The organism is Actinomadura rudentiformis, from assembly GCF_008923185.1.
In the GTDB taxonomy this organism is placed as follows: domain Bacteria; phylum Actinomycetota; class Actinomycetes; order Streptosporangiales; family Streptosporangiaceae; genus Spirillospora; species Spirillospora rudentiformis.
The window spans coordinates 283,244-337,836 of the sequence record NZ_WBMT01000001.1; the positions used below are offsets into that span (position 1 = coordinate 283,244).

The window sequence follows — 54,593 nt, forward strand, 5'->3', positions numbered from 1 at the left end:
AGAAGTGTGCCGTGATGCGGCAGATCACGAGATTCTCGGCACGGAGGCTGCTCAGCACGGTCTCGAGCTCGGTGGCGTGGAGCCGCTGTAGCGCGATTTCTTGACCACGAAGTCGTTCGCCCGCGTCCTTGTAGTCCTGGCGGTACACGTACTGGAGATGGATGACCGGCACGTCAGCCTCGCGGGCTGCTTCGATCAGGCGGCTGCAACCGGGGATCGAGCGCCAACAGCGTGAGGTCGAACTCGCTGGTGGAGGCGCCCGGGTTCGCGGGCGTCCGGCCACAGCCGGGCGAACGATCCGTTCGGATGCAGGTAGGCGTGACGCAGCGAGGCCGCTGAGCAGGGGATCGTCGAGCGCCGGCATCGCGCTGTCGGTGACGTCGTGCCCGAGGACCTCCAGCAGCCGTCCGGCGGCCTGGACCGCGGCGACGCACTCCGGATGCGACGGCCCGCGCACCGGGGCGTTCCGTGCGCAGCCCGATCCGCAGCCGACCGGGATCGGAGTGCGAGGTGCCCACGCAGGCGACCGCCGGCGAGGACCTCCGGCTCGACGTGCGGGCCTACCTTGAGGTCCGGACGGCGTCGGCTGGACTGCCGATTACCGGTCGGCGACCGGTGCGCCGCTGGCCGGGTTGCTCCAGATCTTGTCGGCTGCCGCGGGGGAGGCGGCGAGCGCCGCGAATCCGCCACTGATCAGGCCTGCCGCCACCAACGCCACGACGATGCGCCGCATGGGTCCCTCCGGGTTCGCGATTGACGTCCTAACCCCGCAGTCTGAACCGCTGTCGATCGATCTGTGAGCGGCAGGGCTGCCAAGATTCATGGGTTTCCTGCCAGCGGGATCTCGTGGCGGACTGGAAGTGGTCGGAATCGCCGGCCCGCCCGGCGGCCAGTTCGCCTCCAGGTCAGGCGTCGGCTGTCTCGACCGCCGTGGTGGTGGTGCGGTGGATGCTGATGTCGCCGTCCGGATGATCGGGCAGGCCGCGGTCGGTGTGGTCCGCGTGGAAGAGCGCCTCGTCCAGCAGTCGCTGGACGTGGACGTTGGCGGCCGAGTAGTAGACGAAAGTGCCCTCGCGCCGGCCCTTGACCAGGCCGGCGAGCCGGAGCTTGGCCAGGTGCTGGCTGACGGCGGTGGGGTTGGCGCCGACCAGTTCGGCCAGGCAGGCGACCGAGGACTCACCCTGGAGCAGCGCCCACAGGATCTTGATCCGGGTGGGGTCGGCGAGCAGCCGGAACGACTCGGCCGCCAGATGGGCCTGTTCCTCGTTGGGCATGTCGAAGTCGGGCAACGCCTCATGCATGGCAGTCAGCTTACTCTGCTGCCCGGCTATTTGCTTATCTTCGTAGCTACGCATATAAGCTACTGCGATGGCAATTGGATACAAAGGTCAGAAGAGCGGTCCGGTCGGCAGTGCGGCGCTCACCCCGGAGGATGCGGCTCGCGAGCGGCTTCGCCTTCGTCGTACCGCACTGTGGGACCTGTCCGAGGTGCGGTGGGCGACCGCGGCGACGGTGCTGTTCGCCGCCGGGGGGCTGTCGCAGCTGGCAGGAGCCCCTGCCGCGGTCTTCTGGGCGTTGTATCTGGCGTGCTATGTCACCGGCGGATGGGAGCCTGCCTGGTCAGGCATCCAGGCACTGAAGGCCAAGGCCCTGGATGTGGACCTGCTGATGGTGGTCGCCGCGATCGGCGCGGCGGCGATCGGTCAGGTCCTGGACGGCGCGCTGCTGATCGTGATCTTCGCTACGTCGGGGGCGTTGGAGGCGCTGGCGACCCAGCGCACCGCGGACGCGGTGCGCGGCCTGTCCGATCTGGCTCCTGACCGTGCCACGCTGCTGACGCCCGAGGGCGAGAGGAGCGTGGATCCCCCCGCCCTGGCCGTGGGCGATGTGATCCTGGTTCGCCCGGGGGAACGGCTCGCGGCGGACGGCGAGGTGATCGACGGCACCAGTGAGGTCGACCAGGCCACCATCACCGGTGAAGGGCTGCCTGTCGCCAAGGGCATCGGGGACGAGGTGCTCGCCGGCACCTCCAACGGCACCGGCATGCTCCGTGTGAGGGTGAACCGGCCCGCGGGCGAGACGGTGATCGCCCGGATCGCGGCGATGGTGGAGGAGGCGTCCCGGACCAAGGCCAGGACCCAGCTGTTCGTCGAGAAGATCGAGCAGCGCTACTCGGTCGGCATGGTCGTCGCGACCCTGCTCCTGTTCACCGTCCCGCTGTTGTGGGGTGCGGAGCTGCAGGCCACGCTGCTGCGCGCGATGACCTTCATGATCGTCGCATCGCCGTGCGCGGTGGTGCTGGCCACCATGCCGCCGCTCCTGGCGGCGATCGCCAACGCGGGCCGGCACGGCGTGCTGGTCAAGTCCGCGGTCGCGATGGAGCACCTCGGCCAGTCCACGGTCGTGGCGTTCGACAAGACCGGAACCCTCACCGAAGGCACCCCCCGACTGATCGACATCCGTGTCCTGGACACCGCGCTGAGCACCGGCGAACTGCTCGCCCTTGCCGCCGCCGCCGAGAACCCCTCGGAGCATCCCTTGGCCCAAGCCGTGGTCGCGGCCGCTCGCACCGCCGGGGTGCGGGTGCGCGACGCAGAGGAGTTCGGTTCCGTTCCCGGACGCGGTGTCACCGCTCGCGTCGGCGGCCGCCTGGTGGAGATCGGCAGCCCCGGGCAGCTGCTCCGGGAGATCGACGGATCGTCTGACCTCCGTGCGGCGGTCGCCGCACTGGAGGAGGCGGGACAGACAGCGATCGTGGTCCGCGTCGATGGGAAGACAGCGGGTGTGCTGGGCCTCGCCGACCGACCCCGGCCGGACGCCGCCGCAGCCACCACGGCCGTCACCGGCCTGACCGGACGGCCACCGGTGCTGCTCAGCGGAGACAACCACCGTGCCGCCGCGCTGCTCGCGGCTCAGGTCGGCATCGTCGACGTCCAAGCCGGCCTGCTGCCGGCCGACAAGGTCTCCGCCGTACAGCGGCTCCAGCGAGAGGGGCGCCGGGTTCTGCTGGTCGGCGACGGCGTCAACGACGCCCCCGCCCTGGCGGCCGCCGACACCGGCGTCGCAATGGGCCGCGCCGGGTCGGACCTGGCTCTGGACAGCGCCGACGTCGTCATCGCCCGCGACGAGCTCACCGCCGTGCCCGCCGTGATCGCGCTGTCGCGGCGGGCCCGCCGCGTGGTGACGGCCAATCTGATCATCGCGGCGTCGTTCATCACCGTCCTGGTCGTCTGGGACCTCGCCGGACACCTGCCCCTCCCGCTCGGCGTCGCCGGGCATGAGGGTTCCACCATCATCGTCGGGCTCAACGGCCTGCGCCTGCTGCGCAGCTCTGTCTGGAACCGTTCCGTCCAGTCCTCTCAGCGCCCGCATACGGCGAGCCGGTCTACGGCGAACTGAACGCGTCGCGCATCGTCGCGATCATCAACCGGCGACACCGATCCGCGTCAGCGTCGTGGGGTGCGGAGGTGGATGCGTTCGCCCTGTTTGCCGAAGAGGCTGAGTACTTCGACGCTGCCGCGTCCGGCTGCGCCGAACCAGTGGGGGATCTGGCAGTCGAACTCGGCTGCTTCGCCGGGGCCCATGACGAAGTCGTGGTCACCGAGGGTGATGCGGAGCTGCCCGCGGAGCACGTAGAGCCATTCGTAGCTGGCGTGGGTGCGCAGGTGGGGTTCGGCGTCGTGGGCCGGGATGGTCATCTTGTAGGCGCGTGGTTCTCCCTGCTGCCGTGACAGCGGGATCAGGACTCGGCCGTCTTTGCGGGTGGGCTCCTGCGGTACGCGCGGGTCGAGGATGCGGGGTGCGGCGACGATCTCGTCCAGGGGGATGCCCAGGGCCGCGGTGATCGGCAGGAGGAGTTCCAGGCTGGGCTTGCGCTGGGCTGATTCCAGCCGCGACAGCGTGCTGGTGGAGATGCCGGTGGCCCGCGCGAGGTCGGCGAGGCTGACGCTCTTCTTCTCGCGGGCGCGCCGCAGCCGGGGAGCGATCTGCTCGATCACGGCATCGACGCTCGGTTGGTCTGCCATGGGAGCCAGTCAAGCAATGTGTCCCGGAATCGGCAACGTTGTTTGTCGAAACCGGGCGGCGCGTCCGATCCTCTCGGCGGAGGTGATCCGCATGGACGCGGCAACGGATCCAACACGGTGGGACGTGATCATCATCGGCGGCGGGGCTGCCGGGTTGTCGGCCGGGGGGTACCTGACCCGGGACGGCATGGCGCCGGGCGACTTCGTCTCGGCAGGGCAAGGCGGGTTCACCCGGTACGGCGGGTCGCTTGCGCGGGCGTCGGTGATCGATGCGCGGCGCGCGCCGGACGGCGCCATCTTCGTGGCGCCTCGCCCGGCGCCCCACGCGATCTTGACCACGCTCGGGGCGGCCAAGGAGCCGGCGAGCGGACTCGTTGACGTCGACTCCCAGGGCGCCGCGGGCGCGGGCTCGACCGCCGCCATCTACATGACCGCGTGGCTGCTTGGGCAGGAGCTGCCGGCTGCCGTCTCTCAAGACGGAGGTGCGAGCTGATGAGCACCACTGCCCAGATGTCCCGGAACGGTCGTACCAACAGGTTGCCTGCAGGTGTGTACCTGCTGAGCTTCAGCCTGTTCGCGATGGGAACGGCGGAGTTCCTGCTGGCCGGCGTGCTGCCGGCCGTGGCCACTGATCTTGAGGTCACGCTCTCTTCGGCCGGGCTCCTGATCACCGCGTTCGCGCTGGGAGTCGTGATCGGCGGACCGCCGTTCGCCGTGCTCAGTCTGCACTGGCGCCGCCGCACCGCGCTGGTGGCGACCCAGGGCGTCTTCGCGGCCAGCATCGTCGTCGGCCTGCTCGGCGGCTACCAGGTCTTGCTGCTCACCAGGTTGATCTCGGGTATCGCCTACGCGGGCTTCTTCGCCGTCGCCGCGGTGACCGCGATCAGCCTGGTGACTCCGGACCGGAACGCCCGGGCCTCCGGCGTCGTGGTCAGCGGCCTCAGCGTGGCCATGGTCGCGGGCGGTCCCGCGGGCACGCTGCTGAGCCACTTCACCGAATGGCGCGGCGGCTTCTGGGCCGTCGTCGCCCTGACGGCCACCGGGATCGTCGGTTGCCTCCTCGGACTCCCGGCCGCCGACTCCGAGACCAGACCGGCCACCAGGCCGAGTGCGTCGCGGGAGCTCGCCACGATGCGGAAACCGATGCTCTGGGGCATCTACGCGATCACTATCCTCACCACCGCCGCGTACATGATCACGTTCAACTACCTGGCGGCCATGCTCGCCGACATCACCTCCCTCTCCGAGGCCTGGATCCCGGCGATCCTCGCGCTCTTCGGGGTCGGCGCCTTCGTCGGCCTGTCCATCGGCGGCCGCGTCTCCGATCAGCGCCCGCACGTCGCCCTGCTCACCGGCGCATCGGCCATCGTGGTCCTGTCGGTGGTGATGCTCGCCGCGATCCACCAGGTCTGGGCGGTCGTGCCCACGGTGTTCCTGATCGGCGTCGCCGCGTTCGTGCTGAATCCCGCCCTCTACGGACGTGTCTTCGCCATCGCGGCCGGCGCTCCGACCCTCGCCGGCGCCACCACCGTGTCGGCGTTCCAGCTGGGCATCAGCATCACGCCCGTCCTGGCAGCCGCCTCCCTCACGCAAGGGGCCGCTCTCACCTCGGTGTGCTTGATCGGGGCCGCCCTCGCCGCGGTCGCCATCCCTGTGATCCTTCTTGACCGGGCACGGCAGACCCGCTCGACGCGCCACATCGTGCGCAGGGACCGTTCAGAACAGGACGCCTGATTGCCGGTGCAGGTGACGGCCGTCATGCCGGTGTCGGCGGCGGCCGTCATGCCGGTCCGGGTGGCGGCGTCCCTCGGTGTCACATGTGGGCCGTCGGCGGTGCTCTACAGATGTGGACGTTGTGAGGCATGGTGGTAGCGCGGCGGCTGCCGCGCTGCCGGCCGTTCAGCCTGGTGAAGGGCACGGCGTGGTGGCCCGGCGAGCCGAGCGGAAGGACGGCGAGGTGATGTCGAGTCCGCTGGGGCGAGGGGCCGTCCGATCCGATCTCGAACAGGCCTTCCGCACGGCCTATCCGCGGGTCGTCGCCGTCGCCGCCCGCGTGCTCGGGTCCCGGGACGAGGCCGAGGACGTGGCTCAGGAGGTATTCCTGACGTTCGCGCGCTCCTCGGTGCCGGCCGGAGAGGCGATGGGATGGTTGTCGGTCGCCGCAGCGCACACCGCGCTGAACCATCTGCGCTCCGGCCGTCGTCGCGCCTTGCGGGAAGAGGCCGCCGACGAGGGCGGGGCCGTCTGCCCGGACATCGCCGACACGGTGGTGACCCTCGACGAACGCCGCCGCGTGCGGGCGGCGCTGGCGCGGCTGCCCCGCAGGCAGGCCGTCGCCCTTGTCCTGCGGCACAGCGGCCTCAGCTATGCCGAGGTCGCCGCCGCTCTCGATCTTTCTCCCGGCAGCGTGGGCACCACAGTGCGACGTGCCGAGTCCGCCTTGCGCAAGGAGTTGAACCGTCATGCGTCATCCGAGTGACGGCACGCTGCGCCGGCTCCTGGACGAGCCGGACGGAGTCGCCGACGCAGATCGCGAGCATGTCAAGGGCTGCGCGGCGTGCCTGTCCGGGCTGGCGGCCGCCCAGCAGGACGCGGCGTTCGCCGGCGCGGCGCTGGAGGTCGCGTTCTCCCCGGACGTGGACGAAGGATGGCAACGCCTGGCGAACGCGGTCGCCGGCGAGGAACGGCGGTCAGGAGCCATGTCCGCCCCTGCCGCCGGGTGGCGTTCGAGGCTGCGCAGCCCAGTGGTCGCGATATTCGGGGTCGCCGCCATCCTGGGCGGGGCCGGTGTCGCGGCCGCAGCGGACTGGCTCCAGGTCTTCCGCGCCGAAAAGGTCACTCCGGTCACCGCGCCCCGGGCCGAGTTGGTGAAACTGCCTGAGCTGTCCGCCTTCGGTGACCTTGAGGTGACCGCGAAGGTGGACACGCGCCGGGTCGCCGACGCCGCCGCGGCGCAGAAGGCCACGGGTCTGTCCGTGCCGCTGGTGGTCCGGCTCCCCCGCGGCGTGACGGGAGAACCGACGTACCAGGTCGGCGGCCGGGTGAGCGGGGTGTTCACCTTCTCGGTCGAGAAGACCGCGCGCACCGTCGCGGCGGCCGGACGGACGCCGCCGCCACCACCTCGGGGCCTGGACGGCAGCCGGTTCCGGTTGGGTGCTGGTCCCGGGCTCGCCGCGATCTGGTCACAGGGCCGTCCCATACCGGCCCTGGTCGTGGCCCGCGCGGTGACACCTACCGTGCACTCCTCGGGTGTCCCGTTCGAGACGGCCCGCGATTACCTGCTGTCTCTGCCCAATTTGCCCGAGAACGTCGCGTCGCAGCTGCGCGGCTTCTCCGGCGCCGGGACGACGCTGCCCCTGTTCGTGGCGGCGGAGAAACTGACGACTTCGGGTGCCGACGTCGGCGGGGTGCCGGCCACGGTCCTCAGCTCGCGGGACGGCGCGATGGCGGCCGTGGTCTGGGTGGACGGCGGGGTCGTCACCGCGGTGGCGGGTTCACTGGGCGCCGACGAGGTGTTGTCGGTGGCCAGAGGGCTGCGGTGGGGCCGGTGATCCGCCGCCCCGCCGCCCGCCAAGGCGCCCCCGACGACGTCTCCGGTCCCGCCGCCGAGGCCGGCGCGGAGGCCGCGGAGCGGCTGGTCGCCGGGCTCCCCGCCGCGCCGGCGGTGTGGTGCTCGGGCCTGCGCAAGCGGTACCGGCGGCGAACCGCGGTCGACGACGTGTCCTTCACCGTCGGCCGCGGCGAGGTGGTCGGCCTGCTCGGGCCGAACGGGGCGGGCAAGACCACCGTCATCAAGATCCTGCTCGGTCTGGTCCGCCCCGACGCGGGCGACGTGCTGCTGCTCGGACGGCCCGCGCGCGATCCGCAAGCCCGGGCCCGTGTCGGCTACCTCCCGGAGCTCTTCCGGTACCAGCTCTGGCTCACCGCCGCCGAGACATTGGCCCTGCACGCCCGGCTCGCGGGTGTCGCGGTGCCGGCCGGGGAACGACGCGAGTGCCTGGCCACCGTCGGCCTGGCTGATCGCGCCGGCGATCGGGTGGGCGGCTTCTCCAAGGGCATGCAGCAGCGCCTCGGCCTGGCCGTCGCGCTGGTGGCCCGCCCCGAGCTCGTCGTCCTGGACGAACCCACCAGCGCCCTGGACCCGATCGGACGCGCCGACGTGCGGGACCTGCTGCTGGCCCTCAAATCACGCCAGGTCACCGTTCTGCTCAACTCGCACCTCATCGGCGAGGTGGAGCGGGTCTGCGACCGGGTCGTCATCCTCGACAAGGGCAAGGTCGCCGCGTCCGGCACCCTGGCCGAGCTGCTCGGCCAGCGCGAGCTGCGGCTGCGGCTGGACGCGGTGAGCCCCGAGGCGAAGGAACGGCTGGCCGCCGCCGGCCGGGTCACCCGCAGCGGAGACACCTTCACCGTCGCGCTGCCCGCCGACCAGGACGTCGCCGCCGTGCCGGACCTGGTGGCCGACCTGGTCGCCCTGGGCGTGCGCGTGCACGCCGTCGAGCCAGGACGGATCAGCCTTGAGGAACGGCTGCTGGACATCCTGCGCGCCGAGCCCGGAGGGGACCGCCGATGACCGCCCGGGTCGTACTCACCGTCGCAGCCCTCACCCTCCAGGAGGCCGCGCGCCGGCGCGTGCTGCGCGCACTGGCCGTCATGACGATCGTGCTGCTCGCGCTCAGCGCCTGGGGGTTCTTCAGGCTCGACGCGAACTTCGGCACGCTCACCAGCGGAGAAGCCCGCCTGGCGACCTCCCAGGTGCTCAACCTGGTGATGTTCGGCCTGAGCCTGATCGCCGCCCTCGGCACGGCGTTCCTCGCCGGGCCCACCGTCGCCGGCGAGATCGAATCGGGAACGGCGCTGGCGATCCTGGCCCGGCCGGTCCGCCGCTCGGCGGTGCTGCTCGGCAAATGGCTGGGGCTGGTCGTCTTCGGCAGCGGGTTCGTAGCCGTCGCCGGGCTCACCCAGCTCCTCATCGTCTGGGCCACCACGGGCTACCGGCCACCCCAGCCGGTGACCGGCCTGGCTCTGCTCGCTGCCCAGACGATCGTGCTGCTCACCCTCGCCCTGCTGCTGTCCACCGTCATCTCGCCGATGGCATCGGGCATCGTGTCGGTCGGTCTCTTCGGTGCCACCTGGGTCGCGGGCGTGGTCGGGGGAGTCGGCCAGGCTCTCGGCAACCAGGGCATGGCCCAGGTCGGCACGGTCTCCCGGATGCTGCTGCCTACCGATGGCCTATGGCGCGGGGCCATGCGCGGGTTCCAGGATCCTGCCGTGCTGGCGCAGTTTCCCGCGTTCGCCGACTTCCCGTTCCTGAGCAAGGCCCCGCTCACCCCCATCTACCTCGCCTGGACCTGCCTTTGGGTCATGCTGCTGCTCGGACTCGCGGGGGTGGTCTTCCAACGCCGCGACCTGTGAGCCCGCTCACCCGCTTCCGGCAGGGATCGCGGTGGCCGGCCTGGTGCGGTGGAGGTGCCATGTGGTCAGTAGCAGGACGGTGAGGCTCACGCCGCCGATGGTGAGGTAGGCGCTTTCGCCTGTGCTGGCGTCCCAGAGGGCGTGCAGGGTGACGACTCCGGCGAAGACGAGCGCGAAGCGCAGCAGCGCCAGGGAAGGGTGCCGCCCGTTGCGGACGGCGACGAGGGCGGCGGTCGCGAGGCCGGTCCAGGCGGCGTGACCGCCGGGCTCGGCCACGGCGCGGGTGAGGAGGATGTGGGTCACCGACAACAGGTCGCCGTGCGTGCCCAGGAGGGTGACGAAGGCGTATCCCATCGTCTCGAGCGCCGCGAAGCCGCTGCCGACGGCGACGCCGAGGACGAGCCCGTCGAGGGTGCGGGTGGGGCGGCGGGCGATGATGAGGGCGGGGACGGCGAGCTTGGCCGATTCCTCGATCAACCCGATGAACGGAGTGGGGAGCGAGCCGAACGCACGGGCGATCTCGAACTCCAGGGGACCGGCCAGCACGGTGCCGATGACCCCGCCGAGGACGGCGGCGGTGGCGATGCGCGAGAAGGGCAGGGCGGTGCGCATGCCGATGCCGCCGACGAAGGTCGTGAAGGTCACCGGCACCAAGGCGGCGCCGATGAGCAGCAGCGACGGCACGTACACGGGGTTCTGGGTCACGAGCAGCGCGGCGAGGACGGCTGCGTAGAGGGCGATGCCTGTCCCGAGCACCCCCAACCAGCGGAGCCGGTGCAGGATCCCTCGGTGGCGAGGGACCTGCGGGACGGCCGGCGGCACGCCGCCGCCATACGCCGGCTCAGCGTAGGTCGACGGGCCATAGGCAGGCTGGCCGTAGGCAGGACGGCCGTACGTGGGCTGGGTCAATGCTGTCGAAGTGGCGAGCCGTTTCATGATGCCTCCTTGTGGGTTACCGCTGGCTCGGTGGCGTCCATCGGGACGGTGGCCGTCCGTCCGGCGATCTCGTACACGACCTGGCCGTCCACCGTCTCCTGTTCGAGCAGCCGTCCGGTCAGCTCGTCGAGCGCGGCGCGGTGGCGCCGGAGCAGGTCGACGGCGTGCCGCTCGGCGGTCCGCAACAGCCGCGCCACCTCGTGGTCCACCATCCGCTGGGTGGACTCGGCGTAGGGACGGTCGGGCGCCTCGACGTCCAGGTAGGTGGACGCGGGCACGGGGTAGGCGACGGGGCCCAGCCTGTCCGACAGGCCGAACTCCCGCACCATCTTCACCGCGAGCCGGGTGGCCCCGGCTAGGTCGTCGGCGGCCCCGGTCGAAGCCTGCCCGAAGACGACCAGCTCGGCGGCCCGTCCGGCGAGACGGACGGCGAGGGAGTCGGCGAGGTACTCCTCGTTGTAGAGGCGGCGTTCGTCCTCGGGGAGCTGGTGGGTGGCGCCCAGCGCCATGCCGGCGGGCAGGATGGTGACCTTGGCGACGGGGTCGGCGGCGGGGGACAGCGCGGCGACGAGGGCGTGCCCACCTTCGTGGACGGCGACGGTGTGCTGCTCGGCGGGCAACAGGGCGTTGGACTCGTCCCGCTGGCCGAGGATGAGCCGGTCGCGCGCCTGGTCGAAGTCGGCGGCGCTCAGGTCGTCGCGGTCATCGCGGGCGGCGCGCAGCGCGGCCTCGTTGACCAGGTTGGCCAGCTCGGCGCCGCTGAAGCCGGGCGTGGCGCGCGCGATCTTCGACAGGTCCACGTCCGCCGCCAGGCGCTTGCCCCGGCCGTGCACGAACAGGATGCGCTCCCGGTCGGCCAGGCTCGGCAGCGGCACCTGTATCTGCCGGTCGAAGCGGCCGGGCCGCATCAGCGCCGGGTCAAGGATCTCCGGACGGTTGGTGTTGGCCAGGACGACGACCGAGGTGTCGCCGGCGAACCCGTCCATTTCGGCCAGGAGCTGGTTGAGCGTCTGCTCGCGCTCGTCGTGGCCGGCGACCGCGCCCACGCCCCGGCGCCCGCCGATGGCGTCGATCTCGTCGATGAAGATGATGGCCGGTGCGGACTGCCGGGCCTGCGCGAACAGGTCACGGACGCGGGAGGCCCCCAGGCCTACGAACATCTCCACGAAGCCGCTGCCCTCGACCGCGAAGAACGGAACGCGGGCCTCGCCGGCGACGGCCCGGGCCAGCAGGGTCTTGCCCGTTCCCGGCGGGCCCATCAGCAGGACGCCGCGCGGCCCGCGCGCGCCGGCCCGCCGGTAGCGGTCGGGCTGCTGCAGGTACTCCACGACCTCGCGGATCTCCTGCTTGACCCCTTCGTACCCGGCGACGTCGGTGAAGCGTGTGGCGGGCCGTTCGGCATCGGCCACCCGCCCCTTGGTGCGCAGCAGCCCGCCGAGACCGCCGGAGCCGCCCCCGGTGAGCCCGCCCTGCATCCGGCGGCCGACCCAGACGATCAGTCCCAGGAACAGCAGCGTCGGCAGCAGCGAGACGATGAGCTGGCGCAGGGTGTCGCTCTGCTGGTAGGCCGACACCTGCACGCCGGTGCTCTCCAGGTGACCGGCGAGGTCCCCGGTGGTCAGCGCCCACAGCGGGGCCTGGGTGGTGAAGCGGCTGCCGTCGGCGAGCGTCCCGGTGATGGTGCCGTTGCTGCCGACCGCCACCGAGCGAACCTGGTGGCCTTCCACCTTGGTGAGCAGGGTGCTGTAGGAGATCTGCTCGGTGGTGGCGGACGCGAGCAGGTCCGGGCCGAAGAAAAGGATCGCGAAGACGGCGACTGCGGCGACGAGCGGCCGGACGCGCCGGAACCATGGCGGCTGATGCGGCGTGGGCGGCTGCCCCGGCCCGGTGCCCGGCTCCCGGGGCGTCGGGCCCCGGTGCGCGGGGCCGGCTGGACGGCGCCGGGCCCGGGCCCACCGGAGTGCGGTGGCGACGAGGTTCATGGGACCCCCTTGTGGGCGGGTGTCGTGGAGGAACGGGCTGGTGGGCCCGGTTGAGATTCAGGATGCCGACCGCTGGATGAGAGAAAGATGAATGCCGTCTCCGCCACGTGAGCGCGGCCGGACGGCAGGATCCCGCAGCCGTGGAGCACCACGGCCGGTGTGCGGAACGGAGATGGACGCTCGGCGGCGGCTCAGGCGTCGGGGTCGAGCCGGTAGCCGGCACCCCGCACGGTGCGGATCGTGTCGCGTTCGAAGGGACGGTCCACCTTGTCGCGCAGGTAGCGCACGTACACGTCGACGATGTTGGAATCGCCGTCGTAGGCGAAGTCCCAGACGTGCTCGATCAGATGGGTGCGGCTCAGCACCTCGCCGGGACGCCGCAGGAACTCGTGCAGCAGCGCGAACTCCTTGGGCGAGAGCCGGATCTCCATGCCACCGCGGTGCACCGTGCGGGTGCCCGGGTCCAGTGTCAGATCACCGGCACGCAGGACCGCCGGACGTTCGAGCGGATCGCGGCGGGTGAGCGCGCGCAGCCGGGCGAGCAGCTCGGCGATGGCGAACGGCTTGGTCAGGTAGTCGTCGGCACCCACGTCCAGGCCCCGGACCCGGTCGGCCACCGCGTCGCGGGCGGTGAGCATCAGCACCGGCGCCCACCGGCCCTTCTCCCGCATCCGGCGGCACACTTCGAAGCCGTCGGGCGGCGGGATCATGGCGTCGAGGATGACCCCGTCGTATTCGTACTCCAGCACGTGCCAGAGGGCGTCCTCGCCGTCGGCCGCGGTGTCGACCGCATAGCCCTCCCGGCGCAGGCCCCTGACCAGCAGCGCGGCCATGCCCGGGTCGTCCTCGACGACCAGCAACCTCATGGGAGCCACCCTAGAACCGCGCGGCCGCCCTGGGCACCGCTGTCCTGGCCCCGTCCGCCGGGGGACGTCCGGGTTGCGGGCGCGTCCGCCATGGACGCCCGGGCGGCGGACGCGTGTCCTGCGGTCTCCACGCGGGCGGCCAGCCGTGCGATCTCGGTGTGCAGGCGTTCCAGCTCCTGTGTGAGCTCTTCTGTCACCGCCTCGGCACGGTGGGCATTGTCCAGGTCGAACAGGGCCTGCTCACCGGCTGTGCGATCGTGCCGGCGGACCGCCATGAGCACCAGCGGCAGCTCGACCAGCGCCAGCCCCGACAGCGCCAGGGCGACGACGGCCGCGGGCCCGGCCCGGTGATCGTGCTGGACGGCCGTCACCACCGCGGCTGCGACGAGGACGATGGTCGCGCCCACGCAGACCCACGAGCCCAGCGCGTCGCGTGCGAGATCGGCGGCCCGCTCGCCCCGGCGCAGCCGGGGGCCGGACCGCACCCGGGGATGCCGCTCCCACCCGCTGCGCGGCAGCAGCGGAGCCGGCCCCGCAGGAGCCGCAGCCGATCGCGTGGTCATCCGTGGACGATTCGTTGTGTTCCTCATGGACATCACGGTGTTCCCACCTGGATGAGAACGGGATGAAAGAGTACGCGCGTCCCACCGTTCGGGGAGGTGAGAGGATCGAGACGGACGGGGGAGGTCGAGGATGCGGCTGATACCCGGCACGTTGCGCGGCCGTGTCACGCTGGTCGCCGCGGTGGGCGCGGCGGGCGTCCTGGTGATCTGCCTGGGCGTGCTTTTCGTGACCCTCGACCGGCAGCTCTGGTCGGCGCTGGACTCGGGGCTGGACTCACGCGCGGGCGACCTGGCCGCGGCCGTGCGCGCCGGCGACCTCGCCGAGCTGTCGGAGGACCCGATCGCCCAGCTGTACGCCCCTGACGGGCGGCTGATCGGCGGCTCGGCGTCCGTCCAGGGCCGGCTGCTCACCCCGCATGAGGTGCAGGAGGTGCGCGGTGCGGTGCGGACCACCCGCTCGGTGACGCTCGGACCAGGCGAAGGACGCGTCTCCGCGCGGCTGCTGTTCCAGCGCGTCACGCCCGGGGATCGTGTGCTGGCGGTCGGCGTGTCGGCCGAGCCGGTGCACGCGGCACGCGACCGGCTCGCCCTTGTCCTGTTCGTCGCGGCGCCGCCGCTGGTCGGTCTGCTCGCGCTGGCCGCCCGGGCCGTGGTGCGGACGGCGCTGCGTCCGGTCGGCGCGCTGACCCGGGAGGCGTCGGAGATCTCCTCGCTGGAGGCCGAACGCCGGTTGCCCGAGGTGCCCGGCGACGATGAGATCGCCCGGCTCGCCCGCACCCTCAACGGCATGCTCGCGCGGCTCCAGGTGGCAGCCGAGCGGGAACGCGCGTTCGTCGACGACGCCAGCCACGAGCTGCGCACTCCGATCGCCGTCCTGCGCGGCGAGCTGGAGCTCGCGCTGGCCGCCGCAGGCGGCGACCGGGAGGTGCTGCACTCGCTGCGCGCCGCCGCCGGCGAGGCCGACCGGCTGTCCCGGCTCGCCGAGGACCTGCTGCTGCTCGCCCGTGCCCGGGCCGGCTCGCTGATCGTCCGGACCGAGCCGGTCGACCTGCTCGACCTCGGCGCCGCCGAGGCGGACAGGCTCGGTTCGCTGTACGGACTGCGTACCGAGGTGTCCGGCGATCCGGTCGTGGTGGAGGCCGATCCCGACCGGCTGTCCCAGATCCTGGCCAACCTGGCCGCGAACAGCGCCGCGGCCGGGGCGCGCACCATCCGGATCGAGATCAGGGACGGCCGGGACGCCGTCACGCTCCGGGTCGCCGATGACGGCCCTGGATTTCCGCCCAGGCTGCTCACCGCGGCGTTCGCCCGGTTCACCCGCGGCGACGACGCCCGCGGCCGTTCCACGTCGGGCGCCGGCCTCGGCCTGTCGATCGTCCGAGCGGTGGTCACCGCGCACCGCGGGACGGTCACCGCCGACAACGGTGAGCCCCTCGGCGGCGCCGTGGTCACCGTCCGGCTGCCCCACGCCCCGTGACAGCGAGACGGTGACCGGTACGGGTCAGGAGGTCAGGAGCAGGCGGTCCTGATCTTCTTGTGGGTCGCCTCCTTGAGCCGGTAATACCGCATGCCGGTGCCCGCGCAGACATACGTGGCCACGCCCTCGTTGCCGTCGTCATGGGCGACGGTCACCCAGTTGGTGGTCCCGTCGGTACTCCGCTGCACGGTGACCGGAGCGGGACCCTCTACTCCGGGCGGGTTGCAGATGACGTTGCGGGTGCCGACGATCTTCCCGGCGTGGTGGCCGATACTGCTGGTGAATATGCAGGCGCGTGTCTCGGCGGCCTGTACGCCTGCATGGGCGGGAGGCACCGTCGCCAGCGTCAGGAGGGCGGCGGTGATGCCTGCACCTGCCAGGGCGCGGGCGGTGCTGACTCGTGTGAACCGGATCGTGCTCACGCTGTTTCTCCTCAGAGAGTAGGAATTCCCGGATGACGTGGAGCCGGTCCGTTCACGTGCACGGCACGGTGATCTGGTGGTTCGTACCCTTCAGCCGGTAGGTCCGTGTCGCCGTTCCGGTGCACTTGTAGGCGGCGCCGCCGGTGCCGGTGGCCACGACGACCCAGGTGGTCGAGTTGACGCGACGCTCGATGACGACGGGGAGGGGGTGTTCGCTGTCCGGCGGGAAGCAGTAGCGGAAGCGTTCGCCAATGACGGCCCCTTCATGCAGTTCGAGGCTGGTCATCACGTGGCAGGCGCGGGCTTCGGCGGGCGAGCCGGTGCTCGTGACCAGCGCGGCGGACAGGCCCGTGGTGAGAACGGCTCCGGCGAGCCCCGCGCGGGTGAGTTTCGTGATGTGCGTGGACATCGATGAACGGCCTTTCCTTTGTGGATGCTGTGGCCCCTTGTCTTGGCCGCCGTGTTTGCGGCCAGTGACAGTTCTACGAGGCCTTCTCAGGCCGAACATCGGTGGTCGCTACCGACTTAAGCCAGCGAAGGCGGAAGAGGGTCAGTAGATCCGCCCGCTGCCCCGGAACGTTTGATCACGGCTGGAGATCGTTTCGCGCAGCCCCGCTGACAGGCGACCAGGCGAGGATGATCATGGAAGGCACCTTCCCTGGATCAGAAAGGTCGCCATGAAACGTCCACGCACCCTCGCAGGCGTCCTGACGGCCACGGCCACCGCCGCGTGCGTCCTCGGCATCGCCGACACCGCTGAAGCCGTCCCCTACATATGCACCGACCGGGGCTACCCCAACGGCCGTCACGTCACGATCGACAACGACAACAACGGCGGTGGCGCGCATGTGGATGCGAACATCTGCTGGCGTCGCATCGGCAACGGCAACTACTACACGTTGACCCGCTACCACGTGAGGGACACCAAGGCGAACGGCGCCGGCGCGACTCCCAGGCTGGAATGGACCGGCCTCGACAGCGGCGACCCTTACTATTACGTCCCCTCGTCGCAATACCGTGCCTGGACCAGCGGCGACGTGGTCACCGCGGAGATCGAGTACAACAACATCCAGGGCCTGTACATTCGCGCCTGCCTGACCAACGCCGACAGGCCCGCCCATCACTGCGGTCCCAAGGCCTGACCTCTGCCGCGTATGTGAATGCCTGATATCGCCCGCCCCTAAGAAATATGCCTTCTTGGGGCGGGCGATCGTCATGGCCCCGTGAGCTGATCAGGTCCGGCCGGACGTGCCCGCGCCTGGCGCGTCTGATCAGAAGCCGATGATCAGGGCGTACTCGACGGCGGAGGCGGCGCTGGCGCTGCCCGCGGCCGCCAAGAGCAGGAGGAGAGCGCCGATCAAAGAGGCGATCATCAGCATCGTCTTGCGCATTGCGTACCTCCCGAACACCCGCTGGCGCGGGGTCGCATCATTCTTCTATCGCACGGTATTCGAAACGGACGCCGTTGTGGATGGGCGACGGCAACCCGCGCTCTGGCGGGGAGACTTACCGTGTACGGGTAGAGTGCGTCCGGAGGAAGATCCATGACACCACGGACCGACGCCGACGAGCTGATCGAGCAGCCCCGCGTTCCGCTGAGCCGGAGGCGGGTGCTGCGTGCCGCCGTGGAGCTCGCCGACCGCGACGGCCTCGACTCGCTCACGATGCGCAGGCTCGCGCAGGAGGTCGGGGTCGAGGCGATGTCGTTGTACCACCATGTCGCCAACAAGGAAGCGGTCTTCGACGGCGTCGTCGAGGTGATCATCGGGGAGATCATGGCGGCGGTGGAGGAGGTCCAGGCTCCGTCCCCGGACGAGGACTGGCAGGCGGCTCTGCGCGCGCGGATCCTCGCCGCCCGGGAGGTCTTCCTGCGCCATCGCTGGGCGCCGCAGGTGTTCGAAACGCGTACTTCCGCGAGCCCGGTCGTCATCGGTTACCTGGACCACGTCGTCGCCATCCTCCGGGCGGGCGGGTTCTCCTTCGATCTGGCCCATCGTGCGCTGCATGTTCTGGGCAGCCGCGCGCTCGGGTTCACTCAGGAGTTGTTCCAGCCCGACGGCGCCCAGACCGCGAACGCCGCGGCCGCTGCGATGATGGAGCAGATGGCCGACCGGTTCCCGAACATCGTCGGGATGCTGGCGGAGGCCATGCACGACGATCCCGACGGCACTCTGGGGTTCTGCGACGACCAGTTCGAGTTCGAGTTCGCGCTCGACCTGATCCTCGAAGGTCTGGAACGGCGCCGCGCCGCCGCTTCGTAACGCCTTCGGACCGCGGCTGACCTGGTCGAACGCTTCCATCACGTTCGTCAACGACTGAACCCTCTCCGTACGCCCTTGACTCCCTTACGCCGTACGATTACCTTACGGCGTACGATAGCCTTACGACGTACGATAGAAGGGAACACACCATGAAAGCCTGGAGCTGGGACCGCTACGGCCCGCCCGACGTGCTGACTCTCAAGAACGTCGACGAACCCGACATCGCCCCGGACGAAGTGCTCGTCCGGGTGCGGGCGGCGTCCGTCAACCCCTACGACTGGCGGCACATGCGAGCCGACCCGAAGCTGGCACGGCTCAGCGCCGGTTTGCGGCGGCCGAAACCAGGACTGATCCTCGGCGCCGACCTCGCCGGCGTCGTCGAGCGGGTGGGCGGCGAGGTGACCGGGCTGAATCCCGGTGACGAGGTCTTCGGGGAAGTCAAGCTGGGCTCGTTCGCCGAGGCTGTCGCCGTCCCGCAGACCAGGCTGGCCGTCAAGCCCGCCCGCCTCACCTTCGAACAGGCGGCGTCGGTGTCGATGGCCGCGCACACCGCGCTGCAAGGGCTGCGGGACGAAGGGAAGATCTCCGCCGGGCAGCGGGTCCTGATCAACGGGGCCTCCGGCGGGATCGGCACGTTCGCCGTCCAGCTCGCCAAGGCGTTCGGGGCCGAAGTCACCGGCGTGTGCAGCACCCGCAACGTCGACCTGGTCCGGTCGCTGGGCGCGGACGACGTCGTCGACTACACCCGCGACGATTTCACCGAACGGCAGGGGCGATACGACCTGCTCATGGACATCGTGGGCGACCGGTCGCTGGCCCGGCTGCGGCGCCCTCTGACCCCCCGCGGGACGCTCGTGATCGTGGGTGGCATCGCCTCGCCCCGCGGTGGCTTGCTCGGCCCGGCGGCGCAGGTGTTCCGCGGGGCCCTGGCCTCTCCCTTCGTCAGCCAGCGCATCGTCACCGTCCGCTGGAAGCCCAACTCCACGGACCTGCGCCTCCTGGCCGAGCTCATGGAGAAGGAGCAGGTCACCCCCGTCATCGACCGGACCTACCCGTTCACCGAGATCCCCGAGGCGCTGCGCTACATCGAACGTGGCCATGCCCGAGGCAAAGTCGCCATCACCCTCTGATCGTCCTGCCGCCCGGGCGCTGATCTGGAGTGAGGCCCAGAGTCGTGCCGCGGTCTTCCTGGCCGTGCTGTCGGCCTCGGACATCTCGCTGGCGTTGCTGGCCGACGCGACCGGCTTCGGTGCACCTACCTGATCGTCGCGACGGTAGACGCGGCGATTGCCGCGGCCGTAGTTGTGCTGGACATGCAGGCGCCGATCCGACTGATTGACAGCATGCTGTCATCATGACAGTATGTTGTCATGAACGTTGTCCATGTCGCCGTCTATGACACCCTCGCCGACTGGGAGGTCGGGCACGCCATCGCCCATATCCGCAGCGAGCTGGGCCAGCGCGACCCCGGCCGCTTCGATGTGAAGACCGTGGCCGAGCGCCTGGATCCCGTCACCACCGTTGGCGGTATGCGGATCCTGCCCGACCTCGTCCTCGACGACCTCGACCCCGGCGGCAGCGCGATGCTGATCCTTCCTGGCGCCTACACCTGGGAGAACGGCAACCACGCTTTCGCCAGCAAGGCGCACGACTTCCTCGCGGCGGGCGTCCCGGTCGCGGCGATCTGCGGAGCGACCGCCGGGCTGGCGCGTGCGGGCCTCCTTGACGACCGCGACCACACCAGCAGCGCGCCGGAGTTCCTGGCCGCGACGGGGTACGCGGGAGCCGCCCGCTATCGCGATGCCCCGGCCGTCACCGACGGGCACCTGATCACGGCGAGCCCGACGGCGCCCGTGGAGTTCGCCCGCGAGATCCTCGACCTGCTCGGGGTGTACGAGCCGGACGTGCTGGACGCCTGGTACCGGCTCTACGGCGACCAGGACGCGGGCGCGTTCGCCGTGCTCGCCGCGGCCGGAGGTCCCCGATGAGCGGCCCGGACGAACACCCCGGTGAGCTGATGGCCCGGACGGCGCTCGCCACGTTCCGTCTCAATGGGCAGTTCCTGGCCCTCGCCGACGAGCTGGCGCGGCCGGCCGGCCTGACCGCGGCCTGGTGGCAGGTGCTCGGCGCTGTCCTGCGCGAGCCGCTGCCGGTCGCCGGGATCGCCCGCGTCATGGGCATCACCCGCCAGTCCGTTCAGCGCATCGCCGACCTGCTCGTCGCCAAGGGGCTGGCCGAGTACCGCCCCAACCCCGCGCACAGCAGGGCCAAGCTGCTCGCTCCGACCCCGGAAGGCCTGGCCGCCGTCGAACGCATCATGCCCGATCAGCGAGCCTTCGCCGCCCGCCTCGCCGACCGGCTCGGAGCCGCTGAGCTAGGACGTGCGCTGGCCGCGATGGAAGAGCTCTCGACGGCATTGGACGACCTCGATGCCGGCAAGGCCCCGGCCTCTGCGGAGGATCCCGATGCGGGCTGATGCCACCGTCACACCGTTCCGCATAGACATCTCCGAGACGGCACTCGTCGACCTGGCCGAACGACTCTCGCGGGCCCCACTCCAGCAACCCGGCCGCGTCAACGAGCTTCTCGACCTGTGGCGGCAAGGCTTCGACTGGCGAGAGTGGGAGGCCAGGCTCAACACCCATCCCCAGTTCACCACCGAGATCGACGGGCAGCGCATCCACTTCCTCCATGTTCGCTCCGCCGAACGCGACACTTTTCCGTTGATCCTCACCCATGGCTGGCCCGGCACGGTCGTGGAGTACCTCGACGTCATCGCACCGCTCACGGCCCAGGGTTTCGACCTGGTGATCCCGTCGATCCCGGGCTTCGCCTTCTCCGGCCCGGCCTCCGGCTGGAACAGGTACCGCACCGCGCGGGCCTGGGCCGAGCTGATGCGGCGCCTCGGCTACGAGTCGTACGGCGCCGTGGGCAACGACGTGGGGGCGACGATCTCGTTGGAACTGGGCAGGGAGGACCCCGAGCATGTCACCGGGATCCACGTCACGCAGATCTTCTCCCTGCCGGCAGATCCGCACGATGCCGGTGACCTCATCGGTGACGACCACGAGCGGCTCGAGCGTTCGACGGCGTTCATCCAGGAGCACGGCGCCTACCTGCGGCTGCACGCCACCCGGCCGGACACTCTCGCGCCCGCGCTGACCGACTCGCCCGTCGGCCTCCTCGGCTGGAACGCCCAGCTCCTGGAGAGCGTCGACCCCGCCTTCGCCCTTGCCAACATCACGATCTACTGGCTCACCGGCACGGGCGCATCCGCGATCCGCTTCTACCACGAGGACGCCCGCGTTTCCCGGCCCGGCGGGCCCACATCACGGCCCGTCGGCCTGGCCGAGTTCACCGGCGACTTCTTCGCCTCGATCCGGCGCTTCGCGCACCGCGACCACACGTCCATCGTGTCCTGGAACACCTACCCGGGCGGCGGCCACTACGCCGCTCACCAGGCTCCCAGCGTGCTCGCGCAGGACATCACCGGATTCTTCCGATCGCTTGCTCATACGGCGACGGCGTAGGTGGCCAGGGTCAGGTAGATGCCGCCGATGGCGTAGCTGTAGCGGCGCGCTGAGCCGGAACGGCGGGACAGCCAGCGGCGGGCCGCGCCACCGGCGACGGCGTAGCCGGCGTCCAGAGCGAAGGCCAGGCCGAAGAACACCGCACCGAGCAGCATCATCTGCGCCCGCGCGCCGGCAGTCCCGGCGTCCGAGGTGACGAACTGCGGCAGGAAGGCCAGGAAGAACAACGCGACCTTCGGGTTCAGAACGTTGACCACCACGCCGTCACGGAAAACGCGGCGCAGCGGGAGTGGGCGCGTTCCGCCGCTGAAGTCCAGCTCGGAAGGCCGCAGCACGGTGCGCACGGCCAGGTAGAGAAGGTATCCGGCGCCGGCGAGTTTCAGGACGTTGAACGCGACAGGGGAGGCCGCGACAAGCGTGGAGACTCCGAGCACCGCGAACGCTATGTGCACCAGCGTGCCGGTCTCGACGCCGAGCGCGGAGACCAGCCCGGCCCGGTATCCCTGACTGGCGCTGCGGGTCATGATGTAGATCCCGTTCGGGCCAGGGATCACGATGAGCGCGATGGACGCTGCGGCGAAGGCGAGGAAGGTGTTCATGTTTTGCCCTGCTCTCCGGGGTCGGCTGCGGCATTACGGCTAGCCTGGCGCCATGGGCGCGAGCGATCCCGGGCCAATCGGGCCGCAGGTGGACCGTTTTCGCGACCCGGGGGAGCTCGCGGAGATCCTGGGCGACTGGATGAGCGGGCCGGGCCCGATGTACCGCAAGCTCGCCCGCGCACTCCAGCGCGCCGTACTCGACGGGTCCCTCGACCCTGGCGAGCGGCTGCCCTCGGAGCGCAGCCTGGCCACCGCCCTGGTGGTCAGCCGGGCGACCGTGGTGACCGCGTACGACGAGCTGCGCGGGCTCGGGATCGTCGACAGCCGGCGCGGCAGCGGCACCCGGGTGGTCAGGCAGCCCGGGCCGTCCCGCCCGGGCGCCGACGGCCGTGTCCCCGGCGGCCAGGCGACCTCGATCTTCCAGCGGCTGATCGACGGCCCCGCCGAGGTGATCTCCCTGCGCCACGCGATGGAGGGCGCGGTGCCCGAGCTCGGGGCGGAGCTGGCTGCGCTGCTGACCGAGGACCTGCCCGGGCTGATGGCGGACGTCGGCTACTACCCGAACGGGCTGCCCGCGCTGCGCGCCGCCGCGGCCCTGCACTTCACCGCCGCCGGGCTGCGCACCGCGCCCGACCAGGTGCTGATCACGACCGGGGTGTCCCAGGTGCTGGCGCTGGCCGCACAGATGTATCTGCGGCGGCGGTCGGTCGTCGTGGTGGAGTCCCCGGGCTGGCCCGGCTGTTTCGACGTGTTCCGGGCGGCGGGGGCACGGCTGGTCGGGGTGCCGCTCGACCAGGACGGCATTCGCGTGGACGGGCTCGCGCAGGCGTTCGCGGAACACCGGCCCGACCTGCTGTACGTCATGCCGACGGTGCACAACCCGACCGGCACGCTCATGTCGGAGGGGCGCCGGCGGCGGGTCGCGGAGCTCGCTGCCGAGCACCGCGTGCCGATCCTGGAGGACAACGCCTACGACATCGGCGACAGGGACACGCCTCCGCCGATCGCCGCGTACGCGCCGCAGAGTGCCGAGGTCCTGTCTGCGGACTCGCTCGCCAAGTCGGTGTGGGGCGGGCTGCGCACCGGCTGGGTGCGCGCCCCGGTCGGCACCATCCAGCGGCTCGCCCGTCACAAGGCGCTGGCCGACCTCGGCAGCCCGGTCCTGGACCAGGCACTCGCCGCCCGCCTGCTGCCGCGACTCCCGGAAATCGCCGCTGCTCGCGGCGCCGTCCTCCGGCAGCGGCTCGACCACCTCACGGCGCTGCTGGGCGAACGGCTGCCCGCATGGCGTTTCCAGAAGCCGGCCGGGGGAGCGGCCCTCTGGATCGAACTGCCCGGATGCGACGCGCGCGGTTTCGCCCAAGTGGCGTTGCGACACGGCGTCGAGGTCGTACCCGGTGCCGCCATGGACCCGACCGGCGCCCATGACAACTACCTGCGGCTGCCGTACACCTTTCCCAGCGACGTGCTGACCGAGGTGGCCGCCCGCCTCGCCGCCGCCTGGGCGGAGCTGACCGGTCCATGATCCGCTTCAGCGAGCGGGTGGTGCGGCCTCCGCGCCTTATGATCTGTAGGCCTGATCAGGGAAGACGTGCAGATGGGAGTTTTCGCATGCCACGTGTCGCGGCTGCCGATCGTGTCGACCGGTCTGCGTTGCTGGAGTTCCTCAAGGTGCGCCATCGGGGGGTGCTGGTCACCGGCAGGGCGGACGGCCGCCCGCAGATGTCGCCGGTGACCTGTGGAGTCGACGGAGAGGGCCGGATCGTGGTGTCCACCTATCCGGAGCGCGCCAAGACGGTCAATGCCCGCCGGGATCCGGCGGTGTCGATCTGTGTGCTGTCTGATGACTGGGACGGCCCGTATGTGCAGGTCGACGGGCAGGCCGAGGTACTGGACATGCCGGAGGCGCTGGAGGGGCTCGTCGAGTACTTTCGCTGCATCTCCGGTGAGCATCCGGACTGGGACGAGTATCGCGAGGCGATGGCCCGCCAGAACAAGTCGCTGATCCGGATCACCATCGAGCGCTGGGGCCCGATCGCCACCGGAGGATTCCCGCCCCAGCTCGCCCAGTCCTGACCCCGCCGAGAGGTGAGGGAGCGTCACCGCTTCGAACCGGCCTGATCGCCCCCGCGATCAGGCCGGTTCTCGTGCCGGCTACCGGCTACCGGCTACCGGCAGCCGAAGCGCACGGTGCGCAGGTAGTCGAAACCCACCTGTGCCGTCTTGAGGGGGTCGGGTTGGGTGTCCCTCTCGACGATGTACTCCAGCACCCCGGCTTCCCGCGAATGAGAGAAGATCCTCCGGAAGTCGATGGTGCCGGTGCCCAGGTCGGTGAACGAGCCGTCCGCCGCCCGGTCCTTGCAATGGAACTGCAGGATGCGACCGCGGTTGCGGCGGATGAGATCGACCGGGTCCTGCCCGCCGGTCACCGCCCAGTAGAGATCCAGTTCGAGATGGACGAGCCTGCGGTCGGTCGCGGTGATGATGTCCCAGGGGCGCTCACCGGTCGGCAACGCCTGGAACTCGTGGGCGTGGTTGTGATAGCCGAATCGCAGGCCCGCGGCGCGCGCGGCCTTACCGGCGGCGTTGAGCCGGCTGGCGTAGTCGCGCCACTCGCCGGCGGTGGCGAACTGGGCGAACGGCGCGACGACGAAGCGGTTGCCGAGCGTCCGGGCGTCGGCCAGGGTCTTCTGCCAGTCGCCGTCGATGCCGACGTGGCTGGAGGTGGCGCTCAGCCCGTACCGGTCCAGAATGGCGCGGAACTCGGCAGGCGTACGGCCGTGCAGCCCGGCCAGCTCCACCTTGCGGTAGCCGATCCGGGCCAGTGCGGCAAGCGTCCCCTCCAGGTCGGCCGCGAGCAGCGAGCGGAGGGTGTAGAGCTGGATGCTGATGCCACCACGCGGCACCCGCCTGTGGCGATGGGGCGCCGTCGTACTCGCGGCGGCGGAGCCTGGCAGCGCGGCGACGCCGAGCCCGGCCGCCGTCGCCGCCACCCCGCCCAGCAGGGTGCGCCGGTTGATCTCGCTCATCGAGTCTCCCCTTTCAGGAGCCGGTGGTGGTGAAGGTGAAGTCGTCGAACTCGAACAACGTCCCGGTGCCGCCCGTGAAGACGAGGTAGAGCTTGCCGCCCTCCCGCGGTGCGCCTGAGACGGTGCCGGTCACGTCGAAGAAGCCCGTTCCGCCACCGGGTACGGCGGCCGAGCCCAGGAGCGTGCCGTCCGGGGACCCGGCGCGCAGTTCGAGCGTGCCGCCGGTGCCGGCGGTCCCTCCGGTGGCCACTCTCGCCGTGAAGGACGAGACGTTGCCGAGCCAGTACGGCTCGAACATGATCCAGTCACCGGCCTGGACGTTGGTCACGACCTGGCCGTGCGCCCCGGTCCGGTTGGCCGTGGTGATCCCGGAGTGGGCCTTGTAGTGCTCGGCCTGCCGGTGCTTGGGCTGGGTGATGTGCACGTCGGTCCCTTGGAGCGGCACGACTCCCTTACGACCGCCGTTGTCGGTGTATTCGGCGGCCCAGACGCCGTAGATGTTCTCCCCGGCGCCGTGGTCGCCGTCGTCCGGCGTCTGCAGGACCCCGGAACACCCCGGCTGCTCGGCGAGCGCGTGCTGGTGGGTGGCGTGGCCCAGCAGGTAGGTGAGCTTGACCTTCGAGCAGTCGACGGGACTGTCTTCGGCGTCCCGCACGACGATCCGGTACGGGACGGCATCGCCGAAGTTGACGAGCTGCCCGTCGCGCGGAAGCTTGAGCGTCACCTGCGGGGCGGTGTTGCCGACGGTGACGACGAGGCTGTCGGTCGCGGTCTTGCCGCTGGCGTCGGTCACCGTGAGCGTGGGCGTGAACTGCCCTCGTTTGGTGTAGGTGTGCCGGGGGTTCGGCGTGGTGGAGGTTGTTCCGTCGCCGAAGTCCCACTTGTAGGTGAGCGCCGTGCCTTCGGGGTCGAAGGTGCCGGCGGAGGAGAAGCGGACCCTCAGTGGCTTGCGGCCGGACGTCCGGTCGGCGGAGACCTTGACCTCGGGGCGGCGTCCGGTGGTGCCGATGTGTTCCATGCGGAACAGCCCGGCGTGGTCGTCGCTGGCGAAGTACTGCTCGCCGTACGTGAGGATGTACAGCGCGCCGTCCGGACCGAACTCCAAGTCCATGATCTTGTAGTTCAGCGGCCACGGGAAGCTTGAGATGGTGCCGGGCGAGCCGTCCGCGTTGATCGCGGCCGTCTTGATCCACCGCCGTTCGAACTCGCCGAGGAACGCCAGCCCGTCGTACTCGGCGGGGAACTTCACCTGTGAGGTCGATGCGGCGTCGTACTGGTAGATCGGCCCCATCATCGGAGACTCGGATTGCGAGCATCCGGTCGGCGGGTTCATGTCGGGGTTGTCGCAGCCGCTGTAGCGGATCCAGGCGGGCACCGGCTTGGGCAACTGGGTGATGCCGGTGTTGTTGGGCGAATCGTTGGCCGGGCCGTTCTGGCAGTCGAACTTCGGCCCTACGGTCCCGGTGGCGAAGTCGTAGTCGCCGTAGGTGTCCTCGGGAGTGTTGTTGCCGGTGCAGTACGGCCAGCCGAAGAAGCCGGGGCCGGTGACCCGGGCGAACTCGACCTGGCCGAGCGGACCGCGCTCGGGAGTGCTGTTGTCGCTCTTGTCGGGTCCGTAGTCCCCGACGAAGACCGCGCCGCTGCGCCGGTCAACGGAGATCTTGAACGGGTTGCGGAAGCCCATCGCGTAGATCTCTGGCTTGGTCTTGGCGGTGCCAGCGGGGAACATGTTGCCTTCGGGCACCGAATAGGTGCCGTCGTCGGCGACCTTGATGCGCAGCAGCTTGCCGCGCAGGTCATTGGAGTTGGCCGACGTCCGCTGCGCGTCGAAGGCAGGGTTGCGTTGCGGCCGTTCGTCGATCGGGGTGTTGCCGGAGGACTGGAAGGGATTGGAGTCGTCGCCGGTCGCCAGCAGCAGGTTTCCGGCGGTGTCGAACTCGATGTCGCCGCCGACGTGACAGCAGATGCCCCGGTCCGCCGGGACCTGCAGGATCTTCTGCTCGCTGGCCATGTCCAGTACGCCGCCGGTGCTGAGCTTGAACCGGGACAGCTGGTTGTAGCCCTTGTACGGCGCGAACGCCGCCTCATCGCCCTCGGTGGGCGCATCGGTCAAAGGGGTGGAGAGCCGGGGGGCGTAGTAGAGGTAGACCCACCGGTTCTGGGTGAAGCCGGGGTCCACGGCCACGCCCTGCAGGCCGTCCTCGTCATGGGTATAGACGGGTAGCTGGGCTGCGATGCTCGTACGGCCGTTGTAGTCGGTCAGCCGGAGCACCCCGTCGCGCGAGGTGTGCAGGACCGAGCCGTCGGGCAAGGGGTCGAAGGCGATCGGCTCGCCTACTTCCGTCGGCCCTTGCGCGAGCGAATAGGGATAGAAGTGCTCGGGGGGAGCCTCGGCGGAGGCGGCGCGGGCGGTGACGGCGACCAGGCCCGCCGAAGCGATCACCAGAGCCACCAGGGCCGCAGCGAGAGGGCGAAGCCGCCGCGGGGTTGACCCTGCGTAGTCGGACATGATGCTGTGTACTCCTCACCGTTGGGGGGCACGGATCGGTCGAGTCGGCATGCGGTCGGGTCAGTCGATTGCGTTGAGCACTCCTTTCGGCGAGTGCGGCGCCCGTGTGGAGCGCCGGGCATCGGGTGGGGTCCGGGGCCAATCCGGACTCCACCGGTGTCGATCTGCTGACGTCGTCAGCGCGCCTCATGGAGAGGGGCCGAACGCATCCATAGGGCCTCCTGGGTGCCTGACGCCGGCGGCATGCGCCAGAGAAGTCAGGCGGCGGCGAAGACGTGATCGCTGTTGAGCCGGGTCGCCCCCATGGGCCCGGCCGTGTCCCCGAGTTCCGACAGCAGGATGTGCAGGTTGCCGGTTGCCGGCGTCGGCGACCGGTGGTGGATGACGGCGCGCGGTCCCCCGGCGCGTGATCGCGGTTCGTGGGCGCCCGGCACATTCAGCGGGAATGACCGGTGCTGGTCCTGGGGACGAGTCCTCATCCGCATCACACGCTTCCCCTTCGGGGGCCTCAGGCCGCAAACGTACCTACTTTTGCCGGGCCTGAGAAGACTTAAGGCCAGAAACGGCAGACTTTCAACACTGGCAAGACAAAGTGGCCAAGTCGCGTGTCCGACGTCGAGCTGGTGTGCATGGACGGTGCATCACGGCGGCTGGGATGTGCCCGGAGGGCGAAACCAGTTGTTGTGCCAGGTCCTGTAGAGGGTTTGCAGGACGTCCACCCACTCTCTTCTGGTCCGGAAGACGGGGTAGGGCTGAGGGCGGATGTCCACCTCTGAGGTCCAGACGATGTCGAACTGCCGGTCCGGGCGGATACGGCCTATGCGCACTCTCCGCCAGAGGTGGCGGTTCTCCTCGTCGACCCAGACCCGGCCGCCCGGGGCGTCCAGGGTCTGATGGCTGATCGTTCTGAGGGTTGCTTCCGGGGCGTCGGTCTCGGCGTCCTCAACGGCCTGGGCCCAGAGACGCACGGCGATGTAGGCATTGTGGATGTGGTCGTCGGTGTGCCTGTGGGCGCCGTAGCGGGCCTTGAAGCGCTGGGTGAACGACTTGTTGGCGGGGGAGTCCTGGCTTTCGAAGTAGGGCCAGGCCGCGTAGCTGCCGGCGACCTCGTCGGGCCGGAGGCTGCGGAGGAGGTCCTCGCCTACGGCGAGGGAGAAGGTCGGGACACGGCGGGGGTCGACGCCGGCGGCGCGGAGTTTCTGGAAGAAGCCGACGATTCCATGCGAGAGAGAATTGATGATGACGTCGGGTTTGACGGCGGCGATCTTCTTGACGGCCGGGCTCGTGTCGTGAACGTCGAGGGGGAGGTACTCCTCGCCGACCACCCGGCCGCCGAGCCGGGCAAGCTGGTCTTTGATGATGGCGTTCTCGGCATGGGCCCACACGTCGTCGGAGCCGACGAGGAAGAAGTCCCGGCCGCGGTTCTCCAGGAACCACCTGACGGCGGGAATCGTCTGCTGGTTCGCCGTTCCCCCGGTGGACACCAGGTGGGGCGACTCCTCCAGCCCCTCGTAGGCGGACGGGTAGAGGAGCAGGGAGCCATACCGTTCGATCACCGGCAGGACCGTCCTGCGGTCGCTCGACGCCGCGCATCCGGCGATGGCGCGGACGCCGTTCTTGATCAGGGACTCGGCCTCGCGGGCGAAGATCGCAGAATCGGACTGGCCGTCGGCGATGACCGGCTCGATCCTGCGGCCCAGGACGCCTCCCGCGGCGTTGATCTCCTCGATGGCCAGGATCTCGGCGTCGACCAGCCGCTTCTCGCTGAAGGCGTGCGGGCCCGTGAGCGAATGGAGGATGCCGAGCCGGATGGGACGTTCCTCCGCGTCCTGGTGGCAGGCCGCGGGGCTCAGCAGCAGGAACGCGGCGAGAACGGCGATCCGTGGCCGCATTCAGACCCCGTGGACGGTGTAGCCGGCCTCTTTGAGCAGAAGGCCGACCTCCTGGTTGGCCCGGATCATCGCCTCCCTGGTGCTGAGCTCGCCGTAGAGCGCCTTGGCGATCCAGGTGCCGAGCACCTCGATCACGTCGAAGCTTTCGGGGATCTGCGGACGGAACGCCGGAAAGGCGGTGTCCACGACCTGCCGCAGAATTCTGTAGTAGGGAAATCGCCGGGCCAGTTCCTGGTTGTCCAGGACCGAGTAGCGGGTGGGGAATCCGCCGGCGGAGGCGAACCGGGTGCCGACCTGGGGGCTGGTGAACCACACCATGAAGTCCCAAGCGAGGTCCTTGTTCCTGGCATGCCGGTTGATGGCTATCTCCCAGCCGCCGACCGGCGTGTTCAGCGTGACCCCCTTCTTGTGGAGGATCGGCTGCACGCCGAAATCGTCGCCCACGACCGAGAGCTTCGGGTCCAGCAGCGGTGAGATATCGAAGTTCCACGTGCTCATCAGCGCGGCCCGGCCCCGGGCGAAGGCGTCGAATCGCGCATCCCAGGCGACGTTCATCCGTTCGGGGGGCTGGTACTTCAGCAGTTTCTTGAAGAGGTCGACGACGGCGATGCTCTGCGGCGAGGTGAACTGCGGTGTCATGTCCGCGTAGTAGTCGGGGGAGCCCGGGTACTCGCTGGCGAAGGGCTTGCCACCCATGTTGTAGATGTACTCGAAATAGGCCTGCCCGACCGCGGTGCCCGTCTGGTTGTTCATGACCACGCCGTAGGCGCCGTCGACTCTCTCCGTCACGGCCCGGGCCACCCGGACGAGGTCGTCATAGTCGCGGGGCGGCTTGACGCCCGCGCGGCGCAACAAGGCGTTGTTGTAGATGTTGAAAACGAAGACGGGTGTGTAAGGGAGCCCGGTGATGTCGTTCTCCCAAACGGCCCCACTGCTCATGACCTTGAAGAAGTCGCGATGGTCGATGAGCTCCTTCGGGGTCTTGGCGAGGTAGGCGTTGAGGGGCTCGACGTACTTGGCGGCGGCGAACTTTCCGACCCAGGGCATGTCGATGACGAAGATGTCCTGCGAGGACGACTTGCTGCTGCCGAGAAATGTCTCCAGAAGGTACGTCGTCTGGTAGGGGTGCAGTTCCATCTTCACCTTGGCGCCGGTCAGCCGCTCGAAGTCGGGAACGAGCCGTCCGGCGACGCGGTTGTCGTCCCAGCTGATCACACGGAGCGTCTTCCCCTTCCACTTGTCGCGCAGCCCGGCGACGAACGTCCGCCAGGCCTTGGCCTGTTCGGAGGCGGGAACGACGTGGGTGAGGCCCAGGGGGATGGGCTGGCCGGCGGTGGGCCGCTCCTTGGGGCCGTGGCAACCGGCCAGCACCACCAAGGCCGTCGCCAAGGCCACCCGCCGCGTGACGATCGTCCCCCTGGTCATGTTTCGAGTTCTCATGTTTCGAGCTGCCGCAGGTTGTCGAGGACGGCCTGGAACATCTCCGGAGGGATCGGCAGGTTCTCGTCGAACGGGCTCTCCAGCGCCCCGATCAGGACCAGGGCGAGCGTCAGCATGCCCGCGAGCGTCATCGCCAGGAACCGATGCAGGTCATGGCTCTTGGCGTCGAACAGGCACAGCGTGATCAGTGTGATCATGCCGCCGACGTACAGCATCACCCACATCAGCGGGGACACGCTCTGCTGGGAGTCGTTGAGCCGTTGCCGCCGGTTGTCGCCCAGTTCGTTGAGCCGGCTGACCGAGCGCTCGTACAGGGGGCTGCCGCGCTCCTTGGCCTCCATGTCGGTGTAGACCGTCCACAGCTCGACCAGAGCGGCCTGGGCCCGCGTGCTCGATGCGCCGCGCGCCATCATCGGCCACTCCTCGTGGACTCCCAGACGAAGGTACGTGCGTGCCGCGTCCTGCACCTGCCGCTGGGAGTCGACGGGCAATGCGCGGGCCATGCGGTCGAGATCGGCGATCGCGTTCGCCTCGCGTCCCACCGTCGCCTCCGTGTCGGTGTACTGCTGCCACACCACGACGATGACGAAGCCCAGCACCAGCGCGTAGACCGCACCGACCGTGGCGAACGACCCGCTGATCAGGTCGTTGTCGCTGGAGCTGCGCCGTTCGGGCGGATAGAGCCGGCGCACCGTGGACAACGCCAGGTTCGCGCCGGCCATCGCGATCGCGATCTGGAGCACCGCGCTGATCCACAGCGGGATCGGGTCGAACAGCTGCAGTGCGATGTAGACGGCGGCGAGCCCGGCGAACATCACAAGCTGGGCGATCACGATCGGGTGCCTGGGTGGCCGCTCACTCCTCCGCTCGCCCATCCCAGGAGCTCGCGTCTCTACCACAGATCTATACTAAAAGTGGTGGATTGATTACACAAGGTAACAATGCCCTGACCTAGCCTGTAAGTCGGGCACAAACATAAGCGTTTGTAAGAGGTCCTCAAAAGAATCATCATTGGACGTCGCTCTGAACCGGGATGGAGGCTGGCAGCGTCATGGCGATCTTTAAAGGCTTACGTCTCCTGCCTGCTCCAATACGAGCGAGGCCGCAGCGGACACCGGATGCCAGCGCAGGGAGATTCACGTGAGACGTCATGCACTTCGGCTGCTCGCAGCCACCACCGCCGTAGCCGTCGTGCCGCTGTGGGCGGTGCCGTCTGCGCAGGCGGCCGGCGCTGTGCCGGGCATGCCAGAGCGGCTGCCTGGGAAGGGAACGGGGGGCGGCAAGACCCCTACCGCTGTGGGGACAGGGGGCGCTGCGTCCACCGTCGATCAGGTGGCGACACAGGCGGCCATCGACGTGTTGCGCCGTGGTGGCAACGCGGTTGACGCGGCGGTGGCCGCGGCGGCCGTACTGGGCGTCACCGAGCCGTTCTCGTGCGGCATCGGCGGCGGTGGCTTCATGGTCATCCGCACGCCGAAGGGCAAGGTGACGACGATCGACGGGCGCGAGAAGGCTCCGGCCGCCATGCACCCGAAGTCGTTCTTCGAGGGCGACAAGGCCCTGTCCTTCCAGGACGCGCGCTGGAGCGGCCTGTCGGCAGGGGTGCCGGGCACGGTGCGGATGTGGGACGAGGCGCTGGATCGCTACGGCACGACGTCGTTGCGCAAGGCGCTCGATCCGGCCATCAAGGTGGCGCGCAAGGGATTCGTGGTCGACCAGACGTTCGCCGACCAGACCGCGCCGAACGTCGACTTCTTCGACGACGTGCCGTCCACCGCCAAGATCTACCTCGATCCCGACGGCACTCCGCTTGACGTCGGCAGTATCTCGCGCAACCCCGACATGGCGCGCACGTACCAGCTCATCGCGCGCCACGGCACCAAGGCGTTCTACAAGGGGCCGATCGCCAAGGCGATGGCCAAGGCCGCCCAGAAACCACCGATCGCCGCGAACGCCAACCATCGCTGGCGTCCGGGTCTGATGACCGAGCGGGACATCGCGGCCTACAAGGTGGCCCGGCGCGCGCCGACGCGCATCGGCTACCGCGGCCTGGACATCTGGGGCATGGCGCCACCGTCGAGCGGCGGTTCGACCGTCGGTGAAGCCCTGAACATCCTGGAGGGCTACCGCCCGCTCGGCGCGAGCCGCACGCAGAGTCTGCACCGTTTCATCGAGGCGTCCCGCTACGCGTTCGCGGACCGCAACGCCTACCTGGCGGACCCGGCGTACTACGACGTGCCGTTGAAGGGCCTGCTGTCGGACTCGTTCGCGGCCGAGCGCCGCGCGCTCATCACCGACAAGGCGGCGACCTCGCCTGTCGCGCCAGGTGACCCGCGCGACGACGACAACGTTCCGGCCCCCGGAGCGGTGACCGCGGGCGACCAGGGTGAGTCCACCACACACCTGACCGTCGCCGACAAGAACGGCATGGTGGTCTCCTACACGTTCACGATCGAGTCCACCGGAGGCAACGGGATCGTCGTCCCCGGCTGGGGCTTCCTGCTCAACAACGAGCTGACGGACTTCAACTTCGACGACCCGAAGCACCCCAACGCCCCGGACGGCGGCAAACGGCCGCGCAGCTCGATGTCACCGACCATCGTGACCAAGAACGGAAAGCCGTTCCTGGCGGCCGGCTCGCCCGGCGGCTCGACGATCATCACCACCGTGCTGCAGGTCCTGCTCGAACGGCTCGACCTCGGCCGGTCGCTCCCGCAGGCGATCGCGTCCCCGCGTGCGACGCAGCGCAACACGGCCACCACCCTGGCCGAGCCTGAGTTCCTCGCCACCGAGGCACCGGCCCTGAGGTCCCTCCACGGTCACACGTTCGGCACGACCTCGGAGATCGGGTCGGTGACCGGGATCGAGCTGCTCGGCAACGGGCGCTTCCTGGCGGCCGCGGAGCCCGTCCGGCGTGGTGGCGGCAGCGCGATGGTGGTCAGGCCGGAGCGCGACTGACAGCTCGGCTGCCGCTGCTGCCGCAGGGCGCTGGTTTCCGGGCGGCGCCGCAAGTCTGAGATCATGTCGCACAGCGACTATCAGGCGATACGGCGCCGCCTGGCCGGGTGACGATGCGATGCCCGGGGGCGGCGGACTCACGCGGGAGAGGGTTATGGACGTCGAGCGGACATCGTTGCCGGGGATCGGGCTGCGCCATGTGTTCACCACCGGCCGGGGCCGTCAGCTCGGCGTGGTCTCGCATCACACCGGCCGCCGCGACTTGGTGATCTACGACAAGGATGATCCCGACAGCTGTGTGGTGTCGGTGCAGTTGTCCGGTGAGGAGGCCAACGGGCTGGCCGAGCTGCTGGGCAGTGATCGCGTGGTGGAGCGGCTGGCCGAGCTGCACCGGCAGGTGGATGGGCTGGTGACCGAGCAGATTCCGGTCGCCGCCGGATCCCCGTATGCGGGACGGCCGCTGGCCGACACGCAGGCACGGACCCGCACCGGCGCGTCGATCGTGGCCGTCGTTCGCCGTGGCGAAGTGATCGCCAGCCCGCGCCCGGACTTCGTGTTCGCCGCCGACGATGTCGTGGTGGCCGTGGGCACCGGCGAGGGCACCGCCGCCGTGGCCGACATCTTCTCCAGCGGGTGACGCCGGCATGCATGGTGCGATCCAACTGATCGAACTCGGCGCCATCATCCTGGTCCTGGGCCTGCTGGGCGCGGCGGCACAGCGGTTCTCCATTTCGGCGATCCCGCTGTATCTGGTCGCCGGGCTGGCATTCGGATCTGGCGGGATCCTGCCGCTGGGCGCCAGCGAGGACTTCGTCGCCATCGGCGCCGAGGTCGGCGTGATCCTGCTGCTGTTCACCCTCGGCCTCGAATACACGGCCGCCGAACTGGTCGGCACGCTGCGCACCTCGGCCCCGGCCGGGCTGGCGGATCTGCTGCTGAACGCCACCCCCGGAGTGCTTGCGGCGTTCCTGTTGGGATGGGGGCCGGTGGCCGCCGTCGCGCTCGGCGGCATCACCTACGTCACCTCGTCCGGCATCACCGCCAAGGTGATGGGGGACCTGGGCTGGCTGGGCAACCGGGAGACCCCGGCGGTGTTGTCGATCCTGGTGTTCGAAGACCTGGCGATGGCCGCCTACCTGCCCATCCTCACCGCCGTGCTGGCCGGGGCCTCGCTGGCTTCCGGCGCGACCACGCTCGGCATCGCCGCCGCCACCATCACCCTCATCCTGTTCATCGCGCTCAAGCATGGGCGGCTGGTGGAACGGTTCGTCTCCAGCCCCACCGACGAGGTCCTGCTGTTGAAGGTGCTGGGCCTGACCCTGCTGGTCGCGGGGCTGGCGCAGCAGTTGCAGGTCTCCGCCGCGGTCGGAGCGTTCCTGGTAGGCATCGCCCTGTCCGGTCCGCTCGCACACACCGCCCGCGAGTTGCTGGCGCCGCTGCGGGACCTGTTCGCGGCGGTGTTCTTCGTTTTCTTCGGCCTGCACACCGATCCGGCCGACCTGCCCCCGGTCCTGGGCGTGGCCACGCTGCTCGCCCTGACCGGAGTCGCCACCAAGCTGGGCACCGGTTGGCTGGCCGCCCGCCGTGCCGGAGTCGCCACCGCCGGACGGATCCGGGCCGGCGCCGCGCTGGTTCCCCGTGGCGAGTTCAACATCGTCATCGCCGGACTGGCGGTCACCGCCGGCATCAACCCACGGCTGGGCCCGCTGGCCGCCGCCTACGTGCTGATTCTGGCCATCGCTGGGCCGCTGCTGGCCCGCACCGCCGAACCTCTGGCCCACACTCTGCGCACCGCGCGGAGGCGCCGTGCCGCACGGCAGACCGGGCTCCAGCCGGAGCCCGACCCTCGCGGCGCTTCAAGGATCAGCCCGCCACGCGACGCGGGCGAGGGTGAAACCGGGAATGAGGACCGGCCGATGGACGACCTGCCCGGTAAAGGCGCTCACCGCAGATGACCCACGCGGCGTCTCCACCGCGTACCTCGGCGACGACATCGATGGGGCGGTCGGATGTCCCGTAGATCCGCTGGTGGCCCATCCCGGCGCCGCGCGGCTCGACGGGGACCCGCTCGGCCGCGCAGTAGCGCACCGTCGCAAGGGCCGTCGGCGGTCTCGCCTACCCTCACATGCAGCTTGGCGTTAAACGTTCGCGGCCGGGTCACAGCAGCCCCACCGCCCGGTCCACGGCACCGGCCACATCGTCGTCGGCGGGGTAGAGCAGGGACCGGCCCACCACCAGTCCGCGCACGATCGGCTGCGCCAAGGCCTCCTTCCAGGAGGCGAAGGCCGCGTCGGCGTCCCGGACCTCGCCGCCGAGCAGCAGGACGGGCAGCGTCGTGGCCGCCAGCACGCGCTCCATCTCGGCCACGACGGGCAGCTTGAGCCAGGTGCGGGCGGAGGTCGTGCCCAGCCCGGAGGCGATCGCGACCGACTTGATCACCGCGTCCGGTGACAGGTCGTTGCGCAGCCGGCCGTCCTCCCAGACCGACAGGAACGGCTCGACCATGGCCATCAGCCGCCGTTCGGCCAGCGCGTCCACCGCACGCGCCGAGCTCTCCAGGATCGACGGCGTCGCGGGGTCCTCCAGGGCGATCCGGGTCAGCATCTTGCCCCCGTCGAACCCCATGGCCGCGATGCCGTCGGCGGTGCAGCCGGTGAACCGGTCGTCGATCTCGAAACCGGAACCGGCCAGGCCGCCGCGGTTCATCGAGCCGAACACGGTCTTGCCGTCCAGCACGCCGAGCAGCAGCAGGTCTTCCAGGATGTCGGCGGTGCCCAGCACGCCGGTGACGCCCGGGCGGGCCAGCGCGACGCACAGCCGCTCCAGCAGCTCGCCACGGTCGGCCATCGCGGTCGGATCCCCTCCGGCCGCCAGGGCGCCGCGCGCCGGATGGTCCGCCGCGATGATCATCGCGCGGCCGCCGTCGCCGAGCGGGGACGCCGCCTTCACCCGGCGGGCCGCAGCCCGCCCGATCGCGCCGGGGTCGTGCGCCCTGGTCTCGATGATCTCTCGCAGCCGGTCACGCATCGTTCACCTCACGAAGTCGAGTCAGGGCCTGCTCACCGGCGACATGCGCCCCTGCGGCGTTGTCGAACGAGATCGTCCGCCGTAGGTCCCAGACGGCCAGCAAACCGTGGCACACCGCGCCGCCGAACGCGTCGCCCGCCCCCAGCCCGTTGACCACCTCCACCGGAACGGGCGGAACCTCCACCCCCTCGCCGTGGCCGACATCGTGCGGGGTGCCGCCCCCCACGGCCGTCGCGATCGCGCCGAGGTCCAGGTCGCTCGGCTCGATGTCCAGGTCAGGGGCCTTGGGTGACCGGTAGAAGTACAGCAGGAAGTCGTCCGGGGGGAAGATCTCGCAGAAGATCAGCGGCGTCTGCAGCCCTTCTGACACTCCCACGAACCTGTCATCCACGCCGGCACGCACCATCGTCAGGACGTCGAACGCCCTGGCGTCCTCGGACGGTGATGGTTCATGTCTGTGCACGGCAGCCTCCCCAGGTATTCTGACCTGCGAGTCTGGCATTCCACAGCGACCTGGTGGGGGCATCTACCCGGAGGCCGAACGGCGCGGCTATGACGTCCTGCTGTCGGCCATCGGGCCGGGGGCCGAGCGCAAGGCCGTGGAGGCGTTGCCCAGCCAACGTTTGCGAGGCGCTGATCCTGCTGGGCCCGAACGCCTCGACGACGCCGTCCGCGTCATCCCGGAGCCCACACCGACGAGGCCGGGATCGACGCGGGGCGGATGATGCTCGCCGGGGACAGGATGCCCACCGCCGTGCTCGCCGGCACCACCGGCCCGCCCCGCCCCGTCCACTGACCACGTCCGTACACCCCGGGTGCTCCGGGGCGCCGCATGTCAGCTTCATGGGTGCGGGGCGGGGCACCGGCAGGGGAGTCAGGCGCAGGGCAGCAGGACGCCCGCGCTCGTGGTGCCGCTCAGGCGGTATCGCTTGGAAGGCGAGTTCCCCTTGCAGGCGTAGCCGGCGCTGCCGACGCCGGTGGCGACGGTCTTCCACAGGCCGGTGGCCGGGTCCTTCTGCTGGATGCCGACCGTAAGCAGAATGACGCCTCCGCCTTCGCAGATACGGAACTTGTCCGCCGCGACATGGGTGCCGGTGAATTCCATCTCGGCATACAGTTCCGTGCACTTGTCGGCATGCGCGGCGGGGGCGGAAAGCGCGAACGCTCCGCCCAGCGGCAGCGCGGCCGAGACGCCGATGGCAGCGACACGGGTCAGCTTGGTGGCGAATTGGCGGGTCAGGGATTGAAACATGAGAGAGCCTTTCACGCAGACGTGGGAATTTGACCTGCTGCAGTCTGTGCGCCCATACCGAGGCCCGACATCGGTGGTGACTACTGAGATAAGAAACGCGGACTCCACCGAGCCCGGCGGAGTGCTTTGACGAGCGGCGATGAGTTTTCGCGCTGGCTCTGGTCTGTGCAGGTACGTACCGCGTCACAGAGCGAAGGAGCCGGCATGTCCACCGACCGCACCTACGACGTCGTCGCCGTCCGGGAGTTCGCCGTGCCCATCGAGGAGGTCTGGCGTGCCTGGAGTGATCCCGGCCACGTCCAGCAGTGGTGGGGCCCGACGGGGTTCACCGGTATACGTGCCGACCTGGACTTCCAGGTCGGCGGCACCTCGTTGGTCGGTATGCGCGCGCCGGCCGAGTTCGGCGGCCAGGACCTGTACAACACCTGGACCTACCACAGGATCGAACGGCCGAAGCTGATCGAGTTCGACCTGCGGTTCACTGACGGCGAGGGCGCCACGATCGACTCGCCTCCAGGCGTTCCCTCCGCCGTACGGCACGTCGTCACCTTCGCCGCCGTCCACGACGCCCTGACGTCGATGACGATCACCGAGTACGGATACGCGGGCGAACACGCCCGGGACCTGTCCAAGGCGGGGCTCGACCAGTGTCTGGACAAGATGGAGACGCTGCTGCTCAAGACGGACTGAGACGCGTTGACATCCGTCAGCTCGGACGGGATCGCGTGTTCGCAAGTGAGTGCCCCTCGCGGCTGTCTGCGTTCAAAGTGATGACGACTTTGCCGAACGCCCTGCCCGAGGCGTAGTAGCGGTAGGCGCCAGGGGCATCGTCGAACGAGAACACCCGGTCGATGACCGGCTTGAGCCGGTTGACCTCGACGGCGCGGTTCATCGCGATGAACTGCGCTCGGCTGCCGAATCGACGACGCGGTCGGCGCCCCGGCCGGTCACCTCCAGGACCTTGCCGGGCCAGTCGGGTGTGGCCCGGTAGTCGATGACCTCGTCGGCGCCGAGTTCGGCCAGGCGTTGCGCCTTCTCCGGACCGCTCGTTGTGGCGATCACCCGGGCGACGAGCGCCTTGGCGAACTGCAGCGCCAGCAGCGACACCCCGCCCGAGCCCTGGGTGACCACGGTCTGCCATGGCCGCAGTCCGCTGCCGTCGCCGGTCAGGGCGTTCCAGGCGGTGACCGCCGGGGCCACGCGAACGCCTGCTGGACGCGGCCCAGGAACTGACCTATCGCCACGGCGTGGGCGTCGATGCACTGCTCAAAGCCGCGAACGTGGCCCGGCGGTCGCTGTACGAGCACTTCGGCGGCAAGGACGGACTGATCGCCGAAGTGCTGCGCCGCAGCACCGCCGAAGACGAGGCCGACTACCGGCAGACCATGGACGCCGCAGGCGATGACCCACGCGACCGCCTGCTGGCCCTCTTCGAGAGGCTCGCCGAGGTCATCGGCAAGCCGGATTTCCGCGGCTGTCGCTATCTGGCCGCCGACTTCACCTTGACCGACCCCGACCATCCGGGGCACGCCATCACCCGCCACTACCGCGAGCGTGTCCACCAGCTCCTCGAAGACGAACTCCGCAGGCTCGACCACCCGCAGCCCGTCCACGCCGCCGACCAACACCAGCTCCTCATCGACGGCACCTTGGCAGCCGGAGCGACCCGTCCCGACACACACCCGGCGGCCTCCGCCCGCGAACTCGCCGAACACATCCTCAACACCCAGCCCCGTTGACGCGCCTGCCTGCCCGGCAAGGCCGTGCTAGGAGGCGAAGGCCTCGTCAAGATGGGCGTAGGCGCGCATCCGGATGACCTGACCGTCGCGGACGGTGTACACGTCGGCCACGGCGACGGCGGCCGGCCCGACACGGCGACCACCGTTGGGAAGCTCATCGGGCTCGATCCATTCCACCTCAGGATGCAGGCCGGCGATCCCGAATTGATGTCGCCCTCAGCGAAAGCCACATAAGCCTTGAGTACGAGAGCGACATCGGGGTCGGAAGGATCGGCGGGACGGCGTGGTGCTCATAGGCCTTCCTCCATGAGGGGCGACCTCAGCTTCTCATCGATCATGCACGCAACGGCGACGCTGGCCGACGGGGAGCGAGTTCCTGCTAGACAGATGACGGGAGAAGTACCCTGTGTCGGTGTTCTCGGCTCAAGGTCCATCTCTGCGTGAACTGGCGATCCAGGCGTTGTCGTCAGTTGAGCGGGGCTATGACCTGCTCGCTCCGAAGTTCGACCACACGCCTTTTCGCACTCCCGAGAGCATTCTCGGCGCCACCGCCGATGCCCTGCGTCCGCTCGGGCCGTTCGGCCAGGGCCTGGATGTGTGCTGCGGCACCGGCGCGGGCATGCGGGTGCTCAAAACCCTGTGCCAGGGACGGAGCACGGGCGTCGACTTCAGCGCCGGCATGCTCGCGCAGGCGCGCAGCGCGCACCCGGATGCCCAGTGGGTCCGGGCCGACGTCCGGGCGCTGCCCTTCGTCGAGGCTTTCGACCTCGCGGTCAGCTTCGGAGCGCTCGGACACTTCTTGCCCGCCGAACGGCCTGCGCTCTTCACCGGTGTGCACCGCGCGCTGCGGCCAGGCGGGCTGTTCGCCTTCCCGATCGCCGCGCCGCCGCCGATCGCGTCGGGCACGTACTGGGCGCTGCTCGGATTCGACATGGCCATGCGGGTCCGCAATGCCGTGTGGCGTCCCCCGTTCGTCATGTACTACCGCACCTGCTCGCTGCACGCGGTCCGCGACGAGCTGACAGCAGCCGGATTCACCGTGACGACAGCCCCCTTGACGGCCCTGGGCCGACGCAAGGACGGCAGTCCGCGGGCCCGGCTCGTCCTAGCGCGCAAAGCCCAGACTCCCTGACCGCGCCGCTTATTCTGAGACCATGCCGGACGAGGAGAATCGGCCCGCGCGGGTCGAGGACGTGCACGAGCTTGCTCTGGCAATGCCCCATGTCACCGTTTACCCCGGGACCGGCGACAATCCGATCTACCAGGTGGGTGGGAAGTCGTTCATCTTCTTCCGCAACCCGCGGCCGGACGCGGTCGATCTCGAGACCGGCGAACGCTATCAGGATGTGATCGTTTTCTGGGTCGCGTCCGAAGAGGACAAGCAGGCGCTGGTGCAGGACGAGGCGTCGCCGTTCTTCACCACCGCGCATTTCAACGGCCACCTGTCCGTACTGCTGCGGGCCAGCCGTATCGGTGAGATCACCCGGGACGAACTGGCCGAGATAGTCCAGGACGCGTGGTTGTCACGCGCGTCAGCCCGCCGGGCTGCAGCCTGGCTCAACGCTCACCCCCCAACATGATCATCGTCTCGCCGCGTGCTTCATGCAGCGGCGGGTGCTCTGGGTTCTCCTCCTGTCAGGAGAGGCGGATGGCGGCGGCGCCCCGGTAGGTGCCCGCGAGAAGTGAGCTGGCTGGCTACTCCGCCGCGCGGCATCGGACATGCAATCTGTCCTTACATTCAGCGCCGGTGACGACTCACCTGCCTGACTATGCGGAGACGCGAACACCCCTTGCTCTCGCTGAGCCTGCGCTTCCCGATAAAGAGACGCCCACAACTTCAGCGGTTTCCGCAAAGCGCGGACGACTGGACGATCCCACACTGATGCCCCGTCCCGTCGGTCGCCAAAGCGCTAACGGGCTGCGGCATTCGCCCCCATGGAAGGGAAAGCCCGCCGGTGAAGAAATCGCTCAAGCTGATTCCCGCGATAGCGGCCCTGGTCGCCGGAATCATGGTCAACCCCGCGACCTCCCACGCAGTCGCCAACCCTTACCAGCGAGGGCCGGCACCCACGGAGGCCAGCGTCACCGCCAAGCTGGGTCCGTTCGCCATCGCCAGCAAGAAGGTCGGCGCGTTCAGCCATCCGGGCATCCGGGAGGGCACCGTCTACTACCCGACCGACACCAGCCAGGGCACATTCGGCGCGATCGCCGTCGCACCGGGCTTCGTCTCACCCGAGGCCCTGGTGTCCTGGTACGGGCCGCGGCTCGCTTCCCAGGGCTTCGTGGTCATGACCCTGGAGATCACCACCGGGTTCGACCTGCCCGAGGCCAGAGCGGCCCAGCTGCTCTCCGCGCTCGACTTCATGAAGAAGGACAACACGATCAAGAACCGGATCGATCCCAACCGTCTCGCGGTGATGGGCTGGTCCATGGGCGGCGGCGGCACCCTGCGCGCCGCGCAGCAGTCCGCGAGCCTCAAGGCCGCGATCCCGCTCGCTCCCTGGGACCTCGGCATGGACTGGAGCAACGTCCGCGTCCCGACCATGATCATTGGCGGCGACAACGACTTCGTCGCCAGCCCCGGCTTCCACGCCGAACCGTTCTACACGCAGCTCGCGGACGAAAAGGCCTACCTGGAGCTGGAGAACGCCGGACACTTCACCTTCACCAGCGACAACAACACGATCGCCAAGTACGCCATCTCCTGGATGAAGCGCTGGGTCGACGAGGACACCCGCTACACCCAGTTCCTGTGCCCGCCGCCCCCCGCGCCCAGCCCGACGATCCAGAAATACCGCCAGACCTGCCCCTACTGAGCCCACGCTGGTGGGAAGCCGGCCCGCCGGGAGCGACCCGCTCCCGGCGGGCCGACGGGAACCGGGTCTCCGAGCACTGGATCTCCGAGCACTGGATCTCCGAGCACTGGCGCGGGTGATCTTCAAGAGCGGGAATCCCCGAAGATCATTGAGTCGGCTCGACAGCTGTTGTGATCGTCTGGCCGCCCTCGCGTTGAAATGATCTTTCGAAATTGGTCCAGCGAGAGGAGCCGCGGATGCGTGTACGGAAGGTCCAAGAAGAAGTGTGTTGACGCGGGGCAGGAGTACGTGCGCGAGAACTACAACGCGTACAAGTGCACCGAGCGGCCGTTCGACTGGTTGCTCTGGCTCAAGTGACGACACGTCCCATCTCCCTTGCGTCCGGACGTCGGACGGCGCTCAGGGACTAGATGGTTCCGCCTTGCGCGGGGCAGGTTTCGAACCTTCCCCGGTGGACGACTCGGCACTGCCGTCCGCCGTTCGATGCCCCGCGCAAGGACGGGTTGTGGAGGCAACACCCGCCCTCGCGGCAAGCGCGCTTCTTGCGGCGCCGAGCAGGCCGGAGTGCCGTCCGAGGGTGGAGGGGCGCACGGTGACGCGCCGGGCGTAGTCCAGGGTGATGGTGTGTTCGAGGTGCCGTCGCAGCGGCGCGAACAGCACCTCGCCGGCGGCTGAGACTCCGCCGCCGATGACGACGCGATCGAGGTCGCACAGTGCCGCGGCTGCGGCGATGCCGCGTGCCAGTGCCTGGGTTCCCTGCTCGAAGGCGGCCACGGCGATGGTGTCGCCTTGGGCGGCGTCGGCGGCCAGGGCGCGGGCGTCCGGGCCTGTCCAGCCGTGCCCCTGGGCCCATCGGACCATTGACGGGCCGCTGGCAAAGGCCTCGACGCAGCCGGCCGCACCGCATGAGCAGGGCGGACCGGCGGGGTCGACGACGATGTGACCGAGATGGCCGGCGTTGCCGCTGGGCCCCGGGTACGCCGCGCCGGCCAGGACGAGACCGCCTCCGATGCCGGTGGACACCACGATCCCGAGCATCGAGGTCGCGCCGCGCCCCGCGCCGAGCCAGTGCTCTCCCAGGGCATGGGCGATGCCGTCGCCGACCAGGGTGACCGGAACACCGGGCACGATGTCGCCGACCAGGTCGATCAAGGGGAAGTCGCGCCAGGCCGGGATGTTCACGGGACTCACCGTGCCGCGCACCAGGTCGACCGGCCCGGCCGAGGCCAGCCCGACGGCCACCGGCGGCGCGTCACCCGCGATCGATGTGAGCAACCCGCGAAGCGCTTCGGTGATGAGGGGTTCGGTGGCGGGCGTTGCGGTCTCGACGTGCCTGTGCACCTGCCCGTCCGCGCTGATCAAGCCGACGCTGATCTTGGTACCGCCGATGTCCACGCCGAGCACGACGTTCTGGTCCATGGACGTCCCTTCAATCAGCGAGAAGCTCTGACAGCTGTGGCGAGTACGTGGCGTGGAGGACGAGTGCGGCACCGCCCACGACGGCGGCGTCCGCGCCCAAGGGGGAGAGCTCGATGTCGACCACCCGGACGTGTCGTGACAGCGGTCTTGCGGCGACAGCCGAGGTAACCGCGTCGACGTAGGGCTTCTCGACGTTCCGGATGCCGTGACCGCCCAGCACGACAAGGTCCACGTCGGTGATGTTGACGACGTTGACCACGACGGTGGCGACGTGCCGCGCGGCCTCCTCGATGACCGCGGCCGCGACCGGATCGCCGGATACGGCGGCGTGCTTGATCGCGGCGTGGTCGACGGTGGCCGGATCGCGGTGGAACGCTTCCGACAGCACGCTGCCGCCGCGCTGCTCACCGAGCCTGCGATGCGTCTCGGCGACGATCGCTGCGGGGCTGACCAGACTCTCCAGGCAGCCCCGGATGCCGCAGTAACACTCCGGACCGTCCGGCAGGACGGACGTGTGCCCGAACTCCGCGGCGTTCAGGGAGCCGCCCCGGAAGACCTGGTGGTTGAGGATGAGACCGCCGCCGATGCCGGTGCCGAAGAAGAAGTAGGCGAAGTTCGCCACGCCCTTTCCGGCGCCCGACCACCGCTCGCCGATCGCCGCGGCGGTGGCGTCGTTGTCCAAGGTGACCGGTAGACCCGTCGCCTCGCTCAGCAGCTGCTTCATCGGCACCCGCGTCCAGTTCGCGAGTTTCGGCGGTGCGACCACCATGCCGTGCTCCTGGTCGATGGGGCCTGGGCTGGCCAGGCCGAGACCGAGCACCCGGTCGCGCGGCACGTCGGCCTCGGCGAGCACGTCGGCGACCAGATGGGCCATGGCCGCGACGACATCGGCCGGGGTGGCGCCCGGCGGTGTCGGGCGCCGCTTCATCACCAGCGGCCGTCCGAGCAGGTCGACCACGACGCACGCGAGCTCGACCGGGTCGAAGTGGAGCCCGACCGCACTTCCCGCGTCGGCGTTGATCCGCAGCGTGGTACGGGGTTTGCCGAGGCCGGCGACCCGGCTGGAGCCGTCCTCGCGCACGATGCCCTCATCGAGCAGCCGCCGCACGATCCCGGAGACGGTCTGCGGGGTGAGGCCCGTGAGCTGGGCGATCTCCGCCCGGCTGACGCCGTCGGCGAGCTGGATCTGATCCAGCACCACCGCCCGGTTGTACCGGCCCACCTTGGGGAGATTCGTGCCTGCTCTCCGCACCGACGATCCTCTCTGCTCACCCTCTGCGACATTCTGTCCCAGGCCCGTTGACTTTGTAAAACAATTGGATTTAAGGTCTCGGGACGTAACGCACCTCACATAGGGCATCGGCGACGGGTGAGCTCGCCGCCATGGCCGGGAGTCACAGACAAGATCACCGGAGTGGGTTGATGTCATTGCCATGCTGCGTCGCTCCAGGTCCGGACCGGCCTGGTCGTGGCGGGCCGCGAAGCGGGGGGCCGCTGTTGTGAACGCGGTCGTGAACAAGGCCCCGACCTTGCTCGAGATGCGCTCGATCACCAAGACGTTCCCCGGCGTGGTCGCCCTCGCGGACGTCAACCTGGAGGTCCGTACCGGCGAGATCCACGCCATCTGCGGGGAGAACGGCGCCGGGAAGTCGACGCTCATGAAGGTCCTGAGCGGCGTGCATCCGCACGGCACCTACAGCGGCGACATCATCTACCGGGGCCAGGAGGTCCGGTTCGCCGACATCCGCGCCAGCGAGCGCGCCGGCATCGTGATCATCCACCAGGAGCTCGCCCTGGTGCCCGGCATGTCGATCACCGAGAACGTCTTTCTGGGCAACGAGCCGCGCCGGCGTGGCGCGATCGACTGGAGGGGCGCCCAGCGCCGCGTCGTCGAGCTGATGGAGCAGGTGGGCCTCAAGGAGGATCCCGACACGCTCATCAAGGACATCGGCGTCGGCCAGCAGCAGCTCGTCGAGATCGCCAAGGCGTTCGCCAAGGACGTGAAGCTGCTCATCCTCGACGAGCCCACCGCGGCCCTCAACGAGGCCGACTCCCGGCACCTGCTCGAGCTGCTGCGCGAGTTCAAGCGGCAGGGCATCACCTCGATCATCATTTCGCACAAGCTCAACGAGATCGAGGCGATCGCCGACTCCATCACGATCCTGCGCGACGGCCGCACCATCGAGACGCTCGACGTGCACGCCGACGGGGTCAACGAGGACCGCATCGTGCGCGGCATGGTGGGCCGTGAGCTCGGCAGCCGGTTCCCGGATCGCACCCCCGCCATCGGCGAGGTGTTCTTCGAGGTCCGGGACTGGACGGTGCGCCACCCGATCTCCACCGAACGGCTGGTCTGCAAGAACTCGAGCTTCAACGTCCGCCGCGGCGAGATCGTCGGCTTCGCCGGTCTCATGGGCGCCGGGCGCACCGAGCTCGCGATGAGCCTGTTCGGCCGGTCCTACGGGATCTGGCTCGGCGGGCACGTCTACAAGGACGGCAAGGAGATCCAGCTCAAGTCGGTCGCCGACGCGATCGGGCACGGCCTGGCGTACGTGAGCGAGGACCGCAAGGCCATCGGGCTCAATCTCCTCGACGACATCAAGACCTCCATCGTGGCCGCCAAGCTGCCAAAGATCACGCGGCACGGCGTCATCGACCAGGTCAAGGAACACCGCGTCGCCGAGGAGTACCGCGACAACCTGCGGGTCAAGGCGCCGACGGTCGATGAGGGCGTCACGAAGCTCTCCGGGGGCAACCAGCAGAAGGTCGTCCTGGCGAAGTGGATGTTCACCGATCCGGACCTGCTGATCCTCGACGAACCGACGCGCGGCATCGACGTGGGCGCCAAGTACGAGATCTACGGGATCATCCAGCGGCTCGCCGAGCAGGGCAAGGGCGTCATCGTCATCTCCTCCGAGCTGCCCGAGCTCATCGGCCTGTGCGACCGGATCTACACGGTGTTCGAGGGGACCATCACCGGCAACGTCTCGCGCCGCGACGCCGACCCGGAACTCCTCATGAAGCAGATGACCTCTACGAAGAAGATGGCGACGCGATGAGCCGTTACCAAGACCTCAAGAAGAACCTCTTCGGGGGCACCGCCTCCAACGCCCGCCAGTTCGGCATGATCTTCACGCTCGTGGCGATCATCCTGCTGTTCCAGGTCCTGACCGACGGCCTCACGCTGACCTCCGGCAACCTCATCGCGGTCGTCAGCCAGTACTCCTACATCCTCATCCTCGCCATCGGCATGCTGATGGTGATCGTCGCCGGGCACATCGACCTGTCGGTCGGCTCGGTCGCCGCGTTCACCGGCATCGTGGTCGCCAAGGCCATGCAGGAGCACGACCTGCCCTGGCAGGCGGCGATCGTGCTGGGCCTGCTGGTCGGCGCGGCCATCGGTGCCTGGCAGGGCTTCTGGGTCGCCTATGTCGGGGTGCCCGCGTTCATCGTCACGCTGGGCGGGATGCTGCTGTTCCGGGGCGGCAACCAGTTCATCGGCAACGCCGACACCGTGCCGGTCCCCGAGGGCTTTCGCACCATCGGCGCCGGCTTCCTTCCCGAGGTCGGCCCGAACACCGGGTACAACAACCTGACCCTGCTCCTGGGCCTGGCGGCCTGCACCGCAGTCGTGTGGAGGGAGTGGAGGGCCCGGCAGATCCGGCAGGAGATGGGCGCCGAGCCGACGCCGGTGTGGGTCTCCGGTGTGCGCCTGGCCGTGATGGTGGGCGTCATCGTCTTCGCCACGCTGCGCTTCGCCGGCGGCCGGGTCGGCACCAGCCTGCCGGTGTCCGGCATCATCCTGGCCGTCCTGGTGATCGCCTACTCGTTCTACACCCGCAACACCGCCGGTGGCCGGCACATCTACGCGGTCGGCGGCAACGCCCGCGCCGCCGAGCTGTCCGGTGTGAAACTCCAGCGGGTCAACTTCTTCGTCATGATGAACATGTCGGTCCTCGCCGCGCTCGCCGGCATGATCTTCGTGGCGCGGTCGGCCGCCTCCGGCCCGCAGGACGGGCTCAGCTGGGAGCTCGACGCGATCGCGGCCGTGTTCATCGGCGGCGCGGCCGTCTCCGGCGGCCTCGGCACCATCAGCGGCTCCATCGTGGGCGGCCTGGTCATGGCCCTGCTCAACAACGGCCTGCAACTCGAAGGCGTCGGCTCGGACATGGTGCAGATCATCAAGGGCCTGGTGCTGCTGCTCGCCGCCGCGCTCGACGTCTACAACAACAGCCAGGGCCGCTTCTCGGTCATCGGCTCGATCATGCGCCCGTTCCGCCGTGAGGAACCGGCGCCGGTGACTGCGGGGGCCGACTCGTCCCGCGAGACCGACAAGGCCTCGGCAGCCGGCTGACGCTGACGGCTGACGCTGACGGCTGACGGCTGACGGCTGACACAGCTTCACCACCGCACCGCCGCAGCTGCACCACCCCACCGCCGCGGTGGACCCACCCCTGCAGCACATCGAGAAAGGTCACCCGAGCATGCGCAAACTTCTCACCAGAGCCATCGCGACGAGCGCAGCGGCCATGCTGGCGTTGGGCGCCACCTCCTGCTCCAACGAACGTGAGGGAGAGGGCAGCGGCAGTTCGGCGAAGGGCTTCAAGGCGGACTCCGTCATCGGCGTCGCGCTGCCCTCCAAGACGTCGGAGAACTGGGTGCTCGCCGGTGACCTCTTCGTCAACGGGCTCAAGGAAGCGGGCTTCAAGCCCGACGTGCAGTACGCGGGTGCCTCGACCACCGTCGCCGACCAGCAGGCGCAGATCTCCGCGATGGTCACCAAGGGCGCGAAGGTCATCGTCATCGGCGCGACCGACGCCGCCCAGCTGTCCACCCAGGTGGCACAGGCCAAGCAGTCCGGCGCGATCGTCATCGCCTACGACCGGCTCATCACCAACACCAAGGACGTCGACTACTACATCGCCTTCGACAACTTCAAGGTCGGCCAGCTGCAGGGCCAGGCACTGCTCGACGGAATGAAGGCCAAGAAGCCGAAGGGGCCGTGGACGATCGAACTGTTCTCCGGCTCGCCGGACGACAACAACTCCGCGGTCTTCTTCAACGGCGCGATGGACGTTCTCAAGCCGCTCATCGACAAGGGCGAGGTCAAGGTCGGCTCCGGCCAGGCCGACATCAAGCAGACCGCCGTCCAGGGCTGGAAGGCCGAGGTCGCACAGCAGCGTATGGACGCGCTGCTGACCTCCACTTACAGCAGCAAGACCGTCGACGGTGTCCTGTCGCCCAACGACACCCTCGCCCGGGCCATCATCACCTCGGTCAAGGGCGCCGGCAAGCCGGTCCCGGTCGTCACCGGCCAGGACTCCGAGGTCGAGTCGGTGAAGTCCATCATGGCCGGGCAGCAGTACTCCACGATCAACAAGGACACCCGCAAGCTCGTCGCGGACACCGTGAAGATGGTCAAGACCCTGCAGGGCGGCGGCGAGCCCGAGATCAACGACACCAAGTCGTACAACAACGGCGTCAAGGTCGTCCCGGCGTTCCTGCTCCCGCCGGTCATCGTCACCAAGGCCAACGCCGCCCAGGCCTACGCCAACGACCCCAAGCTGTCCCCGCTCACCAAGTAACCCTCGACAGATGAGTCAGCGGTGTCCCGGAACGCCTTCGAGGGCGTTCCGGGACACCGCTGACGTTCCAAGGACGTGCCGACTTTGGCAAACACGTTCAGCGACACGCAGTTGATTGGTCTGGACAACCCTGTACGCAACTACGCATGGGGCTCACGGACGACCATTGCGGCGCTGCAAGGCAGGCCCTTCCCCACCGCTGAGCCCGAGGCGGAGATCTGGATCGGGGCGCACCCGGCAGCGCCGTCCAGAGTCTCCGCCCGAACGGACCTGCTGACCGTGATCGACGCGGACCGCCCGGGTCTCCTCGGCCCTGGCCGCGATCGCCTGCCCTTCCTGCTCAAAGTCCTCGCGGTGGCCAAGCCGTTGTCGATCCAGGTGCACCCCGACGCGCAGCAGGCCGTACGTGGATTCACCCGGGAGGAGGCGCTCGGCATTCCACGCGACGACCCGAAGCGCAACTACCGCGATGATTGGCCGAAACCGGAACTGCTGTACGCCGTCACCGATTTCGACGCGCTCTGTGGCATCCGCGAGCCGAGAGAGGCTGCCCGCTTGCTGCGAGCTCTCGGCGGTACGCGGCTGCAACGGATCGCCGGCGTCCTGGAGCAGCGCGGTCCCCGCGAGACGTTCGACGTGCTCAACTCCTGGCCCACCGACGATCGTCCCGCACTCGTCGCGGAAGTGCGCACAGGCGCGACTGAAGCGCGGAGGGACGGGCCTGAAGCGCCGCGCAGGAGCGACCCGGAAGTGGCACTGCGCACTGCGGCGAGGATCGCGGCGGACCAGCCCGACGATCCGGGATGTGTCACCTCGCTTCTGCTCAACCTCGTCACGCTCGCACCAGGGCAAGCCCTGTACGCCCGACCTCGCACCATCCATGCCTACCTGCAGGGGACAGGCGTCGAAGTCATGGCTTCGTCCGACAACGTGCTGCGCGGAGGTCTCACTCCCAAGCACGTCGACCAAGCCGAGCTTGCAGCCGTCGCGGACTTCACGCCCTCCGAGCCGGAGGTCGTCAAGCCGGTGACGCTGCCCACGGGCGAGGACATGTATCCGGCGCCAGTGGAGCAGTTTCAGCTGACAAGGCTTCGCCCGCGTCCCCTCATCACGGTCCCGGAGCCCGGCCCCAGCAGCATCCTTTGCCTGGACGGCTCCCTCACCGTGACCCGAGGCGGTATCACTCACCTCCTGAACCCCGGGGAGGCGCTGTTCGCGCCACACAGCGGCGACGATGAGCTGACCATCGAGGGACAAGGACTGGGATTCCGGGCATCGATCCCGCTGTCATCTCTGTGAGTGATCGGAACTTTTGTGTAACTACAGGTGGGCAAGAGCGTTATGGTGCATCCTTAACACGCCTTATTCCGTTATGGCCCCTGTGCGACGGGTCGACGAGTCCTGCGCCGGTCGCCAACGCTCACAAGGACACGATGGATGGCAGCACAAGCAGGTCGACCACGCATCGAGCGCGTCGCGCTGGAACGCGCGTTCCGGATCTGGTTGGTCGTGGCGATCGTCGGTGGCGGCGCCTGGCTGGGAACGCTTCTGGCGGTGGACGAGCAGTCACGCACGCTGGTCGCGGCGGGCGGTGGCGGCGTGGCCGCGCTGATCGTGAGCCTGGCCATCGGTGTCGCGGCCTACTATGCCGAGTGCGCGCGGGCCGTCCGTAGCCGGCTGGCGCAGGTGGAGAACGAGAGCGGCCAGCTGGAGCGCAGGCTTCAGGAACTGGTCGACGGGCCGTTGCCCGCGCTGATCGGACGGCTCCAGAAGGGCGCGTCACCGGACACGTCACTGGCCGAGCTCAGGGCCACGCCCGACCAGCCGCTGGGCCGTCTGGTGAGCATGGTCGTGGAGGGCGTCGCCGCGAGCGAGCGGAGCGCGGTACAGGCCAGGGCGCAGCTGACCGTCCTGGAGGACGAGATCAAGCAGCTGGCCGACTCCACGCTGCCCGCCATGACCAAGCGGATCCGCGGCGACCGCGCCTCGGCGGCGTCCGTGCTGGCCGAGCTCCCGGCGCCCTCGAACGCCGTGCTGGAACGGCTGCTGCGCGACCTCGCCGACGACCTCGCCGCAGGGGAGCGCACCAGGGCGTCGGCCATGGCGGCGGCGGCGAGCGCGGCGGCGAGGATCCAGGCGCAGACCACCCGCATGCTCGCCCAGCTGCGGGAACTGGAGGACCAGTACAACGAGGACAAGGTCTTCGGCGACCTGCTCGACCTCGACCACCACGTCTCCCAGATGGGACGCCTGGCCGACAGCATCGCGCTGCTCAGCGGCGGCCGTACAGGACGCCGCTGGACCAAGCCCATCGTGCTGGAGAGCATCATCCGTGGCGCCATGGGCCGGATCGCCTCCTACCAGCGCGTTCAGTACCACTCGACCAGCACCGCCGCCGTCGCCGGATTCGCCGCCGAGGGCGTCATGCACGTGCTGGCCGAACTGATGGACAACGCCGCCAACTTCTCCCCGCACGGCACCGCCGTGCACGTCTACGCCGAGGAGGAGGGCGCGGGGGTCGTCGTCACCATCGAGGACAGCGGACTGGGCATGCGGCAGCGCGAGCGGGAACGCGCCGAACGGCTGGTCTCCGAGGCCGCCGACCTGACGTCGCTGCCCGGGACCCGGCTTGGACTGGCGGTGGTCGGCAGGCTGGCCGGCAAGCACGGCCTGAAGGTCAACTTCCGGCCGTCCTCGCGCGGCGGCGTCGGCGTGGTGGTGCTGATCCCGCGCAGGCTCATCAGCCACTCCTCCGATGACGTCTCCAGGGGAACGTTGTCGGAGTCCATCCAGAGCGCACCCAAGGGCACTCCCATGCCCGTCCGCGAACCCGCCACGGTCGGAGCCGTGGCGGCGACACCGGACGCAGGCGCCTCCGATGATGAGACATATCTGCCCAAACGCCGTCGCGGTGCCACGCTCACCGGGACGGTCAAGAAGGAGGCGGCTCCCGCTCCCAAGCCCCGCGATCCGGGAGCGCGGTTCGCCGCGTTCCGCGAATCCGCCTCGGGACGCCACAAGCCGACCGGCGACACCGCGACCGATTCCACGTCGGACCCCGCGTCCGGCACAGCGTCAGACATCCCCACGGGCACGGCGTCCGGCACGACGACAGGCTCCGATGAGAACGCACCACGTCCGCCAAAGACCCGATGAGCAGGGCTCATGGCCTTGCGACCCCTTCGGCGGACGGGCCGCAAGGCCGACCGGTCCCGGCATCCTCGTCCGGACCGCAGGATCGACAGATAGGAGGCAGGGGCGCGTAGCCGCGGCGGGCGCCGCCCCGTGATCTCGATGAGCACCGATGAGCGCCAACTCGATTGGCTTCTGGCGTCCCTCGTGGACCGGGCCCCCGGCGTCCAGCACGTCCTGGTGCTGTCCAGGGACGGTCTGGAGATCTGCCACACCCCCCAGCTGGACGACGACAAGGCCGACCAGCTCGCGGCCATCGCGTCGGGAATCCAGAGCCTGTCCCTGACCGCCTCCCACGAGTTCGGCAGCGGCGTCGGCGCCGGCCAGTCGATGGTGGAGTTCGCCGGCGGGCTGCTGCTCATCGTCCCGGCAGGTGAGGGGGCGCACCTGGCCGTCGTGGCCCACGAGGACGCCGACGTCGGCCTCGTCGGGCACAGCATGAACGAACTGGTGGAGCAGATCGGCGGCTACCTGACCGCGGCGCCGCGCACCGCCACCCCGACATGAGCCTGCGCGCCCTGAACCACGAGGAGCCTGATCGGCTCTACACCGTGACCGGTGGCCGCAGCCGGATCGACGACGACGCCCTCGACCTCGTCACGCTCGTCATCGCCGAGAACGATCCGGCGCCCGGCATGCAGTCCGAGCACGTCACGATCCTGCGGCTGTGCCGCCACGAGCCGGTGGCCGTGGTCGAGCTGTCCTCCCACCTGAGGCTGCCGGTGAGCGTGGTGAAGATCCTGCTGCTTGACCTGCGCGACACCGGTCACATCACCGTCCGTCATCCGACCTCGGCCAACGCGACGACCCACCTGGCCGACCTGGAAACGTTGAAGCAGGTGCTCGTTGGACTCGAAAGCCTCTGACCGGGCAGCGGAACCCGGACCCGCCGGAGCGCAGGCCGGAGCCGCGGGCGACGTGCCCCTGCGCCGCACCGCACGGGACGCGCTGAAGATCGTGATCGTGGGCGGCTTCGGTGTCGGCAAGACCACCATGGTCGGCTCGGTCTCCGAGATCCGCCCGCTGAGCACCGAGGAGGTCATGACGAAGGCCGGAGTCGGCATCGACGACCCCAGCCGCGTCGCCGACAAGCGCACCACCACGGTCGCGTTCGACTTCGGCCGGATCTCGCTGGACGAACACCGCGTGCTCTACCTGTTCGGAGCCCCCGGCCAGGAGAGGTTCTGGTTCATCTGGGACCAGCTGTTCTCAGGCAGCCTCGGCGCGGTGGTGCTGGTGGACACGCGCCGCCTGGAGGACTCGTTCTACCCGCTCGACCGGCTGGAGCACCACAAGATGCCGTTCGTGGTGGCCGTCAACCGGTTCGACGGCCCCGACCCGCAGCCGTCGCTGGGCCAGGTGCGCGACGCGCTGTCACTGGACGAGGACGTCCCGCTGGTCGACTGCGACGCCCGGCTCCGGGGCTCCAGCAAGGACGTGCTGATCACACTTGTCCGGCATCTCACCACGCTCCACGATCCCGCCGCACTCCATGCCCCTGCCGCGATCAAGGAGGCCGCGCAGTGACCGACGAGAAGGTCCGGCCGCCCGTCGACGAGGACGCCGTCCGCCTGTACGGGGAGGAGTTCGACCAGCGGCCGAAGGACTTCTTCCAGCGGATGCGGCGCGAGCACGGCCCCGTCGTGCCCGTCCTGCTCG

At 69.6% G+C, this 54,593-nt stretch carries 58 protein-coding genes (2 of these 58 running past the window's edge); 33 read left to right on the forward strand and 25 right to left on the reverse strand.

The genetic code is table 11. From position 1 onward, the window contains the following. From F8566_RS01390 to F8566_RS01395, 3 genes are all read right to left on the reverse strand, one after another. Positions 1-457: the 5' portion of an isochorismatase family protein gene (locus F8566_RS01390; protein WP_151557119.1), read on the reverse strand. It extends 122 nt beyond the left edge of the window; 457 of the gene's 579 nt are visible here — the first part of the coding sequence; its start codon is at positions 455-457; the stop codon falls past the left edge of the window. Between the two features lie 141 nt (positions 458-598). Next, entirely contained in the window at positions 599-733 is a 135-nt protein-coding gene (locus F8566_RS52140; RefSeq protein ID WP_264159276.1) for a hypothetical protein, read from the reverse strand. A 172-nt stretch (positions 734-905) separates the two neighbouring features. Beyond that, positions 906-1,301, reverse strand: coding sequence for an ArsR/SmtB family transcription factor (locus F8566_RS01395; protein WP_151557121.1), 396 nt, complete (start codon positions 1,299-1,301; stop codon positions 906-908). Between the two features lie 67 nt (positions 1,302-1,368). Between F8566_RS01395 and F8566_RS01400 the strand changes: the two genes are divergently transcribed. Then, a complete protein-coding gene (locus F8566_RS01400; protein WP_151557123.1) occupies positions 1,369-3,399 on the forward strand; it encodes a heavy metal translocating P-type ATPase in 2,031 nt (676 codons plus the stop codon). Positions 3,400-3,446: 47 nt separating this feature from the next. Here the strand turns inward: F8566_RS01400 and F8566_RS01405 are convergent, their stop codons facing one another. Then, a complete protein-coding gene (locus tag F8566_RS01405) occupies positions 3,447-4,025 on the reverse strand; it encodes a helix-turn-helix domain-containing protein (protein ID WP_151557125.1) in 579 nt (192 codons plus the stop codon). A 91-nt stretch (positions 4,026-4,116) separates the two neighbouring features. Here F8566_RS01405 and F8566_RS01410 point away from each other — a divergent pair, with 91 nt between their 5' ends. From F8566_RS01410 to F8566_RS01440, 6 genes are all read left to right on the forward strand, one after another. Next, a complete protein-coding gene (locus F8566_RS01410; protein WP_151557127.1) occupies positions 4,117-4,518 on the forward strand; it encodes a hypothetical protein in 402 nt (133 codons plus the stop codon). After that, positions 4,518-5,759 carry an MFS transporter gene (locus F8566_RS01415; protein WP_151557129.1) on the forward strand — a complete coding sequence of 414 codons (1,242 nt, stop codon included), beginning with the start codon at positions 4,518-4,520 and terminating at the stop codon, positions 5,757-5,759. Before F8566_RS01410 ends, F8566_RS01415 begins: the two co-directional genes overlap by 1 nt. A gap of 112 nt (positions 5,760-5,871) precedes the next feature. Then, positions 5,872-6,504: a sigma-70 family RNA polymerase sigma factor gene (locus F8566_RS01420; RefSeq protein WP_225992757.1), complete on the forward strand. Its 633-nt coding sequence runs from the start codon at positions 5,872-5,874 to the stop codon at positions 6,502-6,504. Continuing rightward, positions 6,488-7,576, forward strand: a complete 1,089-nt coding sequence (locus tag F8566_RS01425) for a hypothetical protein (RefSeq protein WP_151557133.1) — start codon at positions 6,488-6,490, stop codon at positions 7,574-7,576. The genes F8566_RS01420 and F8566_RS01425 overlap by 17 nt, the downstream gene beginning before the upstream one ends. Beyond that, positions 7,573-8,598: an ABC transporter ATP-binding protein gene (locus F8566_RS01435; protein WP_225992758.1), complete on the forward strand. Its 1,026-nt coding sequence runs from the start codon at positions 7,573-7,575 to the stop codon at positions 8,596-8,598. The genes F8566_RS01425 and F8566_RS01435 overlap by 4 nt, the downstream gene beginning before the upstream one ends. Then, positions 8,595-9,440: an ABC transporter permease gene (locus tag F8566_RS01440; RefSeq protein ID WP_151557135.1), complete on the forward strand. Its 846-nt coding sequence runs from the start codon at positions 8,595-8,597 to the stop codon at positions 9,438-9,440. Before F8566_RS01435 ends, F8566_RS01440 begins: the two co-directional genes overlap by 4 nt. A gap of 6 nt (positions 9,441-9,446) precedes the next feature. Here F8566_RS01440 and F8566_RS01445 read toward each other — a convergent pair whose 3' ends face one another. The 4 genes from F8566_RS01445 to F8566_RS01460 form a co-directional block, all read right to left on the reverse strand. Then, positions 9,447-10,376, reverse strand: a complete 930-nt coding sequence (locus tag F8566_RS01445; protein ID WP_151557136.1) for a PrsW family intramembrane metalloprotease — start codon at positions 10,374-10,376, stop codon at positions 9,447-9,449. Further along, complete coding sequence (gene ftsH, locus F8566_RS01450; RefSeq protein WP_151557138.1) at positions 10,373-12,358, reverse strand: ATP-dependent zinc metalloprotease FtsH; 1,986 nt, start codon at positions 12,356-12,358, stop codon at positions 10,373-10,375. The genes F8566_RS01445 and ftsH overlap by 4 nt, the downstream gene beginning before the upstream one ends. A gap of 191 nt (positions 12,359-12,549) precedes the next feature. Beyond that, a complete protein-coding gene (locus F8566_RS01455; protein WP_151557140.1) occupies positions 12,550-13,224 on the reverse strand; it encodes a response regulator transcription factor in 675 nt (224 codons plus the stop codon). Further along, positions 13,221-13,787, reverse strand: coding sequence for a DUF1003 domain-containing protein (locus F8566_RS01460; RefSeq protein WP_192809453.1), 567 nt, complete (start codon positions 13,785-13,787; stop codon positions 13,221-13,223). Before F8566_RS01460 ends, F8566_RS01455 begins: the two co-directional genes overlap by 4 nt. Positions 13,788-13,917: 130 nt before the next feature. Here F8566_RS01460 and F8566_RS01465 point away from each other — a divergent pair, with 130 nt between their 5' ends. Beyond that, the gene (locus tag F8566_RS01465; RefSeq protein WP_151557144.1) at positions 13,918-15,264 is read left to right on the forward strand and encodes a sensor histidine kinase; all 1,347 of its coding nucleotides are present in this window, start codon (positions 13,918-13,920) and stop codon (positions 15,262-15,264) included. Between the two features lie 32 nt (positions 15,265-15,296). On the opposite strand, the gene F8566_RS01470 is transcribed toward F8566_RS01465, so the two are convergent. Together F8566_RS01470 and F8566_RS01475 are read right to left on the reverse strand one after the other, a co-directional pair. Continuing rightward, positions 15,297-15,686 carry a hypothetical protein gene (locus tag F8566_RS01470; RefSeq protein ID WP_151557146.1) on the reverse strand — a complete coding sequence of 130 codons (390 nt, stop codon included), beginning with the start codon at positions 15,684-15,686 and terminating at the stop codon, positions 15,297-15,299. A gap of 52 nt (positions 15,687-15,738) precedes the next feature. Next, positions 15,739-16,095 (reverse strand): hypothetical protein, encoded by a 357-nt coding sequence (locus F8566_RS01475; protein ID WP_151557148.1) that lies wholly within the window; start codon positions 16,093-16,095, stop codon positions 15,739-15,741. Between the two features lie 268 nt (positions 16,096-16,363). On the opposite strand from F8566_RS01475, the gene F8566_RS01480 reads away from it, so the two are divergent. From F8566_RS01480 to F8566_RS01505, 6 genes are all read left to right on the forward strand, one after another. Then, positions 16,364-16,828 (forward strand): hypothetical protein, encoded by a 465-nt coding sequence (locus F8566_RS01480; RefSeq protein ID WP_151557150.1) that lies wholly within the window; start codon positions 16,364-16,366, stop codon positions 16,826-16,828. Between the two features lie 402 nt (positions 16,829-17,230). Next, entirely contained in the window at positions 17,231-17,947 is a 717-nt protein-coding gene (locus tag F8566_RS01485; RefSeq protein ID WP_151557152.1) for a TetR/AcrR family transcriptional regulator C-terminal domain-containing protein, read from the forward strand. Between the two features lie 149 nt (positions 17,948-18,096). After that, positions 18,097-19,077 carry an NAD(P)-dependent alcohol dehydrogenase gene (locus tag F8566_RS01490; RefSeq protein WP_151557154.1) on the forward strand — a complete coding sequence of 327 codons (981 nt, stop codon included), beginning with the start codon at positions 18,097-18,099 and terminating at the stop codon, positions 19,075-19,077. Between the two features lie 240 nt (positions 19,078-19,317). After that, positions 19,318-19,935 (forward strand): DJ-1/PfpI family protein, encoded by a 618-nt coding sequence (locus F8566_RS01495; protein ID WP_151557156.1) that lies wholly within the window; start codon positions 19,318-19,320, stop codon positions 19,933-19,935. Further along, positions 19,932-20,423, forward strand: a complete 492-nt coding sequence (locus tag F8566_RS01500; RefSeq protein WP_151557158.1) for a MarR family winged helix-turn-helix transcriptional regulator — start codon at positions 19,932-19,934, stop codon at positions 20,421-20,423. The genes F8566_RS01495 and F8566_RS01500 overlap by 4 nt, the downstream gene beginning before the upstream one ends. Further along, entirely contained in the window at positions 20,413-21,477 is a 1,065-nt protein-coding gene (locus F8566_RS01505) for an epoxide hydrolase family protein (RefSeq protein WP_151557160.1), read from the forward strand. The genes F8566_RS01500 and F8566_RS01505 overlap by 11 nt, the downstream gene beginning before the upstream one ends. On the opposite strand, the gene F8566_RS01510 is transcribed toward F8566_RS01505, so the two are convergent. Continuing rightward, a complete protein-coding gene (locus F8566_RS01510; RefSeq protein WP_151557162.1) occupies positions 21,459-22,076 on the reverse strand; it encodes a LysE family translocator in 618 nt (205 codons plus the stop codon). The two genes, F8566_RS01505 and F8566_RS01510, sit on opposite strands and share 19 nt — an antisense overlap. Before the next feature lie 52 nt (positions 22,077-22,128). On the opposite strand from F8566_RS01510, the gene F8566_RS01515 reads away from it, so the two are divergent. Both F8566_RS01515 and F8566_RS01520 read left to right on the forward strand, forming a co-directional pair. Then, on the forward strand, positions 22,129-23,601 hold the full coding sequence (locus tag F8566_RS01515; RefSeq protein WP_225992759.1) for an aminotransferase-like domain-containing protein: 1,473 nt from the start codon (positions 22,129-22,131) through the stop codon (positions 23,599-23,601). A gap of 86 nt (positions 23,602-23,687) precedes the next feature. Beyond that, positions 23,688-24,152 carry a PPOX class F420-dependent oxidoreductase gene (locus F8566_RS01520; protein WP_151557164.1) on the forward strand — a complete coding sequence of 155 codons (465 nt, stop codon included), beginning with the start codon at positions 23,688-23,690 and terminating at the stop codon, positions 24,150-24,152. Positions 24,153-24,244: 92 nt separating this feature from the next. Here F8566_RS01520 and F8566_RS01525 read toward each other — a convergent pair whose 3' ends face one another. The 6 genes from F8566_RS01525 to F8566_RS01550 form a co-directional block, all read right to left on the reverse strand. Beyond that, complete coding sequence (locus tag F8566_RS01525; RefSeq protein ID WP_151557166.1) at positions 24,245-25,105, reverse strand: sugar phosphate isomerase/epimerase family protein; 861 nt, start codon at positions 25,103-25,105, stop codon at positions 24,245-24,247. A 13-nt stretch (positions 25,106-25,118) separates the two neighbouring features. Beyond that, the gene (locus F8566_RS01530) at positions 25,119-27,614 is read right to left on the reverse strand and encodes a PQQ-dependent sugar dehydrogenase (protein WP_151557168.1); all 2,496 of its coding nucleotides are present in this window, start codon (positions 27,612-27,614) and stop codon (positions 25,119-25,121) included. 257 nt (positions 27,615-27,871) lie between these two features. Next, positions 27,872-28,093, reverse strand: coding sequence for a hypothetical protein (locus F8566_RS49590; RefSeq protein WP_192809454.1), 222 nt, complete (start codon positions 28,091-28,093; stop codon positions 27,872-27,874). Between the two features lie 162 nt (positions 28,094-28,255). Next, positions 28,256-29,506 carry an urea ABC transporter substrate-binding protein gene (locus tag F8566_RS01540; protein WP_151557170.1) on the reverse strand — a complete coding sequence of 417 codons (1,251 nt, stop codon included), beginning with the start codon at positions 29,504-29,506 and terminating at the stop codon, positions 28,256-28,258. Next, positions 29,507-30,931 (reverse strand): extracellular solute-binding protein, encoded by a 1,425-nt coding sequence (locus F8566_RS01545; protein ID WP_192809455.1) that lies wholly within the window; start codon positions 30,929-30,931, stop codon positions 29,507-29,509. It lies immediately after the preceding gene. A gap of 11 nt (positions 30,932-30,942) precedes the next feature. Further along, positions 30,943-31,779, reverse strand: a complete 837-nt coding sequence (locus tag F8566_RS01550) for a bestrophin-like domain (RefSeq protein WP_192809456.1) — start codon at positions 31,777-31,779, stop codon at positions 30,943-30,945. Between the two features lie 499 nt (positions 31,780-32,278). On the opposite strand from F8566_RS01550, the gene ggt reads away from it, so the two are divergent. From ggt to F8566_RS01565, 3 genes are all read left to right on the forward strand, one after another. After that, positions 32,279-33,904: a gamma-glutamyltransferase gene (ggt, locus tag F8566_RS01555; RefSeq protein ID WP_264159277.1), complete on the forward strand. Its 1,626-nt coding sequence runs from the start codon at positions 32,279-32,281 to the stop codon at positions 33,902-33,904. Between the two features lie 154 nt (positions 33,905-34,058). Further along, entirely contained in the window at positions 34,059-34,541 is a 483-nt protein-coding gene (locus F8566_RS01560; RefSeq protein WP_151557176.1) for a cation:proton antiporter regulatory subunit, read from the forward strand. Between the two features lie 7 nt (positions 34,542-34,548). After that, entirely contained in the window at positions 34,549-35,859 is a 1,311-nt protein-coding gene (locus tag F8566_RS01565; RefSeq protein WP_151557178.1) for a cation:proton antiporter, read from the forward strand. A gap of 202 nt (positions 35,860-36,061) precedes the next feature. Here the strand turns inward: F8566_RS01565 and F8566_RS01575 are convergent, their stop codons facing one another. From F8566_RS01575 to F8566_RS01590, 3 genes are all read right to left on the reverse strand, one after another. Beyond that, on the reverse strand, positions 36,062-36,931 hold the full coding sequence (locus F8566_RS01575) for a Cgl0159 family (beta/alpha)8-fold protein (protein ID WP_151557182.1): 870 nt from the start codon (positions 36,929-36,931) through the stop codon (positions 36,062-36,064). Next, on the reverse strand, positions 36,924-37,394 hold the full coding sequence (locus F8566_RS01580; protein WP_449690782.1) for a PfkB family carbohydrate kinase: 471 nt from the start codon (positions 37,392-37,394) through the stop codon (positions 36,924-36,926). Before F8566_RS01580 ends, F8566_RS01575 begins: the two co-directional genes overlap by 8 nt. Positions 37,395-37,805: 411 nt before the next feature. Further along, the gene (locus tag F8566_RS01590) at positions 37,806-38,183 is read right to left on the reverse strand and encodes a hypothetical protein (RefSeq protein ID WP_151557186.1); all 378 of its coding nucleotides are present in this window, start codon (positions 38,181-38,183) and stop codon (positions 37,806-37,808) included. 204 nt (positions 38,184-38,387) lie between these two features. Between F8566_RS01590 and F8566_RS01595 the strand changes: the two genes are divergently transcribed. Then, a complete protein-coding gene (locus F8566_RS01595) occupies positions 38,388-38,873 on the forward strand; it encodes an SRPBCC family protein (protein WP_151557188.1) in 486 nt (161 codons plus the stop codon). Positions 38,874-38,889: 16 nt separating this feature from the next. Here F8566_RS01595 and F8566_RS50790 read toward each other — a convergent pair whose 3' ends face one another. Together F8566_RS50790 and F8566_RS50795 are read right to left on the reverse strand one after the other, a co-directional pair. Then, positions 38,890-39,156 carry a zinc-binding dehydrogenase gene (locus F8566_RS50790; RefSeq protein WP_318836385.1) on the reverse strand — a complete coding sequence of 89 codons (267 nt, stop codon included), beginning with the start codon at positions 39,154-39,156 and terminating at the stop codon, positions 38,890-38,892. Continuing rightward, positions 39,072-39,383 (reverse strand): zinc-binding dehydrogenase, encoded by a 312-nt coding sequence (locus F8566_RS50795; protein ID WP_225992761.1) that lies wholly within the window; start codon positions 39,381-39,383, stop codon positions 39,072-39,074. Before F8566_RS50795 ends, F8566_RS50790 begins: the two co-directional genes overlap by 85 nt. Before the next feature lie 11 nt (positions 39,384-39,394). Between F8566_RS50795 and F8566_RS01605 the strand changes: the two genes are divergently transcribed. Then, the gene (locus tag F8566_RS01605; RefSeq protein WP_225992838.1) at positions 39,395-39,922 is read left to right on the forward strand and encodes a TetR/AcrR family transcriptional regulator; all 528 of its coding nucleotides are present in this window, start codon (positions 39,395-39,397) and stop codon (positions 39,920-39,922) included. Between the two features lie 27 nt (positions 39,923-39,949). Here the strand turns inward: F8566_RS01605 and F8566_RS49595 are convergent, their stop codons facing one another. Then, positions 39,950-40,099 carry a hypothetical protein gene (locus tag F8566_RS49595; protein WP_192809457.1) on the reverse strand — a complete coding sequence of 50 codons (150 nt, stop codon included), beginning with the start codon at positions 40,097-40,099 and terminating at the stop codon, positions 39,950-39,952. Between the two features lie 235 nt (positions 40,100-40,334). On the opposite strand from F8566_RS49595, the gene F8566_RS01610 reads away from it, so the two are divergent. The 3 genes from F8566_RS01610 (at position 40,335) to F8566_RS01620 (ending at position 42,738) form a co-directional block, all read left to right on the forward strand. After that, entirely contained in the window at positions 40,335-41,054 is a 720-nt protein-coding gene (locus F8566_RS01610; RefSeq protein WP_151557192.1) for a class I SAM-dependent methyltransferase, read from the forward strand. Between the two features lie 22 nt (positions 41,055-41,076). Continuing rightward, on the forward strand, positions 41,077-41,502 hold the full coding sequence (locus F8566_RS01615) for an MmcQ/YjbR family DNA-binding protein (protein WP_151557194.1): 426 nt from the start codon (positions 41,077-41,079) through the stop codon (positions 41,500-41,502). Between the two features lie 375 nt (positions 41,503-41,877). After that, the gene (locus tag F8566_RS01620; RefSeq protein WP_225992762.1) at positions 41,878-42,738 is read left to right on the forward strand and encodes an alpha/beta hydrolase family protein; all 861 of its coding nucleotides are present in this window, start codon (positions 41,878-41,880) and stop codon (positions 42,736-42,738) included. A gap of 399 nt (positions 42,739-43,137) precedes the next feature. On the opposite strand, the gene F8566_RS01625 is transcribed toward F8566_RS01620, so the two are convergent. Together F8566_RS01625 and F8566_RS01630 are read right to left on the reverse strand one after the other, a co-directional pair. Next, positions 43,138-44,157: an ROK family protein gene (locus tag F8566_RS01625; RefSeq protein ID WP_151557196.1), complete on the reverse strand. Its 1,020-nt coding sequence runs from the start codon at positions 44,155-44,157 to the stop codon at positions 43,138-43,140. A gap of 10 nt (positions 44,158-44,167) precedes the next feature. Beyond that, complete coding sequence (locus tag F8566_RS01630) at positions 44,168-45,409, reverse strand: ROK family transcriptional regulator (RefSeq protein ID WP_151557198.1); 1,242 nt, start codon at positions 45,407-45,409, stop codon at positions 44,168-44,170. Between the two features lie 286 nt (positions 45,410-45,695). Here F8566_RS01630 and mmsA point away from each other — a divergent pair, with 286 nt between their 5' ends. The 9 genes from mmsA to F8566_RS01675 all read left to right on the forward strand — a co-directional run. Continuing rightward, complete coding sequence (mmsA, locus tag F8566_RS01635; RefSeq protein WP_192809497.1) at positions 45,696-47,216, forward strand: multiple monosaccharide ABC transporter ATP-binding protein; 1,521 nt, start codon at positions 45,696-45,698, stop codon at positions 47,214-47,216. Further along, the gene (mmsB, locus tag F8566_RS01640; protein ID WP_151557202.1) at positions 47,213-48,511 is read left to right on the forward strand and encodes a multiple monosaccharide ABC transporter permease; all 1,299 of its coding nucleotides are present in this window, start codon (positions 47,213-47,215) and stop codon (positions 48,509-48,511) included. Before mmsA ends, mmsB begins: the two co-directional genes overlap by 4 nt. Positions 48,512-48,641: 130 nt before the next feature. Then, complete coding sequence (locus F8566_RS01645) at positions 48,642-49,742, forward strand: substrate-binding domain-containing protein (protein WP_151557204.1); 1,101 nt, start codon at positions 48,642-48,644, stop codon at positions 49,740-49,742. 75 nt (positions 49,743-49,817) lie between these two features. Next, on the forward strand, positions 49,818-51,041 hold the full coding sequence (gene manA, locus F8566_RS01650; protein WP_151557206.1) for a mannose-6-phosphate isomerase, class I: 1,224 nt from the start codon (positions 49,818-49,820) through the stop codon (positions 51,039-51,041). Positions 51,042-51,179: 138 nt separating this feature from the next. Then, positions 51,180-52,898 carry a sensor histidine kinase gene (locus F8566_RS01655; protein ID WP_151557208.1) on the forward strand — a complete coding sequence of 573 codons (1,719 nt, stop codon included), beginning with the start codon at positions 51,180-51,182 and terminating at the stop codon, positions 52,896-52,898. Between the two features lie 138 nt (positions 52,899-53,036). Then, complete coding sequence (locus F8566_RS01660; protein WP_151557210.1) at positions 53,037-53,441, forward strand: roadblock/LC7 domain-containing protein; 405 nt, start codon at positions 53,037-53,039, stop codon at positions 53,439-53,441. Further along, entirely contained in the window at positions 53,438-53,800 is a 363-nt protein-coding gene (locus F8566_RS01665) for a DUF742 domain-containing protein (protein ID WP_151557212.1), read from the forward strand. The genes F8566_RS01660 and F8566_RS01665 overlap by 4 nt, the downstream gene beginning before the upstream one ends. Continuing rightward, positions 53,781-54,461 carry a GTP-binding protein gene (locus tag F8566_RS01670; RefSeq protein ID WP_404800250.1) on the forward strand — a complete coding sequence of 227 codons (681 nt, stop codon included), beginning with the start codon at positions 53,781-53,783 and terminating at the stop codon, positions 54,459-54,461. Before F8566_RS01665 ends, F8566_RS01670 begins: the two co-directional genes overlap by 20 nt. Then, positions 54,458-54,593: the start of a cytochrome P450 gene (locus F8566_RS01675; protein WP_151557214.1), read on the forward strand. The gene runs 1,109 nt beyond the window's last position; only the first 136 of its 1,245 coding nucleotides appear in the window; it begins with the start codon at positions 54,458-54,460; its stop codon lies off the right edge, out of view. The genes F8566_RS01670 and F8566_RS01675 overlap by 4 nt, the downstream gene beginning before the upstream one ends.

What these genes read in the sequence shown, in the direction of transcription:
- F8566_RS01625 (WP_151557196.1), bottom strand. Translation starts at nt 44,157, where the DNA reads ATGGACCAGAACGTCGTGCTCGGCGTGGACATCGGCGGTACCAAGATC.
- F8566_RS01405 (WP_151557125.1), bottom strand. Translation starts at nt 4,025, where the DNA reads ATGGCAGACCAACCGAGCGTCGATGCCGTGATCGAGCAGATCGCTCCC.
- F8566_RS01395 (WP_151557121.1), bottom strand. Translation starts at nt 1,301, where the DNA reads ATGCATGAGGCGTTGCCCGACTTCGACATGCCCAACGAGGAACAGGCC.
- F8566_RS01500 (WP_151557158.1), top strand. Translation starts at nt 19,932, where the DNA reads ATGAGCGGCCCGGACGAACACCCCGGTGAGCTGATGGCCCGGACGGCG.
- F8566_RS01510 (WP_151557162.1), bottom strand. Translation starts at nt 22,076, where the DNA reads ATGAACACCTTCCTCGCCTTCGCCGCAGCGTCCATCGCGCTCATCGTG.
- F8566_RS52140 (WP_264159276.1), bottom strand. Translation starts at nt 733, where the DNA reads ATGCGGCGCATCGTCGTGGCGTTGGTGGCGGCAGGCCTGATCAGTGGC.
- F8566_RS49590 (WP_192809454.1), bottom strand. Translation starts at nt 28,093, where the DNA reads ATGAGGACTCGTCCCCAGGACCAGCACCGGTCATTCCCGCTGAATGTG.
- F8566_RS01615 (WP_151557194.1), top strand. Translation starts at nt 41,077, where the DNA reads ATGCCGGACGAGGAGAATCGGCCCGCGCGGGTCGAGGACGTGCACGAG.
- F8566_RS01495 (WP_151557156.1), top strand. Translation starts at nt 19,318, where the DNA reads ATGAACGTTGTCCATGTCGCCGTCTATGACACCCTCGCCGACTGGGAG.
- F8566_RS01505 (WP_151557160.1), top strand. Translation starts at nt 20,413, where the DNA reads ATGCGGGCTGATGCCACCGTCACACCGTTCCGCATAGACATCTCCGAG.
- F8566_RS01575 (WP_151557182.1), bottom strand. Translation starts at nt 36,931, where the DNA reads ATGCGTGACCGGCTGCGAGAGATCATCGAGACCAGGGCGCACGACCCC.
- F8566_RS01465 (WP_151557144.1), top strand. Translation starts at nt 13,918, where the DNA reads ATGCGGCTGATACCCGGCACGTTGCGCGGCCGTGTCACGCTGGTCGCC.
- F8566_RS01455 (WP_151557140.1), bottom strand. Translation starts at nt 13,224, where the DNA reads ATGAGGTTGCTGGTCGTCGAGGACGACCCGGGCATGGCCGCGCTGCTG.
- F8566_RS01440 (WP_151557135.1), top strand. Translation starts at nt 8,595, where the DNA reads ATGACCGCCCGGGTCGTACTCACCGTCGCAGCCCTCACCCTCCAGGAG.
- F8566_RS01485 (WP_151557152.1), top strand. Translation starts at nt 17,231, where the DNA reads ATGACACCACGGACCGACGCCGACGAGCTGATCGAGCAGCCCCGCGTT.
- F8566_RS01660 (WP_151557210.1), top strand. Translation starts at nt 53,037, where the DNA reads ATGAGCACCGATGAGCGCCAACTCGATTGGCTTCTGGCGTCCCTCGTG.
- F8566_RS01415 (WP_151557129.1), top strand. Translation starts at nt 4,518, where the DNA reads ATGAGCACCACTGCCCAGATGTCCCGGAACGGTCGTACCAACAGGTTG.
- F8566_RS01525 (WP_151557166.1), bottom strand. Translation starts at nt 25,105, where the DNA reads ATGAGCGAGATCAACCGGCGCACCCTGCTGGGCGGGGTGGCGGCGACG.
- F8566_RS01480 (WP_151557150.1), top strand. Translation starts at nt 16,364, where the DNA reads ATGAAACGTCCACGCACCCTCGCAGGCGTCCTGACGGCCACGGCCACC.
- F8566_RS01515 (WP_225992759.1), top strand. Translation starts at nt 22,129, where the DNA reads ATGGGCGCGAGCGATCCCGGGCCAATCGGGCCGCAGGTGGACCGTTTT.
- ftsH (WP_151557138.1), bottom strand. Translation starts at nt 12,358, where the DNA reads ATGAACCTCGTCGCCACCGCACTCCGGTGGGCCCGGGCCCGGCGCCGT.
- F8566_RS01560 (WP_151557176.1), top strand. Translation starts at nt 34,059, where the DNA reads ATGGACGTCGAGCGGACATCGTTGCCGGGGATCGGGCTGCGCCATGTG.
- F8566_RS01410 (WP_151557127.1), top strand. Translation starts at nt 4,117, where the DNA reads ATGGACGCGGCAACGGATCCAACACGGTGGGACGTGATCATCATCGGC.
- F8566_RS01590 (WP_151557186.1), bottom strand. Translation starts at nt 38,183, where the DNA reads ATGTTTCAATCCCTGACCCGCCAATTCGCCACCAAGCTGACCCGTGTC.
- F8566_RS01565 (WP_151557178.1), top strand. Translation starts at nt 34,549, where the DNA reads ATGCATGGTGCGATCCAACTGATCGAACTCGGCGCCATCATCCTGGTC.
- F8566_RS01665 (WP_151557212.1), top strand. Translation starts at nt 53,438, where the DNA reads ATGAGCCTGCGCGCCCTGAACCACGAGGAGCCTGATCGGCTCTACACC.
- F8566_RS01445 (WP_151557136.1), bottom strand. Translation starts at nt 10,376, where the DNA reads ATGAAACGGCTCGCCACTTCGACAGCATTGACCCAGCCCACGTACGGC.
- mmsA (WP_192809497.1), top strand. Translation starts at nt 45,696, where the DNA reads ATGCGCTCGATCACCAAGACGTTCCCCGGCGTGGTCGCCCTCGCGGAC.
- F8566_RS01595 (WP_151557188.1), top strand. Translation starts at nt 38,388, where the DNA reads ATGTCCACCGACCGCACCTACGACGTCGTCGCCGTCCGGGAGTTCGCC.
- F8566_RS01475 (WP_151557148.1), bottom strand. Translation starts at nt 16,095, where the DNA reads ATGTCCACGCACATCACGAAACTCACCCGCGCGGGGCTCGCCGGAGCC.
- mmsB (WP_151557202.1), top strand. Translation starts at nt 47,213, where the DNA reads ATGAGCCGTTACCAAGACCTCAAGAAGAACCTCTTCGGGGGCACCGCC.
- F8566_RS01655 (WP_151557208.1), top strand. Translation starts at nt 51,180, where the DNA reads ATGGCAGCACAAGCAGGTCGACCACGCATCGAGCGCGTCGCGCTGGAA.
- F8566_RS01490 (WP_151557154.1), top strand. Translation starts at nt 18,097, where the DNA reads ATGAAAGCCTGGAGCTGGGACCGCTACGGCCCGCCCGACGTGCTGACT.
- F8566_RS01425 (WP_151557133.1), top strand. Translation starts at nt 6,488, where the DNA reads ATGCGTCATCCGAGTGACGGCACGCTGCGCCGGCTCCTGGACGAGCCG.
- F8566_RS01645 (WP_151557204.1), top strand. Translation starts at nt 48,642, where the DNA reads ATGCGCAAACTTCTCACCAGAGCCATCGCGACGAGCGCAGCGGCCATG.
- F8566_RS01460 (WP_192809453.1), bottom strand. Translation starts at nt 13,787, where the DNA reads ATGACCACGCGATCGGCTGCGGCTCCTGCGGGGCCGGCTCCGCTGCTG.
- F8566_RS01545 (WP_192809455.1), bottom strand. Translation starts at nt 30,931, where the DNA reads ATGACCAGGGGGACGATCGTCACGCGGCGGGTGGCCTTGGCGACGGCC.
- F8566_RS01540 (WP_151557170.1), bottom strand. Translation starts at nt 29,506, where the DNA reads ATGCGGCCACGGATCGCCGTTCTCGCCGCGTTCCTGCTGCTGAGCCCC.
- F8566_RS01530 (WP_151557168.1), bottom strand. Translation starts at nt 27,614, where the DNA reads ATGTCCGACTACGCAGGGTCAACCCCGCGGCGGCTTCGCCCTCTCGCT.
- F8566_RS01400 (WP_151557123.1), top strand. Translation starts at nt 1,369, where the DNA reads ATGGCAATTGGATACAAAGGTCAGAAGAGCGGTCCGGTCGGCAGTGCG.
- F8566_RS01520 (WP_151557164.1), top strand. Translation starts at nt 23,688, where the DNA reads ATGCCACGTGTCGCGGCTGCCGATCGTGTCGACCGGTCTGCGTTGCTG.